Here is a 57,671-nt window from a genome sequence, read left to right as displayed (position 1 = left end):
AGCGTCTTCGTGTAATGAGTTCTCATCATCTACCATGGTTTGTTCGGATTGGTTTTCCTGCTTAATCATAGTGTTACCTCCTTAACAGTATGTAATTGTGCGGATAAATGACATTAACATGAAATGTGAGATTGATATGTTAAGTGCTTTTCGACGATATTAATAAAAATCCCTTCCTTATCTGATATTAACATGAAAGATGAAATTAACATGTCATAACAAAAGTGTTAACAGAACATCAACAAAATGTGGGTTATTCTCACCGAATGTTAATGTTTTGTTAACTAGGGTTTTAAATGCATCAATGTTATATAGGATTAATGAGGTAACTTTGCCCCCTATATCCTTATAAATTGTTACTATGAGATTGACATTTTTATTCACTTAATATTAATGATAAATAAATATAATCGATTTGTAAATAAATTATGAGGATATAGCATTGAACTTTCAAAAATAATAGGTATAAATATGATAAAAAGAGTCCATATTATTAATAATTGCAGTATGAGCCTGTTTCATTCATAACACTTGAGAGTATAGAACGGATATCTATTTGACTAATAGAGGCAGTGTCTCTTTTTAACTGATCCCAAGACTAGTAAAGCAATTTTCGATAATAACTATTATAGGTCTATATGAACGTTAAATTCTAATTTGATGACTGTATAGGATAGTTAATTTATTGGTTGTTAGTCGTTTGAAACACTATAAAGTACTATTCGCTTTGTTGATTAGCTTAAATGATTATTTTGTAAGTGTAAATCACAAAGAAAAAGCTTTTACTAATAGGATCTATACGGCCTTTATTAATTGTAAATAATATTCAATCGTTGTGAATCTGGTATATTAATAGCGCTACTAATAAGGATCTACATCTATCAATGTTTTGTTAATGTCTTGTCATCGATAGAATTAAGTATAGTTGATATAAGATTAACAATTGTGTCGTTCTAAGTATTAACATGTCAATGTTTCTTGATATGTTAATCTCATTTACAGTACGTATGCGGACCTGTTTCTGTAGAATGTCAACCTTATGTCAATGCTCGTAGGGATAACATCTGTAATTAAAATATTGTTCCTTCAATTACATACCCAAGAGTGGATTTAAAACTTCTAAAGCTTATATTACAAAGTAATTTTGCTCAAATTAAGATAGTATTCTATTGATATGAATTCACTATAATGGACAGTGCTTTGCTTGATAGTCTGCATTTCTTGATAATTTTCAGCGCGAAATTTCTAGCGATTTATAAAGTGTGGTTCTTAAGTAGTGTGGATTTTCGTATTTTAATTCTCATCCTAATAAAGTTGTAGTTTTATAGATCTGTTGTTAATGTCTTGTTTTTATTAAAACCAATGATAGTTAACATAACATTGATATTTTTATTCTCTTGAAAATTAACATGTTAATATCTGCTGATGTGTCAATACCATTCTAGATATGTATTTAGATCCTGCTTTGCGAAATGTTAATGTCATATCGACACTCCATGAGAAGAATTTCTTTATATGAAGTACTAAATCTTCAATTATGTAGCTAATGGTAAATCGGAAATCTCTAAGTTGCATGTTACAAAGTAATTCTGATATTACTTTATTAAATACAATCAGATACACTGGATGTAATTTTACTTTAACTTTACAGTCTATATGTTCTATTAATCTTCCACTCGAAATTCTCTTATCAATATATAAAGAAACATTCTTTATATATTGATAAGGAATCATTGTATTTATTGAGGGTTTTCAAATACTGTAAATTTTTGTATTTTAATTCTCATACCAATAAACCTATGGTTTATCGATGTATTGTTAGTTTCTAGTTATCATTAATAGCAAGGGGAGTTGACATGAGGTTAACATTTTAATGCTCCCTAAGGTTAACATGTTAATGTCTGTTGATATGTTAATCTCATTTCTGGTCTGTATTTTGATTCGATTTTGCGATATGTTAATCTCGTGTTAATATCCTTTAGGGAGAATTTCTTTGTATGAAGTACTAATTCTTCAATATTTATACCGATTGTACAACTTTTTAGAGTAACAGTATCAGTATGTCCAAGATTTAGAGATTACTTACATGCATTTTAAATTTTATGCATCTGAACTGTTAATACTATTTGTAGGATTTTCCGCTTTTTTGTCGAATATACTTAATGCAAGGAGGGACATTACATGATTATTAAAGACTATTTCATCAATCTTTCTATTTTTTCTTTACTTGTTAGCGCAGCAATATTTATTTAAGTATTTACGAGTCATTCCAGGCGATATTTTGAAAAATTCTATGGAGGGATCATCGCAGCTACTTTGATGTTCTTTTCTTTTCCGTACATGGGATTTTCCTACGATCTTCGAGTTGTTCCTCTTATTCTATCTTTTATTTACTTTGGTCGCATTGCTGGTTGGATTACGTTAATTAGCATTATTATAATGCGTATCTTTTACATTGGTAAGTATTGGGAACCACCTGTGATTGCTTATTTAGGTATGGGTATCCTATTTACTACTTTTAAAACATATTTTAAAAACCTTAATCCATTTAAAAGTGCATCTTTATATTTTTCTGTTTTTGTGGGAATAAAGTGGTTAGTTGGTGTATTCTTTAATACTACATTGCTTTACACTCAAGGCTTATTATATATAGATTTAGGACTTTTAATTGGGCTATTTCTTATGGAAGCTTACCAGACATATTATTTAACACAGGACTTATCTAAAATGAATCGAAAATTAAAAAAATCGAAGCAAGAACTCACAGATACCGTACATGAGCTTCAAGGGGGGATCTTTAAATTTAAAAAAGTGGGTAAGCACTTTATACACACTTTATGTGATGGACAGTTTTATTATCAAAACGGATTTTATTCTGAACAGGTGGTAGGGAAAAGCTTACGCACTATTGATGCTTCTATTGTTCCTCCACATTTAGTTCCTCAATTGATGAAGTATTATCTTCAAGCATGGGAAGGGAAAGAAATTATATTTGAATTAGCCTGGCCAAATGATAAAACTATTATTCTTATTGCGCTTAGGCCGATTAAACGAAATGGACAAGTTATTGAAGTTGTTGGTTCTACAGTCGATATAACCGAAAGGAAAAAGGTAGAATCAGAATTAAGAGCAACCAAAGAATTACTGGAATCATTTATAAAGCATAATGTAGACGCTATTACCATATCTGATCGAGAAGGACATATTTTACAAGCTAATAAAGCTTATGAAAAGATATTTGGGTGGTCATCACACGAAATCATAGGTAAGAGATTACCTTGTGTACCAGACTTCTTAATGGACGAATCGCTTAAAATATTCAGAAAATTCTAACGGGTGAATCCGTAGTTACTCGATTAGAAACTGTTAGACAACGTAACGATGGAAGCCTTCTTGATGTCAGTCTTACAGTTTCTCCTATTTTAGATGTAAGAGGAAATGTGATAGCTTTATCAGTAATATGTAGAGACATCTCTGAAAGAAAACAAGCAGAAAGAGAACGGCATCGTTTACACCAACAATTAAGTGATAGTGAAATGAAGTACCGTGCACTAATCGAACAAGCAACTGACGCAGTATATGTAGTAGAGCTAAATGAAGATCATGTTCCAAGTCGATTTATTGAGGTAAACCCTGTTGGGTGTAAAAGATTTGGATATAGTAGAGAAGAGCTGCTATCGTTGCCATTTCCAAATGCTGTACCACAAGATTCTCCAATGATTATAAAGTTGTTAGAAAAAATTAGAGAAGGATAGACTTCTTTCACTTTGCAAGATGAATATGTTTTTCCAACAGGAAAAATAATAACAACCGAGTTTAGTGTCCGTGTTTTTAACTTGAATGGTAAAAAAGTTTTTCTAAGCATTTCTCGTGATATCACTGAACGGTTAAAAACAGAAGAATTACTACGAAAATCTGAAAAACTTGCTGTTGTAGGACAATTAGCGACTGCAATGGCTCATGAAATTAATAATCCATTAACCGCAATGAAAGGGTTTATGCAATTACTAAAATCAACGGAAAATGAGAATAATCAGGGTTATATAAATATAGTATCATCAGAGATTGAGCGTATAGAAAGTATTACAAATGAATTTATGGCGGTAGCTAAACCACAGGTGGTAAAGATACAACCTAATGATATTAGTGTGCTAATGGATCAAGTTTTAATGCTACTGCAACCTCAAGCAATGATGAATAATATACAAATTAGAATCGATTTTACACCGGATATTCCATTGATTTCATGTGAAGGAAATCAGTTAAAACAAGTATTTGTAAATATTTTAAAAAATGCAATTGAATCCATGCCAATGGGAGGGAAAATTTTGATTCAAATTGATAAACTTGATAATGATCAAATAAGCATGCGCTTTATCGATCAAGGGTGTGGGATTCCAAAAGAACGTATACCATATCTAGGAGAACCGTTTTACAGTATTAAGGAAGAGGGGATTGGCTTAGGATTAATGGTCTGTTATAAAATTATAGAAACACATCAGGGAAAGGTATTTATTGAGAGTGGAGTAAATAAAGGAACAACAGTTGAAGTTACTCTCCCTATTTGTACAATTCAAAAGTAATACTTTCCTTTACTAATAGTTTCTAAATAGCCTTAAAAAAATGTAATACTAGTGTCACCTAATGAAATGGAAACAGCGTATAAGGTACTTTAAAATTCAAAGTATTCCTATGAATAAAACAAATAAACAATAGAATGGAATTGTGAATGAACATGAGTGAAAAATTAGTGCCCCCCCTATTTGTATTAGGAAGTGTCATGTTACTAACACTGGGTGCTTATGTATATGAAATTATGGATTACGGAAAACTAGGTGAATTTAGTAAAGAAGCTTGGCCAAAGACTAAAAAAACAGCTAAACAAGCAACTATTAATCACTTTAAAACAGAAAAGAATATTGATGTTGTCATTACTCAGATGGGTTTCTCAGAAGAATATGCGAAACCTGAGATTTATTTAGATGGACATGTCTCTGGTAATGAGCAACAAAAGATTTCTGCTACTGTAAACTCTTTAGAAGATTATCGAGTTAAGGACACATCTAAAAACTAAATTTACTAACTGCTCTTTTTGAGTTTCCTGAATAGCTCTCACTATACTGTTAATGGTTTTGATGCAAAAACTCTAAGACTCTTACAAGTAATCTCCTGAACTTGGATTAGATATTGCAGAATTATTGATTGAAATGCACAAGGGAGAACGTGTTGTGAGGGATCACACAGACGGCAAGTGTGGCTTTAAAACAAAGTTTGATAATTTATAAAAAAGTCTGATCATTTAAAATAAAGATTGATAATATGTAAAAAAGTTTGATCAAAATCCTGTGTTGATGTGCAGGATTTTTTCTTATTCAGCAATCGGGCCATTTTGTGGAATAACACTTAATAAGAAAAAGTGTTATTTAGTTATTTTGCTAGTAACACCCTGATTCAAAAACCAAATTTTTTCATCACTTTCCAGATTTCCTCACTCGCTTAAATACATGACATCTTGTACCACATTTTTTTCTTTTCAGGAAGTAAACAAAGGAACTCTAATGAATTGCCGTCAGGATCGTAAAAATAAAGATTACCAGTAGGTGTCCAGGTTTGTACCATGGGCTCTGTAGGTTCAAGACCAAAAGCCAATCTTGGACATATACCTTTATTGAGTAGCCATTCTCTTGCATTAATTATATCTTCATAGTTAATCTTGAATGCAAAGTGGCTTTTATGAAATTCTTCTTCTGAAACCTCCCTAACGCTCAGCATTTGTTCTCTCTTTTTATTTTTATCAAACCAAAAAAATGCTACACGGCGCTCTTCAATATAATGGGCTAGATCTAATCCTAGTTTATTATAAAATTCTATTAATGTTTCTAAATTTTTTGTTTGAACATGTGTTTCATATAAGATCCTGGAAACATAGTATATCCTCCTTAGTGTTTTTTTTGAAAATTCTTACTATGGATGACCGTTTTAGCAAATTAGAAATAGAAGTGATATCGTATAATTGGCTGAGCATGTATACATTGAATAAAAAGACCCATGTCGTTCAAGATAAACTGATCAATTGTAGATTAATTGGGATTTGGCAAGAGGGTATGGTCCAAATTCCAACAGATTTGTCTCAAGAAGAAAATATGGAGTGGAGTAAACTCATGAGTGGTTTAGGTCAAGTTGATACAGATTCGATTCGATCGATTAACTTAATGGATTGGGCAAAGAACCACATATTTTATGATCGTGTCCGTCTATTTTTTCTAGCAATGTGCAGGCAATGGTCGTATTGTGACAATCCGAGTGTTTTAAGTGCTGGTTTTGTGATCAAGCAAGGACAGCTGGCTGGACAGGGTGTCAAATATATTGATGGAGGCTGGCAAACCGTTGTGGATGACCTGCATGGACTAGCCGTGAAAGCTGGGGTAACCTTTGCCACTGGATGTAAAGTGAATCAAATTCAGCATAGCTCTGGTACTGTTCGTGCCTTATCGCTATCAGATGGTAATACAGTCTTAACGTCTTCAGTTGTCATTACTGCAGGACCAAATGAAGCTTTCCGGCTTGTTGAGGGAGCAGATTATATGTCGCTTGGAAGGTGGAAGAATGAATCTCGTCCCCTATATGCAGCATGTCTAGATGTAGCATTGAATCGTCTGCCAAATTCGGAGAGAGCTTTCGCCCTTGGCTTGGATCAACCATTCTATTTTTCGATTCAGTCGCTATCGACTAAATTAAGTGAAAATGGAGCGTATGTACTTCATGTCATGAAGTATAACGATAATCGGAGTCAGACAGATCCAAAAGAGGACAAGAAGCAATTGACTAATCTACTGGATCTTTTACAGCCTGGATGGGATAAGGAAGTTGCCTCCATACGTTTCTTACCTAAAATAACGGTTGCCCACGATTCACGTACGATTCACCACGATGGAGCTGGTTCGGCTCCGGGTGTTTTCGTTCCAGAAGTAAATGGGCTTTATGTTGCTGGGGATTGGGTCGGCTTAGAAGGCCGGCTGGCCGACGCGGCAATGATCAGCGCAAAACTTGCTGCACAGGGGGTTATTAACAATTCATATTAACGACATGGTAAATCGGAAGGATCTCAATGATTCTTTTAAATTGGAATTGAAAACAGATTTGACAACTAACTTTTCTGATTCCATGCACTTTATATAATCTTCCTATTGTACGTAATTGCCCTTCTAGCTTACGGGTGCATTAGCTTAAGAGCGGAGCTGTCTTTAAGGCAGCTTTTTCTTATGCAACAAACGGGGCAGGATAGTTGAACAAGCTCGCTCGACGAAATGGGCATTCCTAGTATTATAAGGGATACCCTTTTTACTAAACTATAGGGTATTTTGTTAGGATTCAAAGTGTAGAATCATTTTACTGGTTTGACCTGTAAACTTATAATTATAGGACCCTTTCAGGCTTTTTAAGTCACCGGTAGCTTTGATGATTGTTGCCGGAGAATCTAGATTTCCTTTATCAAAAATTCCTTGCTCTATGGCTGTAAATGTCCCCCGTTTCTCCTTGTAAGTTCCTTCGAAATGCAGAAATCCAGAAATTTTAGAAGTGGCCAAATGACCATCATCTACGTTTGAATCTAAATAATATAATAAATATTCAACAAAAGCTTTTCCTTTTAATTCACCATCAATATCATATTCGACATGTGCAATATTAATAGGGAAACCTTTTCTAGTGTCATCGACTGGCTTTTCATCCCATTTGCTTACTGTAAATGAAGGTGAATTTATCAATTTTTTGAGTACGATGCAAAAGAAATAAGTGGAAAATCTGTATATGTATGAAGTAAAGTGAAAAGACGTTCTACCCATATGGAGTAGAACGTCTTTCTTATGTTTATTTTCAATAGATATGCAGTTAGGTTTCATCCTTTGAGAGTAAAATAAGTATCTATATTCCTGGTATTAGGGCTGATTTAAAAGAAATATTTTATTTTTAGTTATTATATTTTATTGGTGGGTATTGTACTCGGTTAAAATTACTAACGCTTTGTTTATAAAAATATCATGTCTATCTATTACAAGTCTTTTTATTGATTCAATTTTTCGTTCCTCGTTGTGTTCTTTTGTACTGGTTCTTATATAACTGAATTTTTTGATATTTATATTGAATCCAACCAATCTATTTTGTTTTTGGGAATTCCAATAGAGAATCAAATGAATTTTTAAGTCTGATAAAACTTATTATATAACAAAAAGTGAATCAAAAGGTTGGTTTATTTATGAAGTGTTTCTAAAATGTATTTCTATATCTTTTGAAGTGGAATCTTTTAATGAAAACATTTCATATCAAAAAGAGTACCTTTTGATGTATTAGAATACTCCTGAAGAAATAAATAATTCTAATCATAAAGGGTAGTTAATATTAATTTGTTTTTGGCAGAGGTTTTGATAATTATAAATTCAACTTTTCTATTTTTTGGGACGTTTCATTTACAGAAGATAGATAATAACATAATTTTCTCAATAAGGAATTTTCTGCTTTTAATATAATTTTTTCACAATTCATGTTATATCTGTATTAAGGGGACCTTTTCGGTTGATTAGGGAGAAAGATTATAAAAATGATATGGGAGGAACAAAAAATGTCATTGAAAAAGAAATTAGGTGTTGGAGTGGTTTCAGCCGCTCTTGGCTTATCTTTAATTGGTGGGGGAACATATGCATATTTTAGCGATCAAGTGGTGACAAATAATTCATTTGCTGCAGGTACATTGGATTTAGCTATGCAACCAACTACTTCACTTAACTTAGAAAATTTAAAACCTGGGGACAAAATATTAAAGAAATTCAATTTAAAAAATAGTGGTACATTAGATATTAAAGATATCATGATGAAAATAGACTATACTGTAAACGATTTAAAACAAAATAACACTACAGAAGATTTCGGTAAACATATTAAAGTACAATTTCTTTTGGATTGGGATCCTGCAAAAAGCCCTGTATACGAGACAACTCTTGCAGAACTAAAATCACAAAGCCCAGAGATTGCCTCCAAAGAAGTATTTCATTCTAAGTGGATTGAAACAGGGGGATTAAAACCTGGGAAAATGGATTGGTTTTGGATAAAGTTTGTATTTGAAGACAACGGCACAGATCAGAACGTGTTCCAAGGGGATAGTATTGCGCTAAAAATGGAGTTCCAAGCCAATCAAACAGATGGACAAGAAAGATAAATTTAAGAGCATATTACTGGTAAAAAGTAAAACTGAGCTTATGCCTTTTAATTATTTAAAAGATTGTAGGTTATTTAAAATGAGAAACAAAAAGAACTTGTAGGAATCCCTACAAGTTCTTTTTTAGATAATGTAAAAAAGTTAAAACAAACTATCTCATAATTTGAATCGGAGCAAACACTATAACCACGGGTTAATTTTATTATATACCAAATCTTAACATATGCACTTTTTATATTTGAAAATTATGTGAATTAAGAAAATAAGATATTGCAACGGGCTGTCAATTCCTAAAAACACCAATTGTTCATTTCGTACAAAACACTTTAAATCAATATCTATTCAATAATAAATTATAAAAAATATAGGTATAGGTAAATAGAGAAGAATGGAGCATTCTTACAGAAGAACATATAATTATATTCAGGTTTAATCAACTATAAGAAAATGAATTTTATGTTATAACTAACTATAATTATTAAATATATATAAATTGAGTTTTCTTATCTTTTTTATATATGTGATGAATAAATTAGGTATAGGAAAATTAAACAAACGTTTGTTTAAAATATTTTAGTTATGAATCAATGTGTGAGGTATGATGAGTTGCATTGTTCAATTTTCCGCTTAGTTAATTTCTCATTTATTATATAAATTTTATATAACAAAGAAAAAAGCATCCGCTAATCTACGATACAGGGCGACCTGACTCACACCTGTAATTTAGCATATATTTATATCTGTCTATGAAAACTATGTAAGCCTTGAATTGACGCATGAGAACTTAAAATCGCTTATTTACGATATTGTATTGGTTAATGTAAATAAAATAAAAACTTGGGGAAATACTTTGAAAGTTTACGACGAAAGCGAAAAACAACTATTACAAATTTCCTTTAAACCAAATTTTTCATTACAAACTAGGTTTTAAAATAATAAAAAGGGTCAATCATTGATGCTTTTTATTTTATGTTTAAAACCTAGAACGCCTTACATATTCTGAGAATGATATAAAAAGTAGAGCATAACTAAACTCCTTTGATTTTTTTTCTGAATGTTAAATTATAGTTCTCATTTACTGTATCACTTTGAATAAATTTCCAGAGTGGCCCCTCATACCCAGAATCATTTCCGCACCCCGATATGGAAGTTTTTTACATAGAAAGATACTTCTTTTTATATTGGGTTTCTTTATCTTAACTAGAAATTATTTATCAATATCTATCCAGGAAGAAATTTGGAGGTATTTGTAAAAAGAAAAAGAATGTTTATAATTGCTAGATAAAAAAAGTTTAAAAATGTAGGAGGATGTTAAAATGGAAAAAACAATGATGGTAGGTACAACAAATATGATGATGTCTATGGAAAAAATGATGTGTGAAATGAAGTGTATGAAGATGATGATGAACAACATGATGCAAATGAATGTAAACATGGATAAAGCTATGATTAATACAATGCATGAATGTGATGAAATGATGACTTCTACTATGTCTATGATGAAAGCTATGAAAGAGAAATGCTGTTAAAACATATTGGTATTTCATTAAGTATGACACATGGTCTTTTATATGATTTTTAGCTGTCATATATGAATGTACATTTGCATTTTATTCCTTAGAAGACGGTTCAAAATTGACCGTCTTTTTCGCTTGTAGACCTCACCTGAGAGGTAAGGCAACATCGCCCTCAAGATAAGGGGAACAAAATATAAAATTAAGGTGTTTAATTTCAAATGAAATTGCTTCTTTTTATCTGAATTCCACATGAAATTTAGTGTCAATGATTCCAAAAGTAACTTTACAAGGGAATGGATTTTCCCCTGTTGAAGCAGCACGCATACAAGAAAGTACCCAATATTCAAGATCTAAAGGTAAGCGGTATACTTGAATACTACTATCATTGTTTTTTACTGTTACGATTGGGGCATTCACCCTATTTGTAGCAAAACCGTCTGTTGTTATTATTGCTACTGCATCGTTAGAATGAAAACCAACACTGAAAACTTCGTAAATCTGTCCATCCTTTTCATTAATAATCATAGGTATATTTAGTAAGGGATAGTTATTTATATCATTATGAATAACTACTCCTGCTGCGTTCTTTCTTATCTGATTCCCTTGCATTTTTACACTCCTTTAAATGATCTTAGCTTGATAACGTCAATTTATTCTATTTAATATCTATTATATTAGAGAATTGCAGTTTCATCTTGTTATAAAAAGCATCAGTGCATATGACAGCGCTATTTGACGGGTCAATATCAACAATAGTCATATAATTAGAGAGTAAATAACCGTCCTCATAATATGTAATCATTATTTCTTCTTTAGATACCAAGAAGCATAATAACATGTTTTCAATTCGTTCTTTTTCTTCATTAGTTAAGATCGGACGGGTTACTTTGTGTTGTTCCTTAATGATTTCACGTATTCCGTCAAACTGTGGTGTTAATGCGGCGAATGGAGCCCACTTTACCATCCCACGCCCTTTTGGCATATTAGCGTTATTCATGCCTTATGTCCCCCTATCAGTGAGTTTCTGTGTCTAGTTGTAGCGCTATGTGTATAGGAAATCCCACGTAAAATGCTGTTCTTCCCAAACTTTGTGCGTATTTCATCCATTACTTTTGTTAGCCTCACTTCTTGTTCTCGTTTTGTGACATTATCGAAAAGAGAAATTTGTTCCTCGCCTTCCCAAATTAGATTTGTTAAGGATATGTTTATGCTGCGGATGGGTTCTCCAGTATATTGTTCATGTAAAAAGTATGTACAAATTTTATAAATATCCATTGTTAGGTTAGTCGGACGACTCAAAGTATGTGTTTTTTTAATACCACCGGTATAACTTTTGCTATAACCGACAGAAAAATGAACGGTTTGAGCAAGTTTGTTTTGTCTTCTAAGCCGATAACAAACTTCTTCAATATGTTCCAGTAGAATAATCGGAAATTCTTCTATTGTATAGTCACGCATTAGAATTTGGCTTTTTCCAATTGAAGTTGTAGCAGGAACGTATTTCTCCGAAATACGGCTGAAGTCAATGCCGTTACTATGTAAGTGCAATTCCTCCCCGATCTTGCCGAAGCTTTGTTTTAAGTATTTAAGGGGGTAATTGGCTAAATCCCCGATAGAATGTATTCCTTTTCGATTCAACTTTTCTTCTGTTTTGTACGAAATGCCCCAAAACTTATTAAGTGGTCGTATGCTCCATAATTTCGTTGGGACATCTTCATACTTCCAATGAGCGATCCCTTCTTTGTTCTGCTTTGCTTCAATATCTAAAGCAACCTTACTCATTAAAGGGTTCGGAGCAATTCCGATGGTACATTCAATTCGTGTTTGGTCATATATTTCACGTTTGAATTTCAAAGCGAATTCATATGGATCGTTAGAAAATAAATGAATGCTATCAGTAGCGTCCAACAGAAATTCATCTATGCTGTATTGGTGGAAATCCTCATAAGGTACGTATTGCAAAGCTAATTTTTTTATGTAATTGGAGCATTTTATGTAAGTACTCATAATTGGATTTACAACGAGAATGTCTGTTCTGCGAGGAATCTCGTATAACCTTGCCATCTTCTTTACACCCAATGCTTTTAATCGTGGGGTTGCAGCTAGAACGATTGAACCGTTTCTATTTACATCACCGACTACAGCCAATTTTGTATGCATAGGATCTAATCCCATTTTGATACAACTTACTGAAGCGTAAAAGCTTCGTAAATCCATACATAAGATGATTCTATTCGGTAAAATTGAATAGTCATACACTGTGATTCCTCCCTAAAATATAAGAACGTTTGTTCTTATTATACACGAATATATGTTCTTATACGACTTGTAGATTAAATTTTTTTAGAAATACCTTCACAGTAATGTGTAAAGGTGATCTCGGACGAAGTTCCTTAATTTGGAAATGCCTGTATGATATATATGGTTGGTTTTATATGAAAATAGAATCAGGGAAATGAGGGGGGATAAGATGGGCAGAAATGATGTGTGTTTTTGTGGGAGTGGTAAAAAGCAAAAGAAATGCCATTCAAATGTAGAGCAAGACAGTTATGTAGCTAAATTATACGGGAAGTATTCAAAGGTTGATAATATCATTTCAGAATCATCCGTGTGGAAAAGGTTGCTATAACTGTTGTTATGATGTGTTCCTTATAACTATGTTGGAATTTGAGCTATTATTAGAAGAATTGCGTAATACTAGCTTCGAATTTGCTGAAAAGGTATTTGAAAAGGCGTTAGATGATTTGGATATATTAAGCGCAAGTAGCCCAGAGTTATATAGGAGGTTAAAAGAAGATGTCACTTTTCAACGGAATGCAGATCATAAAGATGTTGGTTTTTATTCGAGATTAGAGAGATTTCCATTCCCTTGTCCATTATTAAATGTTGATGAGGGGAGTTGTGGAGTGTATAACAAAAGACCGATGGTTTGTAGACTTTTCGGGATTACACATGATCCGTTAACAGTTATGCTTGCTAGTAAAGGCAGTTCTTCGGTTTGTGAGCATATTCCTAGTGTACATGTCAATGCGTTGCAAACACCTGAGATTGAACCTTCTGATTCGAGAATAAGAGATATGTTGAAAACAAAACTTTCAGGAAAAGAAATAGAACCAAGAAGCTATCCGATTGTATATTGGTTTAAAATATATCATGATAAAAATCTAAAGAAAGGTAAACCTGTATATTCTTCGTTAGTCCCTTCTTTTTATCATCGAAACCGCTTGTTCTACTTTCTTAACGTTGTAAATTCGCATAATCTGCACGTTACCGCTATCAGGATATTTGAATTAAAGGGTTGACCCATCAACCCGATTTGTTATATGTTATAAAAGTAAGAAAATTCACTCAATTAAAACTGGAAGAGAGGATGGAATCGATCTTATTTTAGAAATAAAACAGAAAATGCATTCCAGTAGGCAGCAAGGGCATTACAAATAAAAAGGCAACGAAAGGCTAAATTGATAATGACAACACATCCCTCTAACATTCATCGACGATTATTTCTCAATCGCAAATTCCCTATCAAAATAGATTTTACGTGATCTGCTAGTATACCATTTTTTATCATATATTATCTCAAACTAAGACTTTATAAAGGCCTTACTTAATCGTGTTTATATATTCGAATTTAATAATGTTAATAAAATATAGAAGGGTGGTGGTAGAAATGATTTTTTGCAAGTCAAAAAAAGATTGTTATCCATGAACAGGACAAATTGCAAGTTTTTAAGGGGACTGTCTTTCTTCTCATGTGACTGGATCCACTAGGAATTGATACGTCAATTATCCATACGAAGAGTTAAAGACTATTGGAATTCATTTTCGGTAAACTATTATTACATTTGGAGGTAGAATATGCTAAGACGTCGAGCTAGGTTTAAAAAACTAGTAACCTTGTCATTATCAGTGGGTATGCTGTTTTCTATGCTTCCAACAGCATCCGCTACTGCTACTGCAAATAAAAAGAAGTACTCCATTAATAATGTATCTGACAATCAAACCTATAAGACTATAGGTAAAATTACTAAGGTTACGAAAGAAGGAAATAACGTATATTTTAACTTAGAAACAGGAGAAAAAATAAAAATTAACTTTCTAAAAAATAATGTTTTTCGATTGCATTTGGACCCAAAGGGTGTTTTTGAAGAATATCCAACTCCAAATAAACCTGAGCATGAGACGAAAATTATCGATAAAAATGTTAGCGATTACAAAAAGGAATATGGAGCAATTGACATTAAGGTCGATGAAAGAGATAACAATGTCTATAAAATATCTACTAAAGCTTTAGAGTTAAGGGTAAATAAAGCTACTTCAAAGATGAGCCTATACGATAAAAAAAGAGCAAAGACTCTTTGGAGTGAAAGTGAACCGCTAAAACATTCGAGCGGAAGTACTGTTCAAACCCTCGATACAAAAGAAAGTGAATATTTTTATGGTGGAGGTCAACAGAATGGGTTTTATGCCCATAAGAATAATTCCATAAATATTGCAGTCGGGGGAGGTTGGGATGCAGGAGCTGCATCAAGTCCAGTCCCCTTCTATTTAAGCACTGAGGGCTACGGAGTCATGCGAAATACTTTTAAGCCGGGTGTTTATGATTTTACCAAAACGTCTACCTTTACTCACAATGAAGACAGGTTTGATGCTTATTATTTTGTAGATGACTCCATTCCAAACATCATTAACGACTATACAGAATTAACCGGGAAACCGGCTCTTATGCCAAAATCTGGTTTCTATTTAGGTCATGCAGATTGTTTTAATGGAACTCATAATGGTCATAAGGACCAACGAACACTCCTAACTAATGGATTAAATACAGTAAATCAATATGCAAATAACGATATGCCTTTAGGATGGGTATTACCAAATGACGGTTATGGATGCGGGTATGGTGGATTGGATAATTTGGAGCAATTTGTTGATAAAGCAAATGACCAAAAAGTGGAGGTAGGTTTATGGACACAAAGCAATCTCTATCCAGACCCTAATTTACCTGGAGATAGCCCTTTACGCAGAGACCTTGACGGGGAAGTAAAAGCAGGTATAAGAGCAATCAAAACGGATGTTGCATGGGTTTGGGAAGGATATTCCATGGCCTTAAATGCCACACGACAAGCAGCAGAAGGAATTCAAAAAGCAGAGAATTCAGGTGGCGCACGTCCATTTGTTATTTCGCTAGATGGGTGGGCTGGTACTCAACGTTATGCTACATTATGGTCAGGCGACCAATATGGCGGTAATTGGGAGTACATAAGAATGCATATCCCTACTTACATTGGCGCGGGCTTATCAGGAAATCCAAACGTTGGTTCAGATATGGATGGTATATTTGGCGGAGATCCAAAAGTACAGACACGTGATTTCCAATGGAAAGCATTCACTCCTATCCAAATCGATATGGACGGCTGGGCATCAGGAGGTAATGATTACAGTAAGTCTAAAAATCCATGGAATTATGGTGAACCTTATGCATCGATTAATCGGATGTATTTAAAATTAAAGTCACAAATGATGCCTTATATCTACACGATTGCTGAGGAATCTACATCAAAATCCATGCCGATGGTTCGAGGGATGATGTTAGAATCTCCGAATGATCCATATACGTACGGGACACAAACACAGTATCAATATATGTGGGGGCCAAATCTATTAGTGGCGCCAATATATGATGGAAACTCTAATGATGCTGAAGTTAGGAACGATATTTATCTTCCAGATAAAGACCAAGTTTGGATTGATTATTTTACAGGTGAGCAATATCAGGGAGGTTCGGTCCTTCATAATTTTAATGCTCCACTATGGAAGACTCCTGTATTTGTTAAGGCTGGTGCAATTATTCCAATGGCACCAGAAAATAATTCTATTAATGAATTAAATGGTTCAGAAAATAGAATATTTGATGTTTATCCATCGGGAGAATCAGAGTTCACTCTATATGAAGATGATGGTAAAACTGTTGAATATAAGGAAAAGAAAAATACAACAACGAAGGTCAGTTCAAAGGTAAATAAGGAAAAAGCTGTTATAACCGTTGATACCGCAAAAGGAAAAGGCTATAAAGGGATGGTGAAAAACAGGGGTACAGAAGCGATTGTCAATATGCGTGTAAACCCAAAGAATGTAAAGGTTAAGGTTGGAAATAAAGATGTTACATTAAGGAAAGTTACAAATGAAGAGGAATATAACAACTCAGAAAACGTGTACTTCTATAATGAACACCCAAATCTGAACAAATATTCTACAAAAGGCTCACCATTTGAACAGACTGACATTATTACATCACCAAAGCTTTATATTAAAGTAGGAAAAACAGATATCACGAAAAATAAAATAACTTTTACAGTAGATGGCTTCGATAATACTCAAAAGAAGGATGTAGTAGATGAAGACGTACCAACGATTCCATTGGGGTTTAATGTTGATGACGCCAACGTTACAGATCGAGATATTAAATTAAATTGGGATAAAGTTGATGGTTCGAATACAACATATGATTTAATGATTGATGGTTTTGTTCATACAAATGTGTTTAAGTCAAGTGATAGTCAACAAGCGCCATTTTATCTCCATACAGGTTTAACATCTGATACAGAACATTCTTATCGAATAAGAGCAACGAATACAAAAGGCTCATCCGACTGGAGTGATGAGATTAAAATAAAAACGAAACTTGACCGATACAGAAATGTTCCTAAAGATATGACTGCAACAGCAAACAGTGAACAGCCAGGGGAAGAAGCATCTCAAGCTATTGATGGGAAGGTTGGAACAATGTGGCATACTGCATGGGGAGATCCAGGCAATAAACTGCCACATACCTTTGAGATTGATATGAAGTTAGCTTATGAATTAGATAAACTTGAGTATATTCCAAGACCAGGTGCAGGGAATGGTACGATATTAAAATATAATTTAGACGTAAGTTTAGATGGCAAAACTTATAAAAATGTTATCACTGATGGAACATTTGAGAGAAATGACGAAACGAAAGTCATTGATTTTCAGAAAAATATTACTGCAAGGTATATTAAGTTGACCATTACAAACTCTGTAGGTGGCTTTGGAAGTGCAGTGGAATTCAGACCATACAAAAAGGATAAGACTGAAGGAATGGTTGTTGGTGAAAATATACCAAATGGCAAAATTGATGAAGATGACCTGCTCTTCTTTGCCAGCTATATGGGTGTCGATCAAACTGAAGCTTGGGAACAGGTTTCAAAGGTGGATATTAATTTCAATGGTGTAATAGATGCATACGATTTAATGTATGTAGCATCACAATTGGGTCAAAAACCACTTCAAGCAACAGGCAAACCGGTTGCCGGATTATTGGAAATTAGACCTAGTAAGAAGGAGTTAAAAGCAGGAGAGGAATTTTCAGTAGAAATAATAGGTGCAGGATTAAAGGATATTAATGCATTCAACTTAGAACTAAAGCTAGATCCTAACAAATATGAATTAGTGAAAGAGTGTAAGCCTGACGGGACTTGCGGTGAAAACATTGTTTCAGCTTCCAATGAAACTGCTAATATGTTGAATTATTCCTTACTTGCGGGGATTGGAAAGCCTGAACAACGAATTATGGCTGCATTTTCTAACAAGGGAACACAAGATACATTAGAAGGAACAAAGACATTAGCCACGATTAAGTTAAAGGCTAAAAAAGATGTTGATTTCGATATGCCGATAACAAGATCATTACTGATTAATACAGCCTTTGATACTATTGATAAAATAGGAGAGGTTTTAAATCCTGGCCAAGAACCTGGAGAGGTGGAAAAGCCACAAGAGCCTAAGGAACCACAATTATGAAATAAAGATATGACGGTTACTGGTGAAGGAGAAAAGATGCAGAGTGGTGCAGCAGCTTTTGCCAAGCTGATTGACGGTGAGATAAGTGAAAGTTCATTGGCAGAATTGAAATGGAATCTCACTGAAGAAAATGGAATTTCATTACCGTTACCTGTTGATTTTAACTTTACCAAACCACAAGAATTGACTAAATTTATCGTTTATAATCGCCCGCAATACACGAACGGCAAAATTAAAACACTAAGTGCCAAAGTATATACTGAATCTGGAAAAGAGTATAATCTAGGTGCAAAAAGTGTTAAATTTGACGATAAATCAGTAACTTTCGATTTAGCAGAGGCTGCTATACCGATTGGAACTAAATTTACAAAGTTATCGATTAACTTTGAGGAATCGCACAGTGGGCCACTTATGTTGTCTGTTGCAGAGGTAAAAATTTTTGTAAAGAATCCTGCTTAGGTAGAGAAATAAAAATAAACATCTTTTATTATCTTTGTGCTGTTAGGGTTGACCCGTTAACCCTAACAGGCAATCTTTATTATGAGTGGAACAAAGGGGAACAGCAACAGGCTGTCATCCCAAAATTATCGATGAATTTGAGGATGCGAATCCAAATGTCAAAGTGGATGTACAATGAATGGGCCGTAAAGTCATGTCGAAGGTAAAAATGCGGCGTTAAATGGAGATGCACTGGACCTTACAGAGTAATTAGGAGCAGAGGTGGAAGGAGCAATAATTAATAACAAGTTAGTAGAACCTTTAAATGACTTACTTTCTATGAATATTCTAAATGAAGAAACAGCATTTCAAGATGTATTTATAGATGACATTCTTCCATAATGATTTTAAATTCCGTTGAATTATGGAATGAGTTTTTACTTGCAAAAGTGCAGATGAATGTAAATCTAAATTACCTGAAAATTAAATATATTTAACTTGTTGGGTTGACCCTACATTATGATATGGTATAATAAAACAACTTACAATATTCAGATTATTCTTGCAGTCCAATTACTACGGGTTTTTCTTTTGTTTAGCTTATACCATCAACCCAATGTTATAAGGAGCGTGGAATGGATTTTTTGAAGAAAATCCACCCTCCCATATACTGGAATAGAATATGGGTGTTGTTGGTGCAGGATTGTGAGTATTCGAAAGAGTTTAAAGAGGAGTGGTCGTATATGTTTACATTCAGTCAAGAAAAATTAGTACCATTAGGTGCACAAATCACAACCGCAGAAATAAAACAGCAGCCTACTCTATGGTCTGAAGTCTTTGCAGTGTATACGGATAAAATCAGTGAGATTGAAAAGTTTTTACTAAAAATATCAATGAAACACGGCCAGGTTCGTGTTATTTTTACTGGTGCCGGAACATCTGCCTATGTCGGTGATATCGTCACCCCATACCTAAAAGAAAAGGTGGATGAAAAACAGTGGGAATTGCTGAGTATTCCAACAACCACCTTGGTATCTAATCCTTATCAATTCCTAAAAGCGGATTTTCCAACGTTACTCGTTTCTTTTGCAAGAAGCGGCAACAGCCCGGAAAGTGTTGCAGCCGTCCAATTAACGGAGCAAATTGTAACCGATTTGTATCATCTAACAATTACTTGTAATAAGGACGGTCAATTGGCCAAGCGGGCAGCAGGGGATGAAAATAATTTATTGCTTTTGATGCCTGAAAAAGCAAATGATCAAGGATTTGCGATGACGGGAAGTTATACGTGTATGGCACTATCGACTTTGCTTGTTTTTGACCCTAAGCCGCTGGAAGAAAAAACGACCATTGTAAAAATGATACGGAAAATGGGTGAAAGTGTCATTCAAAGAGAAGACGTCATTCAAGCGATCATCGATCGTGATTTTGACCGCATCATTTATTTAGGCTCTGGCAGTTTAGAAGGTTTAACGAGAGAAGCACAATTAAAAATACTAGAACTGACAGCTGGAAAAATAGTCACTGCCTTTGATTCACCGTTAGGCTTCCGGCATGGTCCTAAATCATTTGTGAATGAAAGGTCCGTGGTTTTTGTGTTTGTTTCCAACCAGCCTTATACACGTCAATACGATTTAGATATGTTAAAAGAAATGCAGCAGGAAAACATTGCTAGCTATATATGTGCCATCGAGGTTGACGGAGAAACTAATTATGATGGGAACATATTTAGTTTCGGCAGGGAGGCCCAATCTATACCAGATGCTTATCTGGCCTTACCTTTTGTCATGATTGGCCAGACGGTTTCATTGCTGGCTTCGATAAAGGTTGGTAATACACCAGATACTCCGTCGCCGACAGGAACAGTGAACCGTGTCGTTAAAGGCGTAACCATCTATGAATACTAGTAATTCAGGTAGAGAGAGCTGTAAGTCGATGTTTATCTTTGCCGATCAGTTTTTTCTTGAGGAGAAGGTCATAGGGCCTGGATTTTTGGAAATAATAGATGGGGAATTTGGTGTTTTTTCCGAAAACCTATCTGATGAAGCGGCAGAAATCATTGATTACGCGGGGTATTGGATTGCTCCTGGTTTAGTAGATACACACATTCATGGATTTCAAAATCACGACATTATGGACAATGATGTTCAAGGATTGAATGAGATATCTGAAGGACTTCTTTCCTGCGGAGTTACTTCGTTTTTACCGACAACCATAACCTCTTCAACAGAAGCGTTGAATCACGTCACTGAAATGATTGGTGCCAATTATGCGAAAGTCAGGGGAGCCAAAATTAAAGGCATTTTTTTAGAAGGGCCGTTTTTTACCGAAAAGCATAAAGGGGCACAAAATACGAAATATTTTTGTGACCCATCCGTTGAAAAGTTGAAAGTTTGGCAGAGATTATCCAATGATTCTATTAAAAAAATTGCGATTGCACCTGAAAGAAAAGGTGCAGCAGCATTTATTGAATATGCTGTCGATGAAGAGATAGCTGTGGCATTAGCTCACAGTGATGCAACTTATGAAGAAGCAGAGCAAGCAGTGGAGAGAGGGGCTTCGATTTTTGTTCATACGTTCAATGGAATGAGCCCGCTACACCATCGTGAGCCAGGGATGGCCGGCGCTGCTATGAATCTAAAAAATGTTTTTGCGGAAATCATTTGTGACGGACACCATGTTCATCCTGCTGCTGCCAATATTTTAATGAATGCACGCGGCAGAGATCAAACCGTTTTGGTCACTGATTGTATGATGGCTGGAGGAATGCCGGAAGGAGCCTATCAGCTCGGAGAATTTGCTGTAGAGGTGAAAGCTGGTGTGGCCCGTATCGAGGGCGGCAGTTTAGCAGGAAGTGTTTTACAGCTGAAAGATGCAGTCAAGAATGTCGTTGATTGGGGGATTGCCACGCCGGAGGAAGCGATCTATATGGCGAGTACCGCACCTGCTAAAAGTATTGGGATGGATGGGGAATGCGGGAAAATTGCTAAGGGTTACGCTGCTGACTTTATTGTGTTGAATCCTGAGCTGGAATTAATGGCGACGTACCTTGATGGTGCTTGTCGTTACCATTTACGGAAAGAGGGAGTGCGATGATTTTAGCTGTCACGATGAATCCATCTGTGGATATTTCCTTTCCTTGAACTAATTGCTTTATGGTCTGCTTTTGCATTCTTCCATTCGATTTATTTGGGAATAGCTCTAGATAACCTATTACCATCTGGTATGGTAAACCGGGTAGTTAAAGGAGTTAATATATATCTATTTCATCCATCATATTTATAGGGGGTAATATCATGCCGAATATTTTGCTAACAAGAATCGACAACCGATTAGTTCATGGTCAAGTAGGAGTTACATGGGTTAATCATTTAGGAGCTAATTTAATTGTCGTCGCAAATGATGAAGTGTCTGAAGATGAGGTGCAACAGGATTTAATGGAAATGGTTGTACCGGGGGCGATCGGAATTCGATTTTTCTCAATCCAGACAACTATTGATGTGATTCATAATGCAGCAGATGAACAGTATATCTTTTTAGTTGTAAAAACACCACAAGATGTGTTGCGACTTGTAGAGGGTGGTGTGCCAATTGACAAAGTAAATATTGGAAATATGCATTTTTCTCAAGGGAAAACCCAACTATTCTCCACCGTATCTGTTGATGAAGATGATAAAGAAGCCTTAAGGAAGCTGCGTGACTTGGGAGTGAAATTTGAGGTGCGTCGTGTTCCGGATGAAAGACCAGATGATATTTATAAACACTTATAGAAAGAAGTGAGAATGAATGGATAATCAAATGCTGCTTCAAGCCTTATTAGTTGCCATATGGGCTGGAATTGCAGGAATAGATCTGTTTAACGGGTTGTTTCACATTCACCGGCCAATTGTAACCGGTGTCATTATTGGTTTGATTTTTGGGGATGTAACAACAGGGGTTATGACAGGTGCTGCCATGGAGTTAGTGTGGGCCGGTATGGTGCCGCTCGCTGGGGCACAGCCACCGAACGTTGTTATTGGGGGAATAATCGGAACGTCGTTTGCGATTCTGGCAGGACAAGAGCCAACAGTGGCAATCGGTATTGCTGTTCCATTTGCGGTTGCAGTTCAGGCATGTATCACCCTCATGTTTACTGCTTTTTCTCCGGTTATGCATAAAGCCGATCAATATGCACAAGAGGCTAATACAAAGGGAATTGAACGGATTAATTATTTGGGGATTCTTACATTATTTATATTCTATTTTGTTATTGCTTTTTTACCAATTTATTTTGGCGCAGAAGCTGCTAAAGGGGTCGTAGAGGTTTTACCAAAATGGCTTATTAGTGGCCTTGGTGTTGCTGGGGGAATGATGGCAGCAATTGGTTTTGCGATGCTATTAAAAATTATGTTGAAAAAACAATACGTTGCCTTTTTAATCGTCGGATTTATTTTAGTCACATATATGAAAATGCCAGTCATTGCTGTTGCTTTAATTGGGATTGCCATCGCGTTATACGATTACTTCAAAGTAAATTCTGGTGATGGATCAGTTAGGGGAGGTGCAAAACGTGGAATCTAAACAAGTAGAAACGATAATGAACCATACGAGCAGTCCGGAATATTATCAAGACGGTGCAACAGAACAGGTCTTAACTAAAAAAGATTTAAACAAGATGGTATGGCGATCCCTTTTACTTCAAGCGTCATTTAACTATGAAAGAATGCAGGCAGCAGGATGGTTATATTCAATTTTGCCAGGTTTGAAAAAGATTCACAAAAATAAGCACGATTTAAGTGAATCGATGAAAAGCCATATGGAATTCTTCAACACACATCCATTCCTTGTAAACATTATTATGGGGATTGTCCTTGCTATGGAGGAAAAGAAACAAAATCGAAATACGATTAGAGCCATTCGGGTAGCCATGATGGGACCGCTTGGGGGAATTGGTGATGCCCTTTTCTGGCTGACCCTGCTTCCCATTTGTGTTGGTATAGGTGCTTCACTTGGGCAAGATGGAAACCCTATGGGGGCAGTGGTCTTCCTATTAATCTTTAACACAGTTCATTTTGCCCTTAGATTTGGATTAATGCATTACGGTTATAGTGCCGGAACAAATGCTATCAGTTCTTTAAAGGAAAATACTAAAAAAGTAGCACATGCAGCATCTATTGTCGGGATAACAGTTGTTGGCGCATTGATTGCTTCATTCGTAAAGTTAGAATCAAGTTTAGTGATTCATGCTGGTAAGGCAAAAATCGCTCTGCAAAAGGATTTACTCGATAAACTCATACCAAACTTATTGCCTTTAGCATACACTTTATTAATGTACTATTTATTAAAAAAGGGATTTTCTCCAGTTAAGCTAATTATCATTACCGTTATTATCGGTATTATTGGTAAAATTCCATTTCCTTTTGGAACCATTTTATAAGATTTAGCGTGTTAGGAGGATTTTTAATATGAATGGTTTGATTATAAGCGGTCATGGATCGTTTGCAACGGGACTTCAATCTTCGGTAAAACTAATCGCCGGAGATCAACCCAATGTGGAATACGTGGATTTTCTTGAATGCGATTCAACATGCGCTCTTGAGAAAAAGCTGCTTGAGGCTTTTTCAAGATTACAAGAATGTAAATCTATCTTAGTCTTATGTGATTTAGTTGGCGGTTCTCCGTTTAAAACGGCCGTTTCGCTTACGAATGGGAAGGAAGGTTGTGCTGTGGTTGGCGGAACAAATCTTGCGATGGTCCTCGAAACTGTTTTACTAAAGGACGGACTTCAAATCGATGGATTAAGAGATTTAGCGATTAATACTGGTAAAGAAGCGATTAAAGGTTTTCAAAAGTCGGAACGTCCAAGATTCAAAGAGTCAAGTATATAATGAAAGCGATAAAGGGTAGGGTAATCTATAAGCCTAATAATTGTGACTTCCACGTTCCGATAAGGAATATGATAGAACGGAACTACAACTGAATATTGTAGGGTGCTAGGTTTTCGGTGTTTTTTATCTGAAAATTAAAACATTTAATGCAGATGGATTCGGCTGCATTAAATGTTTTAATTCTAACGGGTTAACCCTACAAGTTATGGCTACATAATAGAATTGCTTAAAACAATCTAACTATTATTCTCATAATCTATTTCCTATGAGTTTTTCTTTAGTTTTAATTTGTACCAACAACCCAATGTTTTTAATTGTTTTTTTGGAAGAAACAATTGTCTTCCTGTTTACATCAATTTTTAAAAACAGATGAGCAAGTACACTAGAATAAATAGAGGTGCAGGAACATGAAAATGGCAATAGGCATTGATATTGGGGGGACAAAGATTATGGCGGGCAGTATTTTGGAATTAAAAGAGGCTGCCCAAAATACCGATGATTGGAGAACTGCGACCCTTGAGGAATCCCTCTATATGGCAAGTACAGCATCCGCGAAAAGTATTGGCATCGATGGGGAATACAGTATGATTGCGAACGGTTATGATGCCGATTTTATCGCCTTAATACCGGAGCCCAAGTTAACTGCCACGTATCTTGATGGGGTTTGCAGATTTCAAGTTGAAAACTTGATAGGAAAGAGGGAGTACGATGATTTTAGCTGTCACCATGAATCCATCCGTTGATATTTCCTATCCAATTCAAGATTTTAAGCTAGATGATGTAAATCGTGTGGGACATGTTCGTAAAACTGCCGGTGGAAAAGGCTTAAATGTTGCAAGGGTTGTCAAGCAGATGGACGAAGACGTTTTGGCCACAGGTGTAATTGGCGGGACTATTGGCGATTACATTATTCAAGAATTGAGGAAAAGTGATATCAAAAATCATTTTTATAAAATCAAACAAGAATCAAGAAACTGTATCGCGATCCTCCATGATGGCAAGCAGACAGAAATCCTCGAATCCGGACCAAGTTTATCCGCGGAAGAAGGAGCTGCCTTTTTAGAAAAATATCGGGAACTGCTGTCTGAAGTTTCTCTTGTTACTATTTCGGGTAGTTTACCAAAAGGGCTTGAGTCTGGATTTTACCGTCAGATGGTCGAAATTGGTCGGGAGAAGGGAATTCCCGTAATTGTTGATACATCAGGAGAGCCGCTCCGACAGGTTTTGAACCATAATGTAAAACCTTTTGCAATCAAGCCGAATATCTCAGAACTGTTCCAGATTTTTGGCATGGAGGTGGAGGAGAGCACAAGCAGCTTGAAGCAACTGTTAAACAATAAGTTATTTCATGGAATTGAATGGATTGTCGTTTCGATGGGGGCGGCAGGTGCTTTTCTCAAGCATGGTGCAGATTATTACCGGGTTACTATTCCTGCTATCGAGGTCATGAACCCTGTTGGTTCGGGTGATGCGACTGTTGCGGGATTAGCAGTTGCCCTGAAACGAAAGCAAGCCGTTTCGGACATCCTGAAAACTGCGATGACGACGGGCATGCTCAATACGATGGAAGAGGTAACAGGTTATATTAATCCGGAGAAGTTCGGTCAATTTTTTGAAATGGTAGAGGTTATTAAAATAGATTAATAGAGGTGATTGTTGATGTTAAAATTAACGAATAATAAATTAGCAGCTCTCAAGCGTTTGTCGGATGAAAATGGAATTATCGGGGCTCTGGCAATCGATCAACGCGGTTCATTAAAAAAAATGATTGTAGCTGGAAGTGAGAATAATGTCGGGGATGAGGGCATCATTCGCTTCAAAGAATTGGTTTCTGAAGAGTTAACACCATATGCAACGTCGATTCTCTTGGATCCGGAATATGGTCTGCCAGCTGCGAAAGTCCGTCATTCGGACGCTGGATTATTGGTGGCGTATGAAAAAACAGGTTATGATGCAACAACCGAGGGCCGATTGCCTGATTTACTGCCAGAGTGGTCCGTTAGACGCCTGAAGGAAGCTGGAGCAGATGCAGTTAAATTTTTACTGTACTATGATGTAGATGAAGATGAAAAAATTAATGACTATAAGCACGTTTATATGGAACGAGTTGGATCTGAGTGTGCGGTAGAAGACATTCCGTTCTTCCTTGAAATAGTGACTTACGATGCCAAAAATGATGATGTGAAAAGCATGGAGTATGCCAAAGTAAAGCCTCACAAGGTTATCGAGGCCATGAGGGAATTCTCTAAACCGCAATACAAGGTGGACGTTTTAAAGGTAGAAGTTCCAGTAGATATGAAGTTTGTAGAGGGTTACGCGGAAGGCGAGACAGCCTACAGCAAGGAAAAAGCGGCTGCGTATTTCAAAGAGCAAAGTGAGGCAACAGATCTGCCGTTTATCTTCTTAAGCGCTGGTGTAAGCGCAGAATTGTTTCAAGAAACCTTGACGTTTGCGAAAAAATCCGGCTCAACTTTCAACGGTGTCCTCTGCGGCCGGGCAACATGGAAAAATGGTGTCGCTCAATTTGCCGAAAATGGTGAACAAGCCGGACGTGCTTGGTTACAAGAAAACGGAAAAAAAAATATCCAAAGACTAAATATTGTCTTGAAAGAGACAGCATGCCCGTGGTTTGTAAAAATCTCAGGGTAAGGAAGCGAGGTAAGAAAGTGTGGGGAAGGTTCTCGCGCTTCCGTATTTTTTGATTTATTTTTAAAAGTCGTTTTGACTGGAACGTGGAAAACGTTCCGAATAAGAAGGTTGTCAATATTTTGCAAGTGTAGAAGATATTAATAACGATTTTGATAAGCCATCATTATTATAGTTTGGTAGAAACTATTCCGTTATAGAACCGGGTTGTTAGGTTGACGCAACAAGTGTTGATGGTATAATTTAGGTTGTTAAAAGAACGTTAGTATAGTTTGGAGGCAGGTTTAGTAAAATGAAACCATTGCAACATGAAAGTTTAATCCCGCTTTATCATCAATTAATGAAAAGATTAAAGGATTCAATTGAAAAAGGTCATTGGGCACTTGGTGATAAAATCCCATCAGAAAATCAGTTAATGGATCAATTTGGTGTGAGTCGCAACACGGCAAAAAAAGCGATTGAGGAGCTTGTACAGGAAGGAATTCTATACCGAATCCAAGGGAAAGGTACCTTTGTAGCAAAACCAAAATTGCAGCAGTCATTGATGGGATTTTATAGCTTTAGTAAAGTATTGAAAGAAAAAGGCTTGAACCCTAAGGATATCATTCTGAAAATAGAAGAAGTCAAACCGAACGCCAAAATCAAAGAAGCACTACAGCTGAGTGAAGATGTGAATGTCATTGAAATGAAACGCCTTCGCTGTGCTGAAGATGAGCCGTTTATTTTGGAATCATCTTTTATTCCGAAACATGTTGTTACAGATATAGAGCAGTTAAAAAGGGTAGGCGAAATTTCTTTATATGATTTATTTTCACAACATTTTAATACCGTGGTAACAAGAGCAAACGAGGCATTTGAACCCGTTCTCATTCGTGCCGAAGAAAGTGAATATCTGCAAACGGAGGAAGGTCGACCTGCACTTCTGCTTGAACGAACTGCCTACGATACCAATGGTGTGCCTGTTGAATTTTGTATATCTATTGTGCGGGGTGATCGCTGCCGCTTTTACACTGAATTAACCTAATCTTTGAATCACTCATAACATTTGTTTATGAGTGATTCAATTGATCTTTTTTTACAATACCCCATTATTCCTTTCGAAATTTTTCTATGGTTACATTTCAGGTGGCGTACCAGAGTATAATCCGGTGGAAAAGGACGAGAAAATGGACATGGTTGCGGACATAACTTACTCGGAGCATAGAATGAGTATTAAAATTTAGTACAGAAAGAGTGAGATATAAAATGGTAGAAAAAACATTCAAAATTATCGAAAAATTCGGTATTCATGCAAGGCCAGCAACACATCTGGTCAATAAAGTAGGTTAGTATGGGGCAGAAATAGCTCTTCAGTACAATGGGAAATCTGTAAATTTAAAATCAATTATGGGTGTCATGTCACTTGGGGTTCCGAGTGGGGCTGAAGTCACAATCGTAGCTGAAGGTAACGATGCAAAAGAAGCATTAGAAGCACTCGAAGAGTTAATAAAAGGTGAGGGAATTGGCCAATAACATCAGCACGAATGTTACAGGAATTGAAGTTTTTTTAGGAATCGCGATGAGGAGGGCTTTTAGCCCTCCTCTGTCAAATAGAGAGTATTAACATTTAATCAGATGAAGTGTATATTTTAGCGTCTTGTACTGGACAACATATATTGTTTTACGCACGAAATGAAATTGATTCGTGCAACCTCATACAATATTCATTTTTCAGAGAACATCATAGTTTTAGAGTATTTTGCATGACTTTGAAGTTTTTGCACCAGAACCCTTATGTGTAATAGCATAAGAGCCTATCTGTTGTACTTTTAACTATATGAGGAGGAAGGTACTTCTGGGGATATTTTAATTACTTTAACAAATAAAAACAAATTAAGCATTAAATTGAATTTATTGAAAAAAGACACCTTAAGGTGTCTTTTGTGTTTCAAAATATACAAGCCGTTTAAGAAGATTTAAGAAGGAGGGCATTTTAATATTCTTAATGTATTATACTGCGTAGCTGAAAAGGTTATATAATGGTTATGATATAATAAAATTCAAGTATAATAAGGGGGGATGAATTAAATGATTTTTCAAAGCATGATTACAGCTATTATAGAAAAATTACAAGAGACCGTGAATCCCTATTGGATAATTGTATTTGGATCCACAGCAGAGGACAGAGAACGAGATGATAGTGACATTGATATAGCTTATTTAAGTGACATAAAATTAGGGAATTATGAACGTTTTTTATTAGCACAGGAGTTAGCGGATATTGTTCATAGAGATGTTGATTTAGTTGATTTATCAGAAGCTTCTACAGTTTTCCAAGCTCAAATTATACATACAGGAAAGACAATATTTTGTTCGGATGAAGAGCGAAAAACAATTTTTGAAATGAAAACTTTAAAAATGTATTCAAAATTGAATGAGGAACGCAAAATCGTGTTTGAGGATATAAAGAAAAGAGGTTCTATATATGAGGAATGAAGTTATTTTGAATAAAATTTCTACAATAGAGCGTTGTATAAAAAGAATTCAAGAGGTATATGGAAATACCCCTGATAATTTAGAGGATTATACAAAGCAAGATTCTATAATATTAAATATACAAAGAGCTTGCGAAGCAAGTATTGATTTAGCAATGCATATTGTTGCAGGGAAGAAGTTGGGACTACCTCAATCTAGTAGAGAGGCATTTGATTTGTTGGTTGATGCAGATCTACTTAGTACAGAACTGGCAAGTAAGTTAAAAGCAATGGTTGGGTTTCGAAATATTGCTGTTCATGATTATCAAAGTGTAAACTTAGATATTGTTCGTCAAATTATTGAAAAACATCTAAAAGATTTTAAACTATTTACGAAAGAAGTTATGGGAATTCTAGACCTATAAAAGTACAAATCTTAGAACCATGATTAAAGTGGAGAACACTGTAGTAACTGTATATCATGAGGAGGAAAGTACTTCTGTGGACCCTTTACTTGCTTTAACAATTAAAAACAAATTAAGCGTTACATGAACATATTGAAAAAAGGCATCTTAAGGTGTCTTTTTTGTTTTGAAAATTATTTACATATTTTTCCGTAAACGAAACATAATATTACTAAAATCAGTGGAGGTGTGTAAGAAATGCAAATTCGCGAAAATAATAATTCAAACGAAATCTTGATAGCAGCTGCAGCAAGTGCTATTGAGCAAATGAAATATGAAATTGCTCAGGAGTTTGGTGTTACACTTGGACCGGATTCAACAGCACAAGCGAATGGTTCAGTAGGTGGAGAAATTACAAAACGATTAGTTCGTATGGCGCAAGAACAATTATCAGGTCAATATAAAATTCACTAAAGTTAAAGGTATATCCTGTTGAAAGGATATACCTTTTTAATTTTTTGAAAGAGGATAATGAAATTTTGATTGTTAGTTAAGTTTAGAAACTGTAATTTTAGCTGTGAAATTCATCTTCTTCATGTACGAAGAATTTGCACCTGCTTGAAATTGTACAGAAATATTACCGTCTTTTTGTACTTTGAATACGCGGCCATATGGTGAATTCGCATTGTAGGTGCCAATTACTTGGTTATCTGCATCAAAGACCGTATAAGAAATTGGGAACCCAGAATTTTGTACAAAGACTGTAAGTTCTTCTCCTTTATTGAGATTAAATGTTTCCTTTTGGGACACTTCATAAGAACTCATAGAGTAATATTTTGTAACTTCTTGAATTTCTAAATTCGTAGTTGCTGCACTCGCTTTAGGTGCCTCTGCTCCTGGTAAGTTCATACCTGATAGTACTGCAATTCCTAATGCCCCTGCTAAAATAACTTTTTTCATAATGCTAGTTCCTCCTTTAATATATTGTGAGATTTGAAAACGAAGTGAAAACACCACCTCTTGAAACCATTATAGTTACAACGAGAATGATTTTCAATGAGATTTAATATGTAATTCTGCATACATAAGATGTCGATATAAGGTAATCTATCCGAAGTTTAAAGTATTCTTAAAGAAGGAGAGAACAACTTTTCAAAACTATGAATGTGATGGTAGCTGGTTTTTACATACGTTGGTTCTATAAGTGAATATTTTGTTGTTTTTTTATTGTGCATTCATTGTATGTAAATAAACAATCAATTGTTTATAAAGTTTTATAATTTGGAATTATTAAACAAAATAAGAGGTTATATGTTATAATAAAGCTGCAATAAGGTTTAGCATCCTAATCTTATTGTGTATATTTAGCCTAAGTATGTCGTTTGTATTAAAAATAAGAAGTCTCTCAAAAAGAGGCTTCTTATTTTTGGTATGGAGGGGGATTACAGATGATTGATTATTATCAAATTTTTTTATTTACTATGGCAGGTATTGCCTTGTTTTTCTATATACAACATGCTAGAAAACCAACGAAAAGAAACAAATGGAAATTCTTTGTTGTAGTATTTTTATTTTTCCTTTTGAATTATTTATTTCTTAGATTTATATAGGTAAATGTAAGAGGGGATACGTTTTTAATTTTAAAATATAAAAAAAGGAAGGTGTAATCCTTCCTTTCATAATCTAGTTTGTCAATGCGAATATTTAATTAACTAATGTCATTGGCGCTGTGTAAATTGTGTCAACAGATCCGTTAGCATTCGTAATTTCAACTTTATAACGGAATGTGCCTGCATCCCCAATATCTTCGCCATTGCCTGAGAAAGTAACTATTTCTTCATTTGAACCAGCTGGTAACATAGAGTTCCAATTGAACCAAGTTTCATAATAGCCCCAGCCAGTTTCATATTGTTTTTCGATAGCAACTTTGTAATTCACACTTTCAGCTCTATTATTTGTAACTTTTGCAATGACATTTTGTCCAAATCCGTATTCCGTAGCGTGTAATTGAATCGTGAAATTGTTCACTGTTTCGCTAGGGCCACAAATGTAACGACAATATTCGCTCGCTCCATCGGCATGAGCTTTAGGGGTTTCTATATTCATTGCTGTTAAACTACCAAGAGCCAATGTTCCCATTAATAATACTTTACCAAATTTTTTCATATAAAATCCCCCCTGAGTATGTTTTCAATTTGTTTAATAGTTGTCACATCAAGTAGTTATATGACATTAAGCAAATTGAATGTTCTTTTTCCCTGAGTACATTTGCTACCATTCTTCCATCTTGTAGTAATTTAATCTGTACATAAGATTCCATGGTTTTAAATCCTAAATATGTATCTGAATGTACATTGAATAGATCCTTTAATATATCGATGATACATTTGGTTTATTTACTTGTATCATCTCTTCATTACCGTTTATTGGTAAAAAGGTAATGTTATTATACATAATATTGGAATCTACTGACAAGAGCTAATAATTTTGATTTAGCCATTAACAGGAAAGAAAAGTATTAAATTAGGACGGTGTTCAAAAAGAAGATAAAAACATTTGAAATGTGTGAGAAATGATTTGCAGAACAATTAGAGCACAAGTGCTCTGGGAGTTTGTAAGTACTGTAACAGAAGAGAATATGAAGCAGAAGCAGGAGTTAGAGTCTACACCAGGTTTATTAGTAAATCTATTTAAAACTTGTAAAAGAAACCATTTAAAATCAAAAGAAAGCGAAATAGAAAGGATATTTAAGGAAATTTAAAAGGCCTTGTCATTTTAGACAGGGCCTTTCAAAAAGGGACACAATTGACAACTGAAGGTGACTTCATATTACCATTTTTGGTATTTTAATTCCAGGTATTCATATTGAGAAATAAAATGATTATTTTGTAGAGTGTGAGATGGGGAATACTGCCTATCAATTTTTCAGGACGGGAAGGCATAAGCAGAATTTTTTATTTGCTTTAAACAAGGGATAGAAGAAATACTTTTGCTTAGTAAAGTGAGTTAATCATAGTTCAAAGTTATGTGAAAAACTGTTTTCAGAATAGGTGTCCTTTTTGTTTTAAGAAGAGAATATATTTTCTCAACAGGACAAATGGTAAACATCTATAAGTACTATTTATAAGGATAATAAGAAAAGTAGAAATTAATAATAAAGGAGAATGCGAAATGAAAACAGTAGTATCTGATAGAGATCTAGCTGAAATCCGCGAAGAAGACGTAGATGTTTTAAAGGTAATGGCACATCCGGTTCGGTTACAAATTGTAAATGAATTAATGCACCATAAAATGTGTAATGTTACGCAGTTAACGGAAATATTAAGACTCCCACAATCTACTGTTTCACAGCATCTATCAAAATTAAGGAGAACCGTACTCCGTGCAGAAAGAAGAGGGTTAGAGATGCATTATTATATAGATAATGCTAAGGCTCGTCAGATTGTAGGAATTTTAGGTTTGTGGGTAAATAATAAGCAAAAAAGTTCCTTTTTATAAAGTAGGGAACTTTTTGCATGTTTATCAAAGTGTGTACCATTATAAAAGAATATGAGATTTAGAAAGGATGCCGATCTAAAATATTTTATATAGGGTGAATGGGGGAAGTGATAAGTAGCGGCTACATTACATTTTAAAATGAAACACATTTGACACTCCCACCCCTAAAGGGGTCAGCTGACTAACGTCAGTGGGATTCTTGCTACCAAAGGCGAAGTCCATTTCTGGTATCGCTGACGTGCAAGATTGCGGTGTGCCATCACCACTCCCACAACAGACCATATAGGTTCGTGGGCTACGGTACTGTGACCATACCGTACAGATTGTTGGTTCTCAAATTACAAAAACAATTAAATTGATACATTTAAGGTGCAAGTTATAAAAAATATTAAAGGGGGGATAAAGCATTATTTAAAAGGAACTGTTATAAACGGTGGACAGTTATACGGGTTATATGAACCTGAATATTGTTAAAGAAAGGACACTCATTTGAGTGTCCTTTCTCCGACTTGAACCATCTTAATTTTATTGTGTTGTTATCATATAAGAAAAGAAGACATCGATTAAGATGTCTTCTTTTCTTTGTACAATTGGTGTTAAGAAGGTATTGTATTGTTTAAAAAACATAAAAAAATATAACAATCATCGAGTAAGTTTATTATAGCATCAATAAATAGGATTTTAATATGTAACATTGCATATATATAGATTTATTTATTTTTTATCTATATAGTTTAATTGTCTGTTATTTGTTTTAATTCATTTACTTATATTATTTTTTGAGCGCTCCAGCAATGGAGCCTTTTTTTTATGCAATAAAACATTTTCTTTACATTATTTAGTCGATGTATATTAGCTTTTCCCTCTTAAAATATACCTATATTTTACCAAAATATTGTATAGACGACCAGTCTTTTTATGAGAATTTAGTGAGTTAATAGTATTAAATTTGAAAATAGTTTTTATATCGAAAGTAGTAGATGGATTATTCTGTATGTCAATCGATATGCTAAATTGCATATCGAAAAAAGTAGAATTTGTTAACGTTTTCAAAATAAGGAATATTTTTATAAATTTCTGCTAATATTAAACTTGTACTTATTATAAAACAAGGGGATGTTTATATGTTTAAAAAAGTTACATTAGGGATATCATCATTAGCGGTGGCGGCGGTAGTTGGGTTAGGAATGGCATCGGAGGCATCAGCAGGACCAGCAGCACCTCTAACTTCTTTAAGTGTAGTAAAAGTAGAATCACAATTGGGTGGAGTTGAATACATTAATCCTAATAGTTTTAGTACAACTAAAGATCATGGGGGAAGTTACTTATATGTTTACACAAAAGAAATAGGATATGGCCAGTTTCCTTTTGCCAAAATGAATGGATTTGATGTGAAAAGTATTGGTTCACAAATAATTGGTGGTAATCCTATTGTAGGTTGGGAATATAAATGGGACGCATCAAATCATCAAGAAGGGACTTTTGAATATCAAAAGACTTCAATAAATTATCCAAGAGATACGTGGCGCACTTCATTATATATTAAATAATTAGTTTTATATATTCGTAGCATGAAAATTCCTGCACCTTGTGTGGAGATTTTCATAAAGAAAAGGCACCCTTATGTAGGTGCCTTTTCCAATAGTTTGTTTAGCAGAAGCAGCTAGCTCCAACTATGATTAATAAAATAAATAGTACAACTAATAAAGCAAAGCCTCCAGCAAAGCCGCCACAACTACCGCAACTACCACCAAATCCCATTTTAATCTCTCCTTTGAGTAGGAGGGGAAAATTAAGGTCATTCATGTATTTTAACGGGTTCACTTTACCCTATGTTTTTACGGATTAATTGAGCAGGTCCTTTTGAAAATAAAAAAAGACACCCTAAGGTGCCTTCCTCCGACTTGAACCACTTTACTTTTAATAATATGTATTGGAAATTAAGTAAACACATCCTATAAAACAGAATCATTTATTTTTACCAGATTGTTAGTGTACAAATACAAGAGAATCGAGATCGTTTGTTTGGCTAGATTAAAGCAACGCCACATCTATATGGTTGAAATGTGTTACGCCTTCTAATCGGAGAATCTGCTTTATAGAACGTGTCCACAATTTATATTTTACTACATGTAATATTTATTTAGTGTAATTTTTTACAAATATGTATAATTGCATAAAGTTTACGAAAAAATGAGAGTATAATTTGGTATTGTGTAATAAAGATAAAGTCCACCTACGGAAATAGGTGGGCTTTTCCGATAGTTTGTTTAGCAGAAGCAGCTAGCTCCAACTATTATTAATAGAATAAATAATACAACTAGTAAAGCAAATCCTCCAGCGAAGCCGCCACCACCACAACTTCCACCAAAGCCCATAATAGTTCCTCCTTTAGATAAGAGGATAAAACAAGAGGTCACTCATGTATTTTAACGGATTCAATTTACTTTATGTTTTTATGCATTAATGGATCAAGTTCTTTTGAAAAAAAGAGAAAGCCAATCTAAGGCACTTCTCCTGAATATTAATAAATCGCATATATTAATAAAAACATATTATTTAATTAAATCAATAATAAGATTATTTAATATAATGTATTAATCCTAACAGAAGGGAGGAATAACCATGCAATTAGTTTGTTTCCAAGTAGTAAGTGGACAATACTTCTTAGTTGTAGAAGGTATCCAGATTCCTGTACCAATTCCAGCGTTTGCTGCAGCTCTATTAATTGGTTTAGGAGTAATCCCACTTTGTTCTTAATTTAAGGAATTGTAAGCAGTTTTACCTTTCAATCGATAAGCCCCTAAGTATATAAATGCTTGGGGGTTTTCTTATAAAAAAAAGACACCCTAAGGTGCCTTCCTGCGATTTGAACCAACGTAATATGGTATTGGATGCCAATCCAATTATTATTTTACCACGTTAGATAATTTCGAGTATTGAGAAATAGTAAAAGCACTCTTTCGAGTGCCGCTATTTACTTCACTACTTTATCCATAACTTCTTTATACTTATTAAACTCTTCATCTTTCATATCGCCATTCATCTGTAAAAGGAAATTCCCCTTAGCATATGTATGTGAGAAAAGCATTGGAGCTGAGTTTCCTAGCTCATCATAGTACTTCTTAGCTTTTTCTAAGTCTTCTTTCTTACTAAATTCAAACACACGGCCACCTTTATCCTCACCTAATTTAGGAATTAGGATTCGTTTACCATCTTTACGCATGTTACCGAACTCTTTTTGTGTTAGATCCGTAGCATTTTCAGCTTCTATACCAGCTTTCTTGAACTCGCTAATAAGTGAAGTTGTAGTAACCGGTTCAGGCTTTTTAGCTTCTTGTTTAGGTTTAGATTCAGTTGCAGTCTTCTCATTTGAACCACAAGCGGATAATCCCATAAGTAAGGCGCTACATGCTAATGCTGTAAGTAATCTGCGTTTCATTGTGTTACCCCCAGTATGTATTAGTTATATAAGCTGAAATGTAAGATTTCTTATCTCATGGTAGCAAACAAGTTATTTGTATTTTGTTATATTTTGTTGAATGAGAATAAAAAAAGCACTCACAAGAGTGCTTAACCATAAATCTAATGTTTTTTACTAGATTTTTTATGTCCTTTATTTCGTTCACAAGCCACGCCATCGCCATCGCGATCTAAATGTGAAGCATAAGCTGGGCTATCTGGAGTTATATCATAGTAACCGGCATTATTTGCATCTGTACAGTTTGCAAAGTGCACTTTCTCTTGTTTAGGTACAGCTTGTTGCTGAGGTGCTGTATTAGCAGTAGCTTTTTGTTGCTCCTGTTCTTTTGCCCGAGCTGCTTCTTGTTGTTTCTTTTGTTCTTCCTGTTGTCTTTGGGCCTCTTCTTGTTTTCGTTGTTCTTCTAATTTCTTTTGCTCTTCAGCCTTTTTCTGTTCTTCTAATCGTTTCTGCTCTTCAACTTCTTTTTGTTCTTCGGCTTTTTTCTGTTCTTCTATTTTCTTTTGTTCGTCTTCCTGTTTTTGCTCATCTAGTTTCTTTTGTTCATCTTCTTTTTTAGTTTCTTGTTTTGGTTCTTCTGATGTACTTGCTTTATCACTTGAACCACAAGCAGCCAATCCCATAAGTAACACGCTGCATGCTAAAGCCATTAATAATTTCTTGTTCATAATTTAATTCCTCCAAGATATATAAAATGTAATATTTCTGGACAATCTTATCAAAATAAACATTCTTATATTGTTATATTTTGTCGATTGGAAATAAAAAAAGAGAGCCGTATCTCTCATTGGTTAATTTGGTGAATTTTTTACATAATTTCACCTCTAAAAAATGGAAGAAAGTACATTCTTCCATTTCATGATACTGGTACTAGTTATCGGAATTGCAGGATTCATCTACCTGATGCAGATAGACAAACGGATTATGAAGGATGAAAAGTGATGGATAAACAGCAGCGTGACAAAGAAGAAATAGCAAACATAATCAAAATGATACGAGATTTAAGAGCTAAAGGGGTACATAACAGCGCAGATAAGGTAGAGGAAGCACATAAATATATTACTTTAGCTAAATAAAAAAACCTCGCAGGGGGCAAGGCTTTAAACAGGGTAAAAGAATTGTCGAGTAAATAAGAATTACTTCTTGAGAATGGCTTAATTTTAACACGATAACTCGTATGCATGTGTTACGGAATTATGAACTATTCTGATGTGCGAAGCATCATAAAGGGTGAGAAAAATGCATCCGCTAACTAAAATTAGCATAGTAAAAGGCCTGTGCAGATGCACAGGCTGGTTGATACACATATCGGTAATTAAATGTTAACAGATTTATTGAATAATCGTTATTGAGAAAATAAAAATAGTCGATTACCCCTAATTAATTGTTTCGTGAAACGATGCAATATTTTGTCCCTCTATTATAACATGGTCGTTTCTTCTAATTAAACAAGGAGTGAAAGCCTATGTTAGATAAAAATCAATCAAAAGTCTTCCTTCCTTCATGGGCATGGAAGGAAGAAATGAAAAAGAAGCAAAAGAAAAAGCGATTGAGTACATTACTCCCAATCGCTATCCAGGATACAAAATCATTGAAATAAGAGGCGATATATCGCTTTAGAAGGATTGGACCTAGTGTTTGATGAAAGCGAAGTGATTCAATTACGAGAAATGTGGGATGAGGATAAAGATATTCTTGAAATAGCAAAAGGGCTAGGAAGGAATCAACTAGAAATCGCCACATTAATCATGGATCAGGCAGATAAGAACAAAATTAAATCTCGTCCAATGGGGTTAGGGGCATGAAACAACTACCACGGGAGGGATATAGTCGGAATTTTTGATTATACTGCAACAAGTACAGCGGACAAATTTTTGAAGCGTAATAGCGTTATGACGTACTCAGTAAAGTTTTATGACAAAGACGAAAAGTGGAAGCTTCGTTGGTTTGAGGCGAAGTCCAAGAGAGAAGCTATAGAAATCATAGGATTACCAACATATTACCATAATAGGTAATGTGTTTCCAAATATTAGATGTTGAGAAATCTTTTTATAAATCCTTCATTCGGCACAACAAAGCAATCAGCTTAATTAGCTAACTGCTTGTTGTACAAAAGAAAATTAGGCCCTGCAAGTTAGGATGTGTAACGTTAAGTTACAGTTATAGTGTTAGCAGGACCGGAAATGTTATATGGGGATTAATGTAATGAAAATTTCATTTTGTCGAACTCTATTTGAATAAAGTAACTAAAATTAATTGATTGTATCCAATGCAAGGGATATTTTTGAATAAAGTAACTTTAATCAAAGGGGATATATATATAATGACTGGACAAAACAATCGTGGTGGGAAAAGAGAAGGAGCAGGACGTAAAGCGATCGGTGTAACAAGAAAAGTATCGTTAACTTTACCAACTGAGTTATGGAGTGAGATTGAGTTTCTGTGTGAATACGATGGGGGGAGTCAATCTAAAGTAATTCGAAAAATGTTAGAGACGCAGATACCGAAAACTCAAATGGTACGGGATATAAAAGAACTTCAGAATGCCAACATTGGTGCAAATATTACAAGTGATGAGGATGCCGTAGATTTTTGCGTGAAACTGGTTCACGAGATCTTTATACAGAAGAAGCATAAATATGAACCGGATTTAAAATAAAAGAGCAGCTAGCAAAAGCTAACTGCTCAGTCTTGAAGGAGATCTCGATTAGTACGGTTACACATAAGAGATTTCCGGCTGCTTAAAAGCCTAGCTACAGTATTGACGTGATTTTTAGTTTTATTCAGGGAGGTAGAGGGAAATGAATAAATTTATGCTGTTCCAACTTGGTTTTGGTCTGCAACATCAGCATCAAATGTGTTTGTCGCACTAACACTACTAAAGGTATTAGCAACAAAAGCAACATTGGATGAGCCTGAACCATTATAAGATTTTGTATTTTCCTTTGGAGAGACGTTATAAAAATCACCTAAGTTGAAAGAACCGTTGCTATTTTGTACAACCATGTTTCCAACAATAGATGGCATCAGTTTCACCTGCTTTCTTAGGAAGCGTTTAAATTAGAATATGGTCTATGAGTCTAGATGTTCATCTGAATCTGAAAATTTTAAAATGAGGGATGTTAGAAAACCTAATAAAATAATCCTTTTGTGGGGAAAAAGAATTTATAAAATAGGTACAATTCACGTTTAAATCATTTTTGAATGTAATAAGGTATCAAAAGGAGTAAAACGCTCCAAAATGGAAATGAGAGACGTTTGCATGAAAGGGATGAGAGGAATGGCAAATGCAAAGAAAAAGAAAATAAGAAAAGCTATCGTTCGTCGTGCGATATCCGTTGATAAATACCAAGTTAACAAAGCTTGGAGAAACATCTTTGTGCAGGCTGGTATTATTAAATAAATGAAAACAGAATACAGTCCGGCTAGAAAACTAGAGGATACCAATTTTTAGAGCAGCAATAAAGCTGTTTTAAGAAATGGTGTCCTCTTTATTTTTGAAAGGGGATGTGGGGAATGAAGGTATTAAAAGATCAACTACATGAATGGAAAAAGCAATCCAAACAAGGAAAGAAGAAAAACAAAAAAAATAAAAAGAGAAATTAAGTACTCGTGAAATTGAGGATTTAATGGGGATGCATAGACCTTGTTATGAACGTAGACGTGGAACGTTAAGACAAAAGTAATTTAAAAATAAAAAGGAGTGGTCTTACATGACTAAACAAACATCTTTCTTACCAAAAATTGATAGAACAGCAACGCAAGAGAAGTTAGAGGGTGTTCTTGAAAGTGTACGCATATATAGACAGTTCGGAATGATTCGTAAGGAAATGAAAGTCACTCCTTCTTATGAAATGAGAGAACACGGTCCGACACATACCGTTGGAAAGCCTTTAGAGGATGTGGCAATCGCTAATTTGCAACAAAGTGAGCATGAAGAGTGGTTGGAGTTAATGTCATTCCGTATTAATCAGTTTTTAAGTCGCTTAGGTAATGGCTGTGCTGGGAAGATGCAGAGGGAGATTATTAATAAGCGTTATTTAGAAGAAGAAGCTGTATGCGATTATATGGTCTATAACGAAATTGGAATGGCTGAACGTACATATCGCCGTTGGAAGTCCAGAGCATTTTATAATTTAGCTTTTGCTCTTAGATTAGAAGTTTACGAAACAGAAGAAGCTGGAGGTAATGAATAATGAACTTTGTTCAGCCAATACGTGATCTAGAGCAAATACAACAAATTAAAGAGTATTTAAGGGAAAAGAGTGAACGAAATTATATTTTATCATTTTAGCCAAGAAGACTCCTTCCTCAAGGGGCGTGAAGGGTCAAAGCCCAGTGAGTAGGTGGGAGATGAATTGGCTTCGAACAAGGGATGGCAGGAAGCTATCTTAATTGTTCGACATACATAAAGTGTTACTTCACTATCAGTCGAATGTATGTTTGGTGTATAATAGTCATATACCGAAATGGAGGTGAATCAAATGATGATTAATAAAGCCTATAAGTTTCGTATCTACCCAAATAAAGCACAAGCAATTCTAATCAACAAAACGATTGGTTGTTCTCGCTTTGTATTCAATCATTTCCTATCCCTATGGGATCGCGCATACAAAGAGACAGGAAAAGGTTTGACATATGGTACATGCTCTGCCAAACTTCCTACCATGAAGAAAGAGTTTGTTTGGCTAAAAGATGTAGATAGTATTGCGATTCAGTCGTCTGTTCGCAACCTTGCGGATGCTTATACACGCTTTTTCAAAAAACAAAACAGCGCCCCGCGCTTTAAATCTAAGAAGAACAACGTACAATCTTATACTACAAAACAAACAAATGAAAATATTGCTGTTGTAGGAAACAAGATAAAGTTGCCGAAACTAGGCCTTGTTCGATTTGCCAAAAGTCGCGAAGTAAAGGGACGTATCTTAAATGCTACAGTTAGACGGAAACCTTCTGGCAGATACTTTGTGTCATTGTTAGTGGAAACAGAAGTACAAGAACTTCCGAAAACACATTCTTACATCGGAATGGATGTGGGACTAAAAGATTTCGCCATTTTGTCAGATGGAACAACCTATGAAAATCCGAAGTTTTTTCGATCATTAGAAGAGAAATTGGCGAAAGCACAGCGTGTTCTTTCTAGAAGAAGGAAAGGATCTTTGCGCTGGAATAAACAGCGAGTAAAGGTAGCTAGAATTCATGAATACATGGAAAATGCTAGAAAAGATTACTTGGACAAAATCTCAACTGAAATCATCAAAAACCACGATGTTATCGGTATAGAGGATTTGCAAGTATCGAATATGTTAAAGAATCATAAGTTAGCAAAAGCAATTAGTGAGGTATCCTGGTCGCAATTTCGATCCATGTTAGAATACAAAGCAAAATGGTATGGCAAACAAGTTATTGTCGTATCAAAAACATTTGCTTCCAGCCAATTATGTTCTCGTTGTGGATACCAAAACAAAGACGTTAAAAATTTAAACCTACGTAAATGGGACTGCCCTTCTTGTCGTACACACCATGATAGGGATATTAACGCAAGTATCAATCTAAAGAATGAAGCGATAAGGCTTCTAACCGCAAGGGCTGCGGGGATAGCCTAATAAATTAGAGTTCGATAGAACTCTTTACTTAGGAATCCCTCAGCGAAAGTGGGGGTGGTTCAAGAGGAAGGATTATTGCAGGGCTATGACTTTAAAGTAATGGAATCTATTACAGAATTAAATGATTCTATGAAATCTTTAAATAAAGAACATGAATTATGTCGCGTAGTCGCAGGTTATTCTTGGAAATGGGCTACACAAAAGGATAAGAATCTATATGATATAAAAGATACTGTTACAGGTGATACATTCAAATGGAACTCGAAGGTAAAAGGTTGGATTAACTTTGAGAATAGTGTAGAGGAAATAGGGTGTATTCATACTACCCAGGGCGCTGATTTAAATTATGTTGGTGTGATATTAGGGGCCGAAATTGATTGTAATTACACGGGTGAAGAAAATGGAGACTATGATTTGAATAAAGCAAAGGTCATCGTCAATCCAAAAGAGTATAAAGATCGAAATGGTCTTCCGATTAAGGGAACTGATTTAAATAATGAAGAGTTAACATCCTATATTAAACGTATCTATTACGTATTATTATCTCGCGGGATAAATGGATGTTACGTCTATGCAGTAAATCAAAATATGCAGAGATATCTAAAAGAAATAGTAAGAATAAGTCAATAATTATGAAAAGAAGTTACTTGAATTAGAGTAGCTTCTTTTTATTTAATAAAAATGAAAGGGTATATAGGTATTAAGCGATAATACTAAAGTTATATTTTATTGTTAACCGGATTTTTGAAAACGTTAGGGTAGAAATTTAATATTTTTTATAAAAAAAGAATTGACTTTCGTCTTAGTTGTAACTAATATAGTTACATAAAGTTGTAATCGAATTAGTTACAATCAATACCTATTTTAAGTGGAAATACGATTTGTATATTTATTTAAGGATGGTGGTTCACACGTTGCCGCTAAGGGTAGATAGTTACTGACATATTAAAAGAAATGCATATTCCGTACTGTAGTATTTTCTACTTTGGGGTAATAATATACATCGTTGTCTTTTGCTAAAAATCTTAGTTGCTCTTTCTTTGAAAGGGTTAGTTTTTGAAAAATATAGTAAGGTGCCTCAAAAAAGAACAAGATACTAAAAAAGATGTACTTTTACAAACCAAAAAGTTGGCTGAGAATTTTAAGTGATAGCTGAACTGGTAAATAAAAATAAAGGTAGGAGATTTAAATGGAAACGAAACAAGGTAACTTTATATATGTATGGGACGCATATTGTGGATGGTGCTATGGCTTTTCAGAAAGTATTAAAGGATTTTACCAAAAACACACTGAAGTGCCGTTAACGGTTTTATGTGGAGGGTTATTTTTAGATGAGTTACCAATAAAAAATTTCTCATATATAGAAGAGGGAAATAAAAGAATTAATCAACTTACAGGTGCAGAGTTTGGTCCTTCATATCAAAAATTGGTGGAAGAAGGTACTTTTAAAATGAATTCGAAAGATGCTGCAATTGGCTTTTCCGCTTTACGTTCATTAGCGCCAGACCGTTTGTTAGAATTCACTTCGGCTATGCAAAAAGCGTTTTATTATGAGGGGAAAAGTCTAAGTGACCCTGAAACATATCGTAAGATTGCAATTGAGCATGGTTTGGATCCTGAACAAGTAATAGAGCGTTTAAATGCTCAAGAAACAATTGTAGATGTACAAAATGATTTCAATAAGGTTCGACAGCTTGGTGTTAATAGTTATCCTTCATTATTTTTACAAAAGGATAATCAAATTATTCCTATTGGTGGCGGGGTAATGACGCCAGATAAAATCGAAGCACGTTTCAAAAATTTATATTAAAAAACTTTAAGTTAAAGTATATAACATTTAACGTTTTAAAAAAGACTAGAAGTGGATGGACTTAAATCTTTCTGATAACAGTTATAGTTTCTATTTGTTATTAAAGAAGGTCCAATTATGATTTTACTATAGATCACAGTAGCAAACATGTTAGCTTACGCCAACCGACATACATCTCCTATCTATTTGCTGTTGCGATTAACTATGCAGGAGAATTGAGGAGGGGCCTTCTGTCGGAACAAGATAAAAATGTGTTATCTATTCAATAACTTTAACAAAAGGAGAATAACATTCTATGTTTAAAACAATCGATACAAATCTAAATGATGTAAAATTGACGGTGTTTAGTTCGGATGAAAAAAGTTTTATGGTAACTGCAACCTTAGTTGAGAAAGCAGGACATGCATTTTTAATAAACTCAAAATTTACTCAATCTGATTCGAAAGAAATTGTAGATTATCTGAAAAACAATAACTTATCCCTAGATAAAATCTTTATTATACATGGGGATCCTGATTATTACTTTGGGTTAGAAAGTATTAAAGATGCTTACCCAAGAGCCATAGCGTATGCAACAGAGTCTACTGTTGAACATATTGTTCATTCTGTATTAGGGAAATTAAAAGTTTGGAAAGATGTACTAGGAGAAAATGCACCAAACAATGTGGTATTACCTCAAGTTATTAAAGAGAAAACAATTGATTTTCAAGGTTTAGCATTTGAACTTGTAGGCTTAGATGATTACAGAACTAGCTTATTTAATAAAGAGCTAAAATTATTGATTGGAGGCATTGATGTATTTAACGAAATCCATGTGTTCTTAGCAGATACTAGCTCAAAAGCAGCAATGGAGGCAGGGATTGAGAACTTGAAAGTATTACAAGCGTTAAATGCTGACATTATTGTACCAAGCCATGGATCAATCGGAAAATCCTTAGATAATCAAGCGATTATTGCAACTATGGATTATCTAAGAACTGCAATTCAAGCTTCTGAGGAAAGTAAAACTTCAAAAGATTTTGTAGCAAAACTTGAAACAGCATATCCAGGCTATGCTAATAAAGGTGTATTGGAATTAAGTGCAAAAGTTGTAACAAAAGAAATGCCATGGGGTTAATGCTATGAATAAATATCAAAAACTATTACATGAAACGTATGTGTTAACTGGCGAGGGAAAAATGGATGCTTTCAAAACATATTTAAGTGAAAATGTATCTTGGACAGAAGCTGCTGGGTTTCCATATGCGGGCACTTATATAGGTCCTGATGAAGTAGTGAAAAATGTACATGAACGTCTTGGAACTGAATGGGATAACTATAGCGCTAAAGATGAAATTTATGCTTTTAATAACAATACTGTTATCGTGTATGGAAAATATAGTGGAACATATAAAGTAACAGGGAAATCATTCATAGCAGATTTTTGTCATCTTTATGAGTTTGATGAGAACGATAAGGTTAAGAAGTTTATTCAAATTGTGGACAGTGCAACTGTTAATGAGGTATTAAGTTAGAGTTACCAGTTTCAAATATCAACATTTACCTTTAACAGAGCCAAAAATTAAAACAAGGTCCCTTAATCATGTTAAAGGGACCTTGCTCACGCAAATGATCTGTAAATCAATTTATCTTTGATATACAGATCATTTGTATGATAATTTTTGTGAATAATTGCTAAATAGTGAACTTACATAAATGCTTTTAGAAGTTCTTGAATTAATGGGATTGCTCCACCTATAAATTTTAAAACTGCCATTGCGATTTCCATATTATGCTCTCCTCTTTTTTCGTATTAAGATGTGATAAATCTTTATAATCTTATTATAGTAAGCGCTTACAATTATAACAATGAATTTTTTTATGCAATATTGCATATTTATTCATTAGATCTCTATTATTCATTTTTTAATGGTACTATAGCGAGGTGAGAGTCTTTAAGGGTTCTCCTTAATAGGAGGAAATATGGAAAGAGTGCAGGCGATTTACAGTAATCAAAAATTTAAGAGTTGGGTTAAACAGGTATTAGCTGTAGGAGGAGTAATAGGGTGCTGCTATTTGGTGTTATATGTTTTCTGTTTCTTAGTTATCATGTAAATATTATACAACTAAACTAGTAGAGTCTTGCCTAGAGAGGTAAGGCTCTTTTATTGTAGTACCTGGAGATGGGCAAACAATATACAATACTTCTTAGGTTTGTCAGATTACTTTGTATCGTGCCTTGTTTCTCTATATTCTAGAACACTAACTCCTATCATTGAGAGTTAATAAACTTCTATTTAAAGTTTCCATTTATATTGAAAACAGAATTCTATTGATAAAAAATATGTTTTTACTAGATACATATTAAAAAGACAAGCATAAATTATATTAGATTTTAGCAAAATCTTTTTGCCTTGGAAAAGGATTTAAATCTTACTTATAGATTTGATTCCTTTTTATATACCATAATCCTTATATTACTATGTAAATATAATACAGTAATAATGATTTAAAAGCAAGAATATTAGTAGGGGTACGTTCACACATCCATCAACTTAAGATTTTAAAGTAGCCCGTGAACTACTCGCCACTTAGCAAAGCTTGAAGTGGGAGCTTCTCAGTTCCACGACGAAAGTACCCTTTCGTCTCCCTGAGCGTTACTTCGGGGTGTTCCACCCCTAGATGTCCAACGCTTGGACGCTCTTTTGGTACGGTTGATATTTTACGCAGGAACCGAATGGCTTGGTTTTCGCACTCTATTTTCTTCCTGCAACCTCATATATCAAGTTATCAAAGAACTTCATATAGCTAGTTTATCAAAAGTTTTTGGCTATGCCAAACCGAAATTCATCTCCCACCTACCGTTGGGCTACGCCCTTCACACGCTTGAGGAAGGAGAATTCTTTCGGGGAATTAGTTAAATTAAAATCATATTGGCTAACGTAAAGAATACCAATCATTTACTTCTCCTATCAGCACAAGTAAATGATTGGTATTTCTCATTAATATTGCTAAAACTGAACTACGAGCAGAATACTTTATTTCATTCTTTTTTCCCTTACAGTTTGATCTTGTAATCGCTGTTATTCTTTTATCAGTCATTCCTACATAAGCGTTGGATATTTTGCAGGTTTGTCCAGACTGAAAAGAGCTTATTAAACCATCCATTATTCACGTTCTTCTTCATATATTTGTACCACAATTATTTTTTTGTTGTTAAAACTAGTTTTTAAGAAGCATATGCTTTAGCAACTGCAGAAATTCTTTATCACTTTTATCATCTTTTATATAATCCTGTTCATAGTTAAAAATCATTCGCACTAACATAAAAGCTGTTAGCGGTAATGGTACCTTATGAAAAGCCCCTTGCTGATAACCTTTTTCAAGCAAATTACTTATCATTTTAATTGCTTCTTCTTCAGATTTTTTAAAACAAGCTATAATTTCAGGTGAATGGTACTCTTTATATTCTTGAAAGAGTGTAGAAACAAATGGGTCTTGATGATATTCTAGGCTGATATAATGAAGAATTTTTTGTATTCGAAGTAAAACATCTTTTTCCTCTTTATATAAATCAAATAATTGTGAGCGTTTAAGCTGAATATGACGCATATAGCAGTCACATAATATTTCAGTTTTATCTGTATAGTAATAATAAATAGTACCTTTACCAACTTTAGCTTTCTTTGCAATTTCATCGACCGTTGTGTTACGGACACCACCCATAGAGAACAGTATTGTGGCAGATTGAATGATTTTCATTTTTTTATTTTCTTTTTCTAATTTGATCATTGTCTACACCCTATCCTTGAAATATTTAGCGAAGTTTTCTTTCATTACATTCTGTATCAGTCCATTTGTAATTTTTTAACTCCTAATAGAAAGTCCTCTATTTGCTTCTTATAGAATAACATACACCATTCTCATTTCTAGTATATAACTATAATAGAATGCAACTTTATAACTTAGGATAAAAATGAAAGTTTAAGGTAATAACTTTTTAATCAGACGATGAGAATTCAAGTGAAAGGGGACAGTGATTTCTTTCTTGATTGAATTATTTGATTTTTTATTCAATTCGTTTTATTATATAAACATGACTAAAAGATGTTTTTAGTCGGATTTTTTTACGGAAAACCGACTGATATTTAATTTTAGTCGGTTTCTATACTATTTGAGAGAAGGTAGACACTATGTGTGGAATTGCAGGGTGGATAGACTGGTCTAAAGACCTGTCTCATGAACAAGAAACGTTAAAAAAAATGACAGATGCTATCACTCACCGAGGGCCTGATGCAGAGGGGCATTGGCTTTCAAAACGAGCAGCATTAGGTCATCGACGTCTCATCGTCATTGATCCTGAAGGTGGCCTTCAACCTATGCTGTATAAAGATGGAAATGATACGATTGTCCTTACGTTCAATGGAGAAATTTATAACTATCAAGAATTACGTAAAGAACTTGAGGGGAAAGGTCATGAATTTCAGACAAAGTCTGATACAGAGGTATTACTACATGCTTATTTAGAATGGCAAGAAGATTGTGTTCAACACTTAAATGGGATTTTTGCTTTTGGTATTTGGGATGAAAGATTTGGGAAATTGATGCTTGGTCGTGATCATCTAGGTGTGAAGCCTTTATTTTTCGCTCAAAGAGGAAGCGCAATTCTCTTTGGTTCAGAGTTAAAAGTTTTGCTTTCGCATCCGCTTGTAAATGCAGAAGTAGATAAAGAAGGACTTTCTGAGGTATTTTGTCTTGGACCAACACGTACTCCTGGTCATGCGATTTTTAAGGATATACATGAAGTACGTGCGGGTCATTATATGACGTTTACCTCTAATGGTTCAAATACGACACAGTATTGGAAACTTGAAAGTAAAAAACATATAGATGATATTGATACGACAGTGGAGACAATCCGCTCCATTTTACAAGATACTGTTAAACGCCAGTTAATTGCTGATAGACCAGTGGTATCTATGCTTTCCGGAGGTTTAGATTCAAGTGGTCTAACAGGTTTAGCAGGAAACGAATTTGGGAATAAAGGGGAACGTCTTCATACATATTCCTTGAATTTCATCAATGATGAAAAAGACTTTGAGCAAGACTTCCTTCGTTTTGATCGTGATGAACCTTGGGTGAAACGTGTGGCTGAATATGTAGGAACAAAGCATCACTCTATAGAGTTAGGATCAGATAGTTTAATAGAGCATTTATTAATTCCAATGCGAGCGCGTGATCTACCGGGAGTTGGGGAACTAGAAACGTCTCTTTATTTGCTATTTAAGGAAATGAAAAAAGACGCAACAGTTGCACTTTCAGGCGAATCCGCAGATGAAGTGTTCTCAGGATATCCATGGTTCCATCAAGAGAAGTTTTTAGATGCAGAGATATTCCCTTGGAGTGTTAATTTATGGTATAGTACAGAAATTTTATCAGAGGATTTTAAAGAAAAGATTAGCCCTGAAAAATATCAAAAACAAAAATTTGAAGATGCGGTTGCTGAGGTTCCTTTTTTAGAAGGTGAAAGTGATCTGCAAATGAAGCAACGTCAAATGTCTTACATGTTTATTACACGTTTCTTGCCATTTATGCTAGAACGAAAAGATCGTACAAGTATGATGAATGGCTTTGAAGTACGAGTTCCATTTTGCGATTACCGGCTTGTAGAATACTTATGGAATGTTCCATTCGAAATGAAAAGCATAGACAATATTGAAAAAGGTATTTTACGTCGAGCTTTTGAAAATGTACTTCCAGAGGATGTACTTTATCGCAAAAAAAGTGCATATCCAAGCACAAAGGATGCTTCTTATCTACAAGGTATTAGTGATTGGATGTTACATGTGTTGAACGATCCTCAATCACCTATTTTACCATTAATAAATGTAGAAAGAGTTCGTGCTATTGCAGAAGGAAAAGACAAAGTAATTTCTGGTAATGATGCACGAAGTATAATAGATTATTTACTTCAAGTTAATAGTTGGCTTCAGGAATATAATATTAAATTAGTATGATAAATGTAATCTTCGAATAAAGAGGATAGATGAATCCTTAATGACCTAAGTGAACCGCATCTCCAATGTATTAGATAGTTATCTAACATTTGGAGATGCGGTTTTATTATCTTGATTTGCAATAACGCTAATCAGTCAGTAAATTAGAATTGAATAAGGGACATGGAAAGAACTAGGGGGAATAATATGAATTGGAGGTCCCACGTAAAGGAGAATACGATGAACCTTTTAACAGGTTATCCGAGAATTACAACATAACACTGGTAGAGTGGAATCATGATGTAGACCATGTTCATATTTTGTTCAAGGCACATCCGAATACAGAAATGACAAAATTCATCAATGCTTATAAGAGTGCAAGTTCTCGACTAATCAAGAGAGACTTTCCACAAGTGAAAAAGAAACTTTGGAAAGAGATGTTTTGGTCAAGAAGTTTTTGCTTACTAACTACTGGTGGTTCGCCAATAGATGTAGTAAAGAAATATATTGAAAATCAAGGTGAAAAGTGAGGTGAAATGATATGACAAAGCATAATAAAGCATATAAATTCCGTTTGTATCCAACAGAAGACCAAGTACATCTTATGCGTAAAACCTTCGGCTGTGTACGTTTCGTGTATAACAGAATGTTAGCTGAACGGAAAGAAGCCTATGAAAAACACAAAGATGATAAGGAACAACTAAAGAAACAAAAGCTTCCCACTCCTGCGAAATACAAATCAGAATTTGAGTGGTTAAAAGAAGTTGATTCATTAGCTTTGGCAAATGCTCAACTAAACTTGCAAACTGCCTATAAGAATTTCTTTAGTGGTCAAAATGACTTCCCAACATTCAAAAGCAAAAAAGACAGAAAGTCTTATACAACGAATGTAGTGAACGGAAATATTATGTTGCTTAACGGTCATATCAAATTACCAAAACTGAAAATGGTACATATCAAACAGCATAGAGAAATACCACAAGACCATATAATCAAGTCATGTACGATTTCTATGACACCTACTGGTAAATACTATGTGTCCATTTTGACTGAATACGAAAAAGAGATTGTACAAAAAGAAGTAGAAACAGTTGTTGGATTAGACTTTGCGTTGGATGGATTATACGTCAGTTCTGAGGATAAGAAAGCCAATTAACCTAAGTTCTACCGTGAAATGTTAGACCGATTAGCAAAAGCACAACGAGTATTATCAAGAAGAACAAAAGGTTCTATTCGTTGGGATAAACAACGTATCCGTGTAGCTAAGTTACATGAAAAAGTAGCAAACCAACGTAAGAACTTCCTTCATCATAAGTCTAAAGAGTTAGCTACTCATTTTGATATTGTAGCTATTGAAGATCTAAATATGAAAGGAATGTCGCAAGCACTTCATTTTGGAAAAAGTGTCGCTGATAATGGGTGGGGTATGTTCACTTCTTTCTTAGCTTATAAACTAAACGAACAAGGAAAACAACTTGTGAAAATAGACAAATGGTTTCCTTCCACAAAAACATGTAGCAGTTGTGGAAATGTAAAAAATATGTCATTGTCTGAACGAGTATATTCTTGTATATGCGGTGTAAATCTCGATAGAGATTATAACGCAGCTATCAATATCAAAAATGAAGCAATACGCCTATTAGCGTTAGCATAGATAGCAATAAAATAACCCGTGGAACAAGGGAGTTAGCTCGGCTGTCTTAGGACGAATTCGTTAGCTATCAAAAGTAACGACTAACCGAGAAGCCCCCACTTCAAACAGTCCATTAGGACGTTAAGTGGCGGGTAGTTCACAATACTCTATTCTATCTGTAGAATCCTAAGAAAGTATGACGTTTTATTACTTGTGAAAGAACATAAATTTTTCGCAAGTGAACTTACTAGTATTAGTTTTCTGACTCGAATCCTTTTATGAAAATATAGTAGCAAATTTCGTTTAATCTTATTTATTTTATGGGAATTATAAGGTATACTAAAAGTAGGTGCAAAAATGCACTATTTGAAAAAGAGTGCAAGGCAAAAAGGAATCCGTAAAGGGTTCCTTTTTTATTTTTTAGAAAACGAAGCAACATTCTAAATATCTCTGTCTTTTTTATATGTGAATGAACTTTCACTTTATAAACTTAAAAGGTATTTTGGGGAAATTGCCATATTCCTGTAACAAAACAAAGGTATGTTATGTGTGTAAAATATATATAGAAAGAAGGAAAAACTGTGAAAAAAGTTTTGCCAATCGTTGCACTATTAGGCATGATAAGTTTTGGAGTACAGGAAATGAATGTGAAAGCTGATACTTATCAAAAGAGCGATTCCAAAATTCATTTTTGGGATTCAAAAAGAAAAGGTACTAATTTTATGAATAGCACTTCATTACCTGAAAACTATAAAAGTGCAAAGGAAGCTAATATTGAATATGTTCGTTTAGCACCTGATAAATGGGCAAAAGATAAAGATTTTTTATTTGAGGATAAACCAGATACTTCTGGAAAGGATTTTCTGATAGGTAATGCAGATAACTATCAGGGATTAGTAAAGGAGGATCTAGAAAAATTGAAAGCGGATTTAGATGCCGCACAATCGCAAGGAATGAAAGTTGTTCTTACAATGTTATCTTTACCTGGTGATCGATGGCGTCAATTTAATAATAATAAGAATGACGACAGAATATGGGAAGATGAGAAGTATCAAGAACAAGCAAGTGAGTTTTGGAAGGACCTTGCTCTAGAACTAAAAGATTATCCTGCAGTGGTTGGGTACAATATTATAAATGAACCGCATCCAGAAACAGCCAAAAATAATAGATATAATGATTTTTGGACGGAAGATTACGAGAAATGGTATGAAAAAGTGAAAGGAACCACAGCTGATTTAAATAGATTTTATCAAAAGGTTATTAACTCTATTCGTGAAGTGGACCAAGAAACACCGATTATTTTAGATGCAGGTTTATATGCTACTCCATGGGCCTTTAAATATTTAAAACCAGTAAAGGATAAAAAAACACTTTATGCATTTCATATGTATGAGCCGTATGAATTAACGAGCCAAGGTGAAAAACAAAACAAGGAATTTCAATATCCGGGATTTGTAAAAGTAGGAGATTTAGAGAAACCTGTAATGTGGAATAAGCAGGGATTAGAGAAATTTTTAAAGCCAATTCAACAATGGTCTAAGAAAAATCATGTACCATCTAATCGAATTATTGCAGAGGAATTTGGAATTAACCGTACTGTCCCAGGTGCAACCCAATACATGCAAGATCTTATTTCTATCTTCAACCAAAAAGGTTGGCATAAATCATTCTATGCATTCCGTGAAGACACATGGACGGGAATGAATTATGAATTAGGAACAGGAAAAATAAAATGGGACGAAGAGGGTAAACCGATACGTCAAGATAATCCACTTTGGGATGTAATAAAAAAAGATTTACAGGCGCATAAATAGTTTAGAATGTTAGGATTAAGGACTAAATGTAAGCATCTAATTCAAATAGAATTAGATGTTTTTTATCATTTTAGCCAAGAAGACTCCTTCCTCAAGGAACGTGAAGTGCCACAGTCCAGTGAGTAGGTAAGTGAGAAGAGCATTTGATTTCCATTTCCTAAATCGTCATAGTACTTTTTAGCCTTTTCAAGATCTTCTTTGTTTTTAAATTCGAATAATCTACCGCCGCTATCTTCTCCTAAAGCAGGTACCAGAATACGTTTCGCATTTTTTCTAGTATTATCAAACTCTTTTTGTGGTAGATCAGTAGGCTCTTCTGCTTCTAATCCTGCACCTTTGAATTTTTACTAACTGTAACATTACTTGCCATTGATTTAATGCTATCACAAGCTGTTCAACTGAATAATAGTAGAGTGCCAATAAGAAATACTGATAATTTTTTAAACATATTAGTTCTATCCTCCTAATGTAAATAAATACCTAAACGTCATAACAAACTATTGATCAATGAACATTGCCCCATTTATCAAAACGTAACCGGAAGAACGGGCATGGGTGGTAAGAATCCGCGATAAGACGAAAGTAGTTTTTAGACACGATATATTGCCTTATTCTCCAAAATATATATTGGTTCCTGTAGTTAGATACTCTAATGCTAGTGCATTTTCTGTATATACGGCAGCAAATTAAAATTCATACTAAATTAATTGTAATATATGAAGGTACTTATAATAAAAAATCCATATATTTTTTCGTTTTAATATTTAAAACTTATGTATACATGTTACAATATAGTCCTCCAATTTATTTTATTCTTCTATTTAGAATTTATGGTTCAGTAATCCAATAAAAAAGCGGCTGTAGTAACTAAATTTGTTAATGAAGTGAAGAATTTAGAGTAGTTTAAAAAGCCATTGAGTAGAATTATCCAGGGGATATATTCACTTAGTTAAGTTTTAGGGGATTTCTTATGTTAAGGATTTCATACAATTTAAATAGGCCTAAATTAAACCTTTTATCCAATCAAAACTAAAAACCATTTTAATAGAGTGAAGTATATATTTAATACGGTTTATTTGGAATAATTCTTAGTTTTATATTTGCTTAAAATAGAAAAATAACATATTTGTAAGGGGGGATAAATAAAACTTCGCTTGTGAAAGCTATATCGCTATCTGTGAAGATGTATGTAAAAGAATATAGTAGTGACTTCATTTCAAATGATACCATAAATAATTGTAGAAAAAGATAAAGGAGTAAACATTTAAATAAATAATATGAGTTGTAAGAATGAAAAGGAGAAGTAAATCGTGTTTAATATAAAAAAAAAATTGGAACAAATAAAGCTAAAAACGAAGTTGTCTATGGCATTTATTGCAATATTAATTATACCTAGTCTTATCGTAGGAATAACATCTTATGATAAGGCGAAAACAGATCTTAATAAAACAATTCTACAAACAGCAAAAGATAATGTAAGTATTTTAGATAAGATTGTTGATGATGAATTAGAAAATAAATATATAGATGTAACTTATTTTGCAAAATTACTCACACAAGGCAATTATAATCCTGATCAATTACAAAATGTACAGAGTAAATTTGAACAATATATACAGTTACATCCAGAGATAGAAACAATTTATTCCGCATCCAGTAACAATCAATTTATTCATGCGCCTGTTGGAGAAATAACAGAAGGAGTTAATCCGTTAGAAAGTAGTTGGTATAAGGATGCTGTAAAAGCAAATGGTGAAATTATTGTTTCATCTCCGTATAAATCAAAGGCTACTGGAAATATGGTAATAGCAGTTGCTAAACAAAATGAAGATAAAAGTGGTGTCATTGGTATGGACTTGAATATTGATGATATCGTAAAAACATCTAAAATGATAAAAGTAGGAAAGCAAGGTTTTGTATCTATAGTGGGGCAAGATAAAACTATAGTTGTTCATCCAACATTAAAACCTGGTGAAAAATTAGAGAAATCTTTAGCAGATGAACTTTATAAGAAAGAAGATGGAGAGATTACGTATAGCCTCAATGGTGAGGATCGAAGCATAAGCTTTAAGACAAATAAAAAAACAGGGTGGAAAATAGCTGGTGTAATGCCTACGAAAGAAATTGAAGAAGCTACCAATCCTATTTTTTATAAAACATTTGCTATAATAGGAGCTTCTTTATTATTAGGTGGAATTATAATTTTCTTCATTCTTAGATCTATTATTAATCCACTAAGACAATTAGTTATTTCAGCTCAAAGAATTAGTCGAGGAGATTTAACGGAGAAAATTGATATTCGTTCAAAGGATGAACTTGGTCAATTGGGTGATAGTTTCAATGCAATGGCAGAGTCTTTACGCAATATTATTTCACAAATTAACACATCTGCAGGACATGTAGCAGCTTCTTCTGAGGAACTAACTGCTAGTGTAGAGCAAGCAAGTGTTGCAACAGAACAAATTACAAAAGAAATGGAAGAAATCTCACATAGTGCAGAAGTTCAACATAATGAAGTTGAGTCTGGAGCTAAATTAATAGGTGAGGTAACACGAAATATTCAATGTGTAGCTGATAATGCTTCTGAAGTATCGACCTCATCTTTATACACAAAACAAAAAGCAAATGAGGGGGAACAATTAGTAGAACAAACTGTAACACAAATGCAGTCTATACATAATTCTGTTTCCCAATCCGATAATGTAATTAAATTATTAGATAAGAAATCGCAGCAAATAGGCACTATATTAGAAGCGATTCAAAATATTGCTGAACAAACAAATCTACTAGCACTAAATGCGGCGATTGAGGCGGCTAGGGCAGGAGAACAGGGACGTGGATTTGCAATTGTTGCGGATGAAGTTGGGAAATTAGCGGAACAATCAAGACAATCTTCAATGGAAATTGGAAGTTTAATTAAGGAAATACAATTAGATGTACACGAGACTGTAAAAGCTATGAATGAAGTGGGAATAGAAGTACAGTCGGGAATTAAGGTCGCGAATGATACAAAACAAAGTCTTTATGAAATTTCAAATGCAGCGAATGATATCGTTTCCAAAGTACATGGTATGGTGGAGCTATCAAATAAGATGACATCTGATGCAATGCAAGTCGATACATCTATTAACCAAATAGCAGTGGCTGTAAAAGAGAATACCACAAGTATGCAAACTATAGCTGGTTCATCCGAAGAACAACATGCTTCCATGGAAGAGATAAATTCTTCAGCAATTCAATTAGCACAAATGGCTGAAGAACTTCAAGATTTAATTGGAGGATTTAAGGTATAAGTTCAGATTATAGGAAAGAATAACAGGAAGTATGTTAAAGAGTGTTAGTTGAAAATCTTTTAAGGTTCATTTCTACATTGTGCATGTTTGATTGGTAACAGTGTGTAGTAGCAAAGATGACACTGGAATTTCCATTACCCCATACCGAAAAAAAAGGGTATAGGTATACTTTCCTGTTTAAAATGTTGTTCGTATAGGAAG

General features: G+C 34.4%; 53 protein-coding genes and 10 pseudogenes (1 of these 63 running past the window's edge). 46 read left to right on the top strand and 17 right to left on the bottom strand.

Annotated features, from left to right (window positions below; all coding sequences use genetic code 11):
* Positions 1 to 69, bottom strand: partial view of a terminase gpP N-terminus-related DNA-binding protein gene (locus DN408_RS21390; RefSeq protein ID WP_078179003.1) — the 5' end (the start) only. The gene continues 669 nt to the left of window position 1, outside the view; 69 of the gene's 738 nt are visible here — the first part of the coding sequence; its start codon is at positions 67 to 69; its stop codon lies off the left edge, out of view.
* Between the two features lie 2,112 nt (positions 70 to 2,181).
* On the opposite strand from DN408_RS21390, the pseudogene DN408_RS21375 reads away from it, so the two are divergent.
* Positions 2,182 to 4,583: pseudogene (locus DN408_RS21375) on the top strand (PAS domain S-box protein).
* Positions 4,584 to 4,780: 197 nt separating this feature from the next.
* Complete coding sequence (locus tag DN408_RS21370) at positions 4,781 to 5,074, top strand: hypothetical protein (protein WP_165762376.1); 294 nt, start codon at positions 4,781 to 4,783, stop codon at positions 5,072 to 5,074.
* Between the two features lie 414 nt (positions 5,075 to 5,488).
* On the opposite strand, the pseudogene DN408_RS21365 reads toward DN408_RS21370, so the two are convergent.
* Positions 5,489 to 5,927 (bottom strand): annotated as a pseudogene (locus tag DN408_RS21365) (VOC family protein).
* A 462-nt stretch (positions 5,928 to 6,389) separates the two neighbouring features.
* On the opposite strand from DN408_RS21365, the gene DN408_RS21360 reads away from it, so the two are divergent.
* A complete protein-coding gene (locus DN408_RS21360) occupies positions 6,390 to 7,082 on the top strand; it encodes a phytoene desaturase family protein (RefSeq protein WP_370458398.1) in 693 nt (230 codons plus the stop codon).
* A 282-nt stretch (positions 7,083 to 7,364) separates the two neighbouring features.
* Here the strand turns inward: DN408_RS21360 and DN408_RS21355 are convergent, their stop codons facing one another.
* The gene (locus DN408_RS21355) at positions 7,365 to 7,844 is read right to left on the bottom strand and encodes a DUF3224 domain-containing protein (RefSeq protein WP_233154306.1); all 480 of its coding nucleotides are present in this window, start codon (positions 7,842 to 7,844) and stop codon (positions 7,365 to 7,367) included.
* A gap of 773 nt (positions 7,845 to 8,617) precedes the next feature.
* On the opposite strand from DN408_RS21355, the gene DN408_RS21350 reads away from it, so the two are divergent.
* Both DN408_RS21350 and DN408_RS21340 read left to right on the top strand, forming a co-directional pair.
* The gene (locus DN408_RS21350; protein WP_147740388.1) at positions 8,618 to 9,211 is read left to right on the top strand and encodes a TasA family protein; all 594 of its coding nucleotides are present in this window, start codon (positions 8,618 to 8,620) and stop codon (positions 9,209 to 9,211) included.
* Between the two features lie 1,316 nt (positions 9,212 to 10,527).
* Positions 10,528 to 10,740, top strand: a complete 213-nt coding sequence (locus tag DN408_RS21340) for a hypothetical protein (RefSeq protein WP_078178634.1) — start codon at positions 10,528 to 10,530, stop codon at positions 10,738 to 10,740.
* Between the two features lie 222 nt (positions 10,741 to 10,962).
* Here DN408_RS21340 and DN408_RS21335 read toward each other — a convergent pair whose 3' ends face one another.
* Genes DN408_RS21335 through DN408_RS21325 form a run of 3 tightly spaced genes read right to left on the bottom strand, consistent with a single transcriptional unit; the run spans position 10,963 to position 12,987 of the window.
* On the bottom strand, positions 10,963 to 11,337 hold the full coding sequence (locus DN408_RS21335; RefSeq protein ID WP_078178635.1) for a hypothetical protein: 375 nt from the start codon (positions 11,335 to 11,337) through the stop codon (positions 10,963 to 10,965).
* A gap of 46 nt (positions 11,338 to 11,383) precedes the next feature.
* On the bottom strand, positions 11,384 to 11,725 hold the full coding sequence (locus DN408_RS21330; RefSeq protein ID WP_078178636.1) for a YolD-like family protein: 342 nt from the start codon (positions 11,723 to 11,725) through the stop codon (positions 11,384 to 11,386).
* Positions 11,722 to 12,987, bottom strand: coding sequence for a Y-family DNA polymerase (locus DN408_RS21325; RefSeq protein WP_078178637.1), 1,266 nt, complete (start codon positions 12,985 to 12,987; stop codon positions 11,722 to 11,724). The genes DN408_RS21330 and DN408_RS21325 overlap by 4 nt, the downstream gene beginning before the upstream one ends.
* Before the next feature lie 211 nt (positions 12,988 to 13,198).
* Here DN408_RS21325 and DN408_RS32175 point away from each other — a divergent pair, with 211 nt between their 5' ends.
* From DN408_RS32175 to DN408_RS21240, 18 genes and pseudogenes are all read left to right on the top strand, one after another.
* Complete coding sequence (locus DN408_RS32175; protein ID WP_142253412.1) at positions 13,199 to 13,357, top strand: SEC-C metal-binding domain-containing protein; 159 nt, start codon at positions 13,199 to 13,201, stop codon at positions 13,355 to 13,357.
* A gap of 31 nt (positions 13,358 to 13,388) precedes the next feature.
* Positions 13,389 to 14,030: a YkgJ family cysteine cluster protein gene (locus DN408_RS21315; protein WP_235712312.1), complete on the top strand. Its 642-nt coding sequence runs from the start codon at positions 13,389 to 13,391 to the stop codon at positions 14,028 to 14,030.
* 556 nt (positions 14,031 to 14,586) lie between these two features.
* The gene (locus DN408_RS21310; protein ID WP_233154285.1) at positions 14,587 to 18,552 is read left to right on the top strand and encodes a TIM-barrel domain-containing protein; all 3,966 of its coding nucleotides are present in this window, start codon (positions 14,587 to 14,589) and stop codon (positions 18,550 to 18,552) included.
* 9 nt (positions 18,553 to 18,561) lie between these two features.
* Entirely contained in the window at positions 18,562 to 19,011 is a 450-nt protein-coding gene (locus DN408_RS32170) for a hypothetical protein (RefSeq protein WP_235712313.1), read from the top strand.
* Positions 19,012 to 19,733: 722 nt separating this feature from the next.
* On the top strand, positions 19,734 to 20,897 hold the full coding sequence (locus DN408_RS21305) for an SIS domain-containing protein (RefSeq protein ID WP_078178649.1): 1,164 nt from the start codon (positions 19,734 to 19,736) through the stop codon (positions 20,895 to 20,897).
* Complete coding sequence (gene nagA, locus DN408_RS21300; RefSeq protein ID WP_233154287.1) at positions 20,887 to 22,086, top strand: N-acetylglucosamine-6-phosphate deacetylase; 1,200 nt, start codon at positions 20,887 to 20,889, stop codon at positions 22,084 to 22,086. Before DN408_RS21305 ends, nagA begins: the two co-directional genes overlap by 11 nt.
* Positions 22,087 to 22,286: 200 nt before the next feature.
* The gene (gene agaV / locus DN408_RS21295) at positions 22,287 to 22,760 is read left to right on the top strand and encodes a PTS N-acetylgalactosamine transporter subunit IIB (protein WP_078178638.1); all 474 of its coding nucleotides are present in this window, start codon (positions 22,287 to 22,289) and stop codon (positions 22,758 to 22,760) included.
* Positions 22,761 to 22,776: 16 nt separating this feature from the next.
* Positions 22,777 to 23,550: a PTS N-acetylgalactosamine transporter subunit IIC gene (gene agaW, locus DN408_RS21290; RefSeq protein WP_078178639.1), complete on the top strand. Its 774-nt coding sequence runs from the start codon at positions 22,777 to 22,779 to the stop codon at positions 23,548 to 23,550.
* Positions 23,540 to 24,406, top strand: coding sequence for a PTS system mannose/fructose/sorbose family transporter subunit IID (locus DN408_RS21285; RefSeq protein ID WP_370458397.1), 867 nt, complete (start codon positions 23,540 to 23,542; stop codon positions 24,404 to 24,406). The genes agaW and DN408_RS21285 overlap by 11 nt, the downstream gene beginning before the upstream one ends.
* Positions 24,407 to 24,434: 28 nt before the next feature.
* Positions 24,435 to 24,857 carry a PTS galactosamine/N-acetylgalactosamine transporter subunit IIA gene (agaF, locus tag DN408_RS21280; protein WP_078178640.1) on the top strand — a complete coding sequence of 141 codons (423 nt, stop codon included), beginning with the start codon at positions 24,435 to 24,437 and terminating at the stop codon, positions 24,855 to 24,857.
* Between the two features lie 407 nt (positions 24,858 to 25,264).
* On the top strand, positions 25,265 to 25,600 hold the full coding sequence (locus DN408_RS21275) for an amidohydrolase family protein (RefSeq protein ID WP_142253414.1): 336 nt from the start codon (positions 25,265 to 25,267) through the stop codon (positions 25,598 to 25,600).
* Positions 25,566 to 26,501 carry a tagatose-6-phosphate kinase gene (lacC, locus tag DN408_RS21270; protein WP_147740387.1) on the top strand — a complete coding sequence of 312 codons (936 nt, stop codon included), beginning with the start codon at positions 25,566 to 25,568 and terminating at the stop codon, positions 26,499 to 26,501. Before DN408_RS21275 ends, lacC begins: the two co-directional genes overlap by 35 nt.
* A gap of 15 nt (positions 26,502 to 26,516) precedes the next feature.
* Positions 26,517 to 27,506, top strand: coding sequence for a tagatose-bisphosphate aldolase (lacD, locus tag DN408_RS21265; protein WP_078178642.1), 990 nt, complete (start codon positions 26,517 to 26,519; stop codon positions 27,504 to 27,506).
* Between the two features lie 289 nt (positions 27,507 to 27,795).
* Positions 27,796 to 28,527, top strand: a complete 732-nt coding sequence (locus DN408_RS21260) for a GntR family transcriptional regulator (RefSeq protein WP_078178643.1) — start codon at positions 27,796 to 27,798, stop codon at positions 28,525 to 28,527.
* A 221-nt stretch (positions 28,528 to 28,748) separates the two neighbouring features.
* A pseudogene (locus DN408_RS21255) lies at positions 28,749 to 29,015 on the top strand (phosphocarrier protein HPr).
* A gap of 555 nt (positions 29,016 to 29,570) precedes the next feature.
* Complete coding sequence (gene mntA / locus DN408_RS21250; RefSeq protein WP_078178644.1) at positions 29,571 to 29,978, top strand: type VII toxin-antitoxin system MntA family adenylyltransferase antitoxin; 408 nt, start codon at positions 29,571 to 29,573, stop codon at positions 29,976 to 29,978.
* Positions 29,968 to 30,381, top strand: coding sequence for a type VII toxin-antitoxin system HepT family RNase toxin (gene hepT, locus DN408_RS21245; RefSeq protein WP_078178645.1), 414 nt, complete (start codon positions 29,968 to 29,970; stop codon positions 30,379 to 30,381). Before mntA ends, hepT begins: the two co-directional genes overlap by 11 nt.
* Positions 30,382 to 30,618: 237 nt before the next feature.
* The gene (locus DN408_RS21240) at positions 30,619 to 30,834 is read left to right on the top strand and encodes an alpha/beta-type small acid-soluble spore protein (protein ID WP_078178646.1); all 216 of its coding nucleotides are present in this window, start codon (positions 30,619 to 30,621) and stop codon (positions 30,832 to 30,834) included.
* Between the two features lie 72 nt (positions 30,835 to 30,906).
* On the opposite strand, the gene DN408_RS21235 is transcribed toward DN408_RS21240, so the two are convergent.
* Entirely contained in the window at positions 30,907 to 31,320 is a 414-nt protein-coding gene (locus DN408_RS21235; protein ID WP_078178647.1) for a hypothetical protein, read from the bottom strand.
* 488 nt (positions 31,321 to 31,808) lie between these two features.
* Between DN408_RS21235 and DN408_RS31575 the strand changes: the two genes are divergently transcribed.
* A complete protein-coding gene (locus tag DN408_RS31575; RefSeq protein WP_016093850.1) occupies positions 31,809 to 31,970 on the top strand; it encodes a hypothetical protein in 162 nt (53 codons plus the stop codon).
* Between the two features lie 94 nt (positions 31,971 to 32,064).
* Here DN408_RS31575 and DN408_RS21230 read toward each other — a convergent pair whose 3' ends face one another.
* Positions 32,065 to 32,526 (bottom strand): hypothetical protein, encoded by a 462-nt coding sequence (locus DN408_RS21230; RefSeq protein ID WP_002017099.1) that lies wholly within the window; start codon positions 32,524 to 32,526, stop codon positions 32,065 to 32,067.
* A gap of 406 nt (positions 32,527 to 32,932) precedes the next feature.
* Between DN408_RS21230 and DN408_RS31570 the strand changes: the two genes are divergently transcribed.
* From DN408_RS31570 to DN408_RS21220, 3 genes are all read left to right on the top strand, one after another.
* Positions 32,933 to 33,121: a hypothetical protein gene (locus DN408_RS31570; RefSeq protein WP_179957912.1), complete on the top strand. Its 189-nt coding sequence runs from the start codon at positions 32,933 to 32,935 to the stop codon at positions 33,119 to 33,121.
* Positions 33,122 to 33,531: 410 nt separating this feature from the next.
* On the top strand, positions 33,532 to 33,858 hold the full coding sequence (locus DN408_RS21225) for an ArsR/SmtB family transcription factor (RefSeq protein ID WP_078178648.1): 327 nt from the start codon (positions 33,532 to 33,534) through the stop codon (positions 33,856 to 33,858).
* Between the two features lie 1,124 nt (positions 33,859 to 34,982).
* Positions 34,983 to 35,408 carry a DUF4879 domain-containing protein gene (locus DN408_RS21220; RefSeq protein WP_002017095.1) on the top strand — a complete coding sequence of 142 codons (426 nt, stop codon included), beginning with the start codon at positions 34,983 to 34,985 and terminating at the stop codon, positions 35,406 to 35,408.
* Positions 35,409 to 35,508: 100 nt separating this feature from the next.
* Here DN408_RS21220 and DN408_RS21215 read toward each other — a convergent pair whose 3' ends face one another.
* A complete protein-coding gene (locus DN408_RS21215) occupies positions 35,509 to 35,619 on the bottom strand; it encodes a YjcZ family sporulation protein (protein WP_113766092.1) in 111 nt (36 codons plus the stop codon).
* 509 nt (positions 35,620 to 36,128) lie between these two features.
* Positions 36,129 to 36,236 (bottom strand): YjcZ family sporulation protein, encoded by a 108-nt coding sequence (locus DN408_RS21210; RefSeq protein ID WP_078178596.1) that lies wholly within the window; start codon positions 36,234 to 36,236, stop codon positions 36,129 to 36,131.
* 247 nt (positions 36,237 to 36,483) lie between these two features.
* Between DN408_RS21210 and DN408_RS32160 the strand changes: the two genes are divergently transcribed.
* The gene (locus DN408_RS32160; RefSeq protein ID WP_002016520.1) at positions 36,484 to 36,618 is read left to right on the top strand and encodes a hypothetical protein; all 135 of its coding nucleotides are present in this window, start codon (positions 36,484 to 36,486) and stop codon (positions 36,616 to 36,618) included.
* Positions 36,619 to 36,835: 217 nt separating this feature from the next.
* Here DN408_RS32160 and DN408_RS21205 read toward each other — a convergent pair whose 3' ends face one another.
* Positions 36,836 to 37,300, bottom strand: coding sequence for a hypothetical protein (locus DN408_RS21205; RefSeq protein WP_002016521.1), 465 nt, complete (start codon positions 37,298 to 37,300; stop codon positions 36,836 to 36,838).
* A gap of 143 nt (positions 37,301 to 37,443) precedes the next feature.
* Positions 37,444 to 38,007, bottom strand: a complete 564-nt coding sequence (locus DN408_RS21200) for an excalibur calcium-binding domain-containing protein (RefSeq protein WP_033716033.1) — start codon at positions 38,005 to 38,007, stop codon at positions 37,444 to 37,446.
* Between the two features lie 273 nt (positions 38,008 to 38,280).
* On the opposite strand from DN408_RS21200, the gene DN408_RS32155 reads away from it, so the two are divergent.
* The 5 genes and pseudogenes from DN408_RS32155 (at position 38,281) to DN408_RS21185 (ending at position 39,998) form a co-directional block, all read left to right on the top strand.
* Positions 38,281 to 38,415 (top strand): hypothetical protein, encoded by a 135-nt coding sequence (locus DN408_RS32155; protein ID WP_002016524.1) that lies wholly within the window; start codon positions 38,281 to 38,283, stop codon positions 38,413 to 38,415.
* Positions 38,416 to 38,804: 389 nt separating this feature from the next.
* Complete coding sequence (locus tag DN408_RS32150; protein WP_016093845.1) at positions 38,805 to 38,939, top strand: hypothetical protein; 135 nt, start codon at positions 38,805 to 38,807, stop codon at positions 38,937 to 38,939.
* Between the two features lie 10 nt (positions 38,940 to 38,949).
* Positions 38,950 to 39,144: a hypothetical protein gene (locus tag DN408_RS21195; RefSeq protein ID WP_033716034.1), complete on the top strand. Its 195-nt coding sequence runs from the start codon at positions 38,950 to 38,952 to the stop codon at positions 39,142 to 39,144.
* A pseudogene (locus tag DN408_RS32145) lies at positions 39,141 to 39,321 on the top strand (hypothetical protein); the annotation flags it as partial. The gene DN408_RS21195 and the pseudogene DN408_RS32145, both read left to right, overlap by 4 nt.
* A 341-nt stretch (positions 39,322 to 39,662) precedes the next feature.
* Positions 39,663 to 39,998 (top strand): hypothetical protein, encoded by a 336-nt coding sequence (locus DN408_RS21185; protein WP_016093844.1) that lies wholly within the window; start codon positions 39,663 to 39,665, stop codon positions 39,996 to 39,998.
* Positions 39,999 to 40,150: 152 nt separating this feature from the next.
* Here DN408_RS21185 and DN408_RS21180 read toward each other — a convergent pair whose 3' ends face one another.
* Complete coding sequence (locus tag DN408_RS21180) at positions 40,151 to 40,366, bottom strand: spore germination protein (protein WP_002016530.1); 216 nt, start codon at positions 40,364 to 40,366, stop codon at positions 40,151 to 40,153.
* A 253-nt stretch (positions 40,367 to 40,619) separates the two neighbouring features.
* Between DN408_RS21180 and DN408_RS21175 the strand changes: the two genes are divergently transcribed.
* The 8 genes and pseudogenes from DN408_RS21175 (at position 40,620) to DN408_RS21135 (ending at position 46,269) form a co-directional block, all read left to right on the top strand.
* Complete coding sequence (locus DN408_RS21175) at positions 40,620 to 40,742, top strand: DUF3983 domain-containing protein (RefSeq protein ID WP_087943100.1); 123 nt, start codon at positions 40,620 to 40,622, stop codon at positions 40,740 to 40,742.
* Positions 40,743 to 41,052: 310 nt separating this feature from the next.
* Entirely contained in the window at positions 41,053 to 41,535 is a 483-nt protein-coding gene (locus tag DN408_RS21170) for an ArpU family phage packaging/lysis transcriptional regulator (protein WP_078178597.1), read from the top strand.
* Positions 41,535 to 41,624 (top strand): annotated as a pseudogene (locus DN408_RS21165) (site-specific integrase); the annotation flags it as partial. The gene DN408_RS21170 and the pseudogene DN408_RS21165, both read left to right, overlap by 1 nt.
* A gap of 199 nt (positions 41,625 to 41,823) precedes the next feature.
* Complete coding sequence (gene tnpB / locus DN408_RS21155; protein ID WP_078178598.1) at positions 41,824 to 42,945, top strand: IS200/IS605 family element RNA-guided endonuclease TnpB; 1,122 nt, start codon at positions 41,824 to 41,826, stop codon at positions 42,943 to 42,945.
* 57 nt (positions 42,946 to 43,002) lie between these two features.
* Positions 43,003 to 43,575 (top strand): annotated as a pseudogene (locus DN408_RS21150) (DNA/RNA helicase domain-containing protein); the annotation flags it as partial.
* Positions 43,576 to 44,134: 559 nt separating this feature from the next.
* Entirely contained in the window at positions 44,135 to 44,755 is a 621-nt protein-coding gene (locus DN408_RS21145) for a DsbA family protein (protein WP_078178599.1), read from the top strand.
* A gap of 295 nt (positions 44,756 to 45,050) precedes the next feature.
* The gene (locus DN408_RS21140; protein WP_078178600.1) at positions 45,051 to 45,872 is read left to right on the top strand and encodes an MBL fold metallo-hydrolase; all 822 of its coding nucleotides are present in this window, start codon (positions 45,051 to 45,053) and stop codon (positions 45,870 to 45,872) included.
* 4 nt (positions 45,873 to 45,876) lie between these two features.
* Positions 45,877 to 46,269, top strand: coding sequence for a nuclear transport factor 2 family protein (locus DN408_RS21135; protein ID WP_042889832.1), 393 nt, complete (start codon positions 45,877 to 45,879; stop codon positions 46,267 to 46,269).
* A 173-nt stretch (positions 46,270 to 46,442) separates the two neighbouring features.
* Here the strand turns inward: DN408_RS21135 and DN408_RS31750 are convergent.
* The 3 genes and pseudogenes from DN408_RS31750 to DN408_RS21120 form a co-directional block, all read right to left on the bottom strand.
* Positions 46,443 to 46,629 (bottom strand): annotated as a pseudogene (locus DN408_RS31750) (hypothetical protein).
* A gap of 1,042 nt (positions 46,630 to 47,671) precedes the next feature.
* On the bottom strand, positions 47,672 to 47,902 hold the full coding sequence (locus DN408_RS21125) for a hypothetical protein (RefSeq protein WP_078178601.1): 231 nt from the start codon (positions 47,900 to 47,902) through the stop codon (positions 47,672 to 47,674).
* Positions 47,903 to 47,956: 54 nt separating this feature from the next.
* Positions 47,957 to 48,526, bottom strand: a complete 570-nt coding sequence (locus DN408_RS21120; RefSeq protein WP_002065376.1) for a TetR/AcrR family transcriptional regulator — start codon at positions 48,524 to 48,526, stop codon at positions 47,957 to 47,959.
* A gap of 401 nt (positions 48,527 to 48,927) precedes the next feature.
* Here DN408_RS21120 and asnB point away from each other — a divergent pair, with 401 nt between their 5' ends.
* The 4 genes and pseudogenes from asnB to DN408_RS21100 all read left to right on the top strand — a co-directional run bounded on the left by asnB (position 48,928) and on the right by DN408_RS21100 (position 54,177).
* Positions 48,928 to 50,751 (top strand): asparagine synthase (glutamine-hydrolyzing), encoded by a 1,824-nt coding sequence (gene asnB, locus DN408_RS21115; protein WP_078178602.1) that lies wholly within the window; start codon positions 48,928 to 48,930, stop codon positions 50,749 to 50,751.
* A 221-nt stretch (positions 50,752 to 50,972) separates the two neighbouring features.
* Positions 50,973 to 51,260: pseudogene (gene tnpA, locus DN408_RS21110) on the top strand (IS200/IS605 family transposase); the annotation flags it as partial.
* An 11-nt stretch (positions 51,261 to 51,271) separates the two neighbouring features.
* A pseudogene (locus tag DN408_RS21105) lies at positions 51,272 to 52,384 on the top strand (RNA-guided endonuclease TnpB family protein).
* A 560-nt stretch (positions 52,385 to 52,944) separates the two neighbouring features.
* The gene (locus DN408_RS21100) at positions 52,945 to 54,177 is read left to right on the top strand and encodes a glycoside hydrolase family 5 protein (protein ID WP_061673914.1); all 1,233 of its coding nucleotides are present in this window, start codon (positions 52,945 to 52,947) and stop codon (positions 54,175 to 54,177) included.
* A 119-nt stretch (positions 54,178 to 54,296) separates the two neighbouring features.
* Here the strand turns inward: DN408_RS21100 and DN408_RS32140 are convergent.
* Positions 54,297 to 54,625: pseudogene (locus DN408_RS32140) on the bottom strand (stress protein); the annotation flags it as partial.
* Between the two features lie 862 nt (positions 54,626 to 55,487).
* On the opposite strand from DN408_RS32140, the gene DN408_RS21090 reads away from it, so the two are divergent.
* Positions 55,488 to 57,470, top strand: coding sequence for a methyl-accepting chemotaxis protein (locus DN408_RS21090; RefSeq protein ID WP_078178603.1), 1,983 nt, complete (start codon positions 55,488 to 55,490; stop codon positions 57,468 to 57,470).
* The last annotated feature ends 201 nt before the right edge of the window (positions 57,471 to 57,671 follow it).

The organism is Bacillus sp. AR13-1 (assembly GCF_008042285.1).
GTDB lineage: Bacteria > Bacillota > Bacilli > Bacillales > Bacillaceae_G > Bacillus_A > Bacillus_A mycoides.
This window is presented reverse-complemented; position numbering and strand designations above follow the sequence as displayed.

Bases quoted from the DNA above. Each gene is read 5' to 3' on its own strand.
- mntA (WP_078178644.1), top strand. From the start codon at position 29,571: ATGATTTTTCAAAGCATGATTACAGCTATTATAGAAAAATTACAAGAG.
- DN408_RS21120 (WP_002065376.1), bottom strand. From the start codon at position 48,526: ATGATCAAATTAGAAAAAGAAAATAAAAAAATGAAAATCATTCAATCT.
- DN408_RS32175 (WP_142253412.1), top strand. From the start codon at position 13,199: ATGGGCAGAAATGATGTGTGTTTTTGTGGGAGTGGTAAAAAGCAAAAG.
- DN408_RS32150 (WP_016093845.1), top strand. From the start codon at position 38,805: ATGTTAGATAAAAATCAATCAAAAGTCTTCCTTCCTTCATGGGCATGG.
- DN408_RS21355 (WP_233154306.1), bottom strand. From the start codon at position 7,844: ATGGGTAGAACGTCTTTTCACTTTACTTCATACATATACAGATTTTCC.
- tnpB (WP_078178598.1), top strand. From the start codon at position 41,824: ATGATGATTAATAAAGCCTATAAGTTTCGTATCTACCCAAATAAAGCA.
- agaV (WP_078178638.1), top strand. From the start codon at position 22,287: ATGCCGAATATTTTGCTAACAAGAATCGACAACCGATTAGTTCATGGT.
- agaW (WP_078178639.1), top strand. From the start codon at position 22,777: ATGGATAATCAAATGCTGCTTCAAGCCTTATTAGTTGCCATATGGGCT.
- agaF (WP_078178640.1), top strand. From the start codon at position 24,435: ATGAATGGTTTGATTATAAGCGGTCATGGATCGTTTGCAACGGGACTT.
- DN408_RS21275 (WP_142253414.1), top strand. From the start codon at position 25,265: ATGAAAATGGCAATAGGCATTGATATTGGGGGGACAAAGATTATGGCG.
- DN408_RS21335 (WP_078178635.1), bottom strand. From the start codon at position 11,337: ATGCAAGGGAATCAGATAAGAAAGAACGCAGCAGGAGTAGTTATTCAT.
- DN408_RS32170 (WP_235712313.1), top strand. From the start codon at position 18,562: ATGACGGTTACTGGTGAAGGAGAAAAGATGCAGAGTGGTGCAGCAGCT.
- DN408_RS21185 (WP_016093844.1), top strand. From the start codon at position 39,663: ATGACTGGACAAAACAATCGTGGTGGGAAAAGAGAAGGAGCAGGACGT.
- DN408_RS21305 (WP_078178649.1), top strand. From the start codon at position 19,734: ATGTTTACATTCAGTCAAGAAAAATTAGTACCATTAGGTGCACAAATC.
- DN408_RS21330 (WP_078178636.1), bottom strand. From the start codon at position 11,725: ATGAATAACGCTAATATGCCAAAAGGGCGTGGGATGGTAAAGTGGGCT.
- DN408_RS21175 (WP_087943100.1), top strand. From the start codon at position 40,620: ATGGCAAATGCAAAGAAAAAGAAAATAAGAAAAGCTATCGTTCGTCGT.
- DN408_RS21350 (WP_147740388.1), top strand. From the start codon at position 8,618: ATGTCATTGAAAAAGAAATTAGGTGTTGGAGTGGTTTCAGCCGCTCTT.
- DN408_RS31575 (WP_016093850.1), top strand. From the start codon at position 31,809: ATGATTGATTATTATCAAATTTTTTTATTTACTATGGCAGGTATTGCC.
- DN408_RS31570 (WP_179957912.1), top strand. From the start codon at position 32,933: ATGATTTGCAGAACAATTAGAGCACAAGTGCTCTGGGAGTTTGTAAGT.
- DN408_RS21125 (WP_078178601.1), bottom strand. From the start codon at position 47,902: ATGGATGGTTTAATAAGCTCTTTTCAGTCTGGACAAACCTGCAAAATA.
- DN408_RS32155 (WP_002016524.1), top strand. From the start codon at position 38,281: ATGGATAAACAGCAGCGTGACAAAGAAGAAATAGCAAACATAATCAAA.
- DN408_RS21140 (WP_078178600.1), top strand. From the start codon at position 45,051: ATGTTTAAAACAATCGATACAAATCTAAATGATGTAAAATTGACGGTG.
- DN408_RS21210 (WP_078178596.1), bottom strand. From the start codon at position 36,236: ATGGGCTTTGGTGGAAGTTGTGGTGGTGGCGGCTTCGCTGGAGGATTT.
- asnB (WP_078178602.1), top strand. From the start codon at position 48,928: ATGTGTGGAATTGCAGGGTGGATAGACTGGTCTAAAGACCTGTCTCAT.
- DN408_RS21340 (WP_078178634.1), top strand. From the start codon at position 10,528: ATGGAAAAAACAATGATGGTAGGTACAACAAATATGATGATGTCTATG.
- DN408_RS21170 (WP_078178597.1), top strand. From the start codon at position 41,053: ATGACTAAACAAACATCTTTCTTACCAAAAATTGATAGAACAGCAACG.
- DN408_RS21260 (WP_078178643.1), top strand. From the start codon at position 27,796: ATGAAACCATTGCAACATGAAAGTTTAATCCCGCTTTATCATCAATTA.
- DN408_RS21370 (WP_165762376.1), top strand. From the start codon at position 4,781: ATGTTACTAACACTGGGTGCTTATGTATATGAAATTATGGATTACGGA.
- lacD (WP_078178642.1), top strand. From the start codon at position 26,517: ATGTTAAAATTAACGAATAATAAATTAGCAGCTCTCAAGCGTTTGTCG.
- DN408_RS21225 (WP_078178648.1), top strand. From the start codon at position 33,532: ATGAAAACAGTAGTATCTGATAGAGATCTAGCTGAAATCCGCGAAGAA.
- hepT (WP_078178645.1), top strand. From the start codon at position 29,968: ATGAGGAATGAAGTTATTTTGAATAAAATTTCTACAATAGAGCGTTGT.
- DN408_RS21220 (WP_002017095.1), top strand. From the start codon at position 34,983: ATGTTTAAAAAAGTTACATTAGGGATATCATCATTAGCGGTGGCGGCG.
- DN408_RS21145 (WP_078178599.1), top strand. From the start codon at position 44,135: ATGGAAACGAAACAAGGTAACTTTATATATGTATGGGACGCATATTGT.
- nagA (WP_233154287.1), top strand. From the start codon at position 20,887: ATGAATACTAGTAATTCAGGTAGAGAGAGCTGTAAGTCGATGTTTATC.
- DN408_RS21310 (WP_233154285.1), top strand. From the start codon at position 14,587: ATGCTAAGACGTCGAGCTAGGTTTAAAAAACTAGTAACCTTGTCATTA.
- DN408_RS21205 (WP_002016521.1), bottom strand. From the start codon at position 37,300: ATGAAACGCAGATTACTTACAGCATTAGCATGTAGCGCCTTACTTATG.
- lacC (WP_147740387.1), top strand. From the start codon at position 25,566: ATGATTTTAGCTGTCACCATGAATCCATCCGTTGATATTTCCTATCCA.
- DN408_RS21240 (WP_078178646.1), top strand. From the start codon at position 30,619: ATGCAAATTCGCGAAAATAATAATTCAAACGAAATCTTGATAGCAGCT.
- DN408_RS21135 (WP_042889832.1), top strand. From the start codon at position 45,877: ATGAATAAATATCAAAAACTATTACATGAAACGTATGTGTTAACTGGC.
- DN408_RS21215 (WP_113766092.1), bottom strand. From the start codon at position 35,619: ATGGGATTTGGTGGTAGTTGCGGTAGTTGTGGCGGCTTTGCTGGAGGC.
- DN408_RS21200 (WP_033716033.1), bottom strand. From the start codon at position 38,007: ATGAACAAGAAATTATTAATGGCTTTAGCATGCAGCGTGTTACTTATG.
- DN408_RS32160 (WP_002016520.1), top strand. From the start codon at position 36,484: ATGCAATTAGTTTGTTTCCAAGTAGTAAGTGGACAATACTTCTTAGTT.
- DN408_RS21180 (WP_002016530.1), bottom strand. From the start codon at position 40,366: ATGCCATCTATTGTTGGAAACATGGTTGTACAAAATAGCAACGGTTCT.
- DN408_RS21235 (WP_078178647.1), bottom strand. From the start codon at position 31,320: ATGAAAAAAGTTATTTTAGCAGGGGCATTAGGAATTGCAGTACTATCA.
- DN408_RS21230 (WP_002017099.1), bottom strand. From the start codon at position 32,526: ATGAAAAAATTTGGTAAAGTATTATTAATGGGAACATTGGCTCTTGGT.